Annotated in this window: 52 protein-coding genes, 2 pseudogenes and 2 riboswitches (1 of these 56 running past the window's edge); of the genes and pseudogenes, 17 read left to right on the top strand and 37 right to left on the bottom strand. The window is 39.5% G+C overall.

Going from position 1 to position 57,671, the window contains the following annotated elements:
• The 5 genes and pseudogenes from N9I19_RS00260 to N9I19_RS00240 form a co-directional block, all read right to left on the bottom strand.
• Positions 1-159, bottom strand: a pseudogene (locus tag N9I19_RS00260) (acyl-CoA dehydrogenase family protein); it reaches 222 nt to the left of the window's first position.
• Between the two features lie 60 nt (positions 160-219).
• Complete coding sequence (locus N9I19_RS00255) at positions 220-417, bottom strand: hypothetical protein (protein WP_317776842.1); 198 nt, start codon at positions 415-417, stop codon at positions 220-222.
• Positions 418-591: 174 nt separating this feature from the next.
• Positions 592-717, bottom strand: coding sequence for a hypothetical protein (locus tag N9I19_RS00250; protein WP_317776692.1), 126 nt, complete (start codon positions 715-717; stop codon positions 592-594).
• Between the two features lie 99 nt (positions 718-816).
• A complete protein-coding gene (locus N9I19_RS00245; protein WP_317776691.1) occupies positions 817-2,145 on the bottom strand; it encodes an ATP-binding protein in 1,329 nt (442 codons plus the stop codon).
• A gap of 199 nt (positions 2,146-2,344) precedes the next feature.
• Positions 2,345-3,697, bottom strand: coding sequence for a TrkH family potassium uptake protein (locus tag N9I19_RS00240; protein ID WP_317776690.1), 1,353 nt, complete (start codon positions 3,695-3,697; stop codon positions 2,345-2,347).
• A 232-nt stretch (positions 3,698-3,929) separates the two neighbouring features.
• On the opposite strand from N9I19_RS00240, the gene N9I19_RS00235 reads away from it, so the two are divergent.
• On the top strand, positions 3,930-4,127 hold the full coding sequence (locus tag N9I19_RS00235; RefSeq protein ID WP_061462216.1) for an alpha/beta-type small acid-soluble spore protein: 198 nt from the start codon (positions 3,930-3,932) through the stop codon (positions 4,125-4,127).
• A gap of 55 nt (positions 4,128-4,182) precedes the next feature.
• Here N9I19_RS00235 and N9I19_RS00230 read toward each other — a convergent pair whose 3' ends face one another.
• From N9I19_RS00230 to N9I19_RS00210, 6 genes are all read right to left on the bottom strand, one after another.
• Positions 4,183-5,427 carry an anti-sigma factor domain-containing protein gene (locus tag N9I19_RS00230; protein ID WP_317776689.1) on the bottom strand — a complete coding sequence of 415 codons (1,245 nt, stop codon included), beginning with the start codon at positions 5,425-5,427 and terminating at the stop codon, positions 4,183-4,185.
• Positions 5,424-6,167, bottom strand: coding sequence for an RNA polymerase sigma factor SigI (gene sigI, locus N9I19_RS00225; RefSeq protein ID WP_061462214.1), 744 nt, complete (start codon positions 6,165-6,167; stop codon positions 5,424-5,426). The genes N9I19_RS00230 and sigI overlap by 4 nt, the downstream gene beginning before the upstream one ends.
• A gap of 354 nt (positions 6,168-6,521) precedes the next feature.
• Positions 6,522-7,304, bottom strand: coding sequence for a TerC family protein (locus N9I19_RS00220; RefSeq protein ID WP_317776688.1), 783 nt, complete (start codon positions 7,302-7,304; stop codon positions 6,522-6,524).
• A gap of 255 nt (positions 7,305-7,559) precedes the next feature.
• The gene (locus N9I19_RS00215) at positions 7,560-9,122 is read right to left on the bottom strand and encodes an aldehyde dehydrogenase family protein (protein ID WP_317776687.1); all 1,563 of its coding nucleotides are present in this window, start codon (positions 9,120-9,122) and stop codon (positions 7,560-7,562) included.
• Between the two features lie 234 nt (positions 9,123-9,356).
• On the bottom strand, positions 9,357-9,581 hold the full coding sequence (locus N9I19_RS25095; RefSeq protein WP_411730391.1) for a hypothetical protein: 225 nt from the start codon (positions 9,579-9,581) through the stop codon (positions 9,357-9,359).
• Positions 9,574-9,900, bottom strand: a complete 327-nt coding sequence (locus N9I19_RS00210) for an SDR family oxidoreductase (protein WP_317776686.1) — start codon at positions 9,898-9,900, stop codon at positions 9,574-9,576. Before N9I19_RS00210 ends, N9I19_RS25095 begins: the two co-directional genes overlap by 8 nt.
• Before the next feature lie 304 nt (positions 9,901-10,204).
• Between N9I19_RS00210 and N9I19_RS00205 the strand changes: the two genes are divergently transcribed.
• Positions 10,205-11,398 (top strand): FtsW/RodA/SpoVE family cell cycle protein, encoded by a 1,194-nt coding sequence (locus tag N9I19_RS00205; RefSeq protein ID WP_317776685.1) that lies wholly within the window; start codon positions 10,205-10,207, stop codon positions 11,396-11,398.
• A 128-nt stretch (positions 11,399-11,526) separates the two neighbouring features.
• Here N9I19_RS00205 and nhaC read toward each other — a convergent pair whose 3' ends face one another.
• The 5 genes from nhaC to dcuS form a co-directional block, all read right to left on the bottom strand.
• Positions 11,527-12,906 carry a Na+/H+ antiporter NhaC gene (gene nhaC / locus N9I19_RS00200; protein WP_317776684.1) on the bottom strand — a complete coding sequence of 460 codons (1,380 nt, stop codon included), beginning with the start codon at positions 12,904-12,906 and terminating at the stop codon, positions 11,527-11,529.
• Between the two features lie 729 nt (positions 12,907-13,635).
• The gene (locus N9I19_RS00195; RefSeq protein ID WP_214790594.1) at positions 13,636-14,583 is read right to left on the bottom strand and encodes an AEC family transporter; all 948 of its coding nucleotides are present in this window, start codon (positions 14,581-14,583) and stop codon (positions 13,636-13,638) included.
• A 121-nt stretch (positions 14,584-14,704) separates the two neighbouring features.
• Positions 14,705-16,399 (bottom strand): NAD-dependent malic enzyme, encoded by a 1,695-nt coding sequence (locus N9I19_RS00190; RefSeq protein WP_317776683.1) that lies wholly within the window; start codon positions 16,397-16,399, stop codon positions 14,705-14,707.
• A 296-nt stretch (positions 16,400-16,695) separates the two neighbouring features.
• Positions 16,696-17,403: a response regulator gene (locus tag N9I19_RS00185; RefSeq protein ID WP_317776682.1), complete on the bottom strand. Its 708-nt coding sequence runs from the start codon at positions 17,401-17,403 to the stop codon at positions 16,696-16,698.
• Positions 17,400-19,001, bottom strand: a complete 1,602-nt coding sequence (dcuS, locus tag N9I19_RS00180; protein ID WP_317776681.1) for a DcuS/MalK family sensor histidine kinase — start codon at positions 18,999-19,001, stop codon at positions 17,400-17,402. Before dcuS ends, N9I19_RS00185 begins: the two co-directional genes overlap by 4 nt.
• 1,033 nt (positions 19,002-20,034) lie before the next feature.
• Here dcuS and N9I19_RS00175 point away from each other — a divergent pair.
• Positions 20,035-20,190: a hypothetical protein gene (locus N9I19_RS00175; RefSeq protein ID WP_317776846.1), complete on the top strand. Its 156-nt coding sequence runs from the start codon at positions 20,035-20,037 to the stop codon at positions 20,188-20,190.
• Between the two features lie 139 nt (positions 20,191-20,329).
• Here the strand turns inward: N9I19_RS00175 and N9I19_RS00170 are convergent, their stop codons facing one another.
• The gene (locus tag N9I19_RS00170; RefSeq protein WP_061462204.1) at positions 20,330-21,904 is read right to left on the bottom strand and encodes a peptide chain release factor 3; all 1,575 of its coding nucleotides are present in this window, start codon (positions 21,902-21,904) and stop codon (positions 20,330-20,332) included.
• Between the two features lie 864 nt (positions 21,905-22,768).
• Here N9I19_RS00170 and N9I19_RS00165 point away from each other — a divergent pair.
• Positions 22,769-22,972, top strand: a complete 204-nt coding sequence (locus N9I19_RS00165; protein ID WP_061462203.1) for a cold-shock protein — start codon at positions 22,769-22,771, stop codon at positions 22,970-22,972.
• 129 nt (positions 22,973-23,101) lie between these two features.
• On the opposite strand, the gene N9I19_RS00160 is transcribed toward N9I19_RS00165, so the two are convergent.
• The 3 genes from N9I19_RS00160 to N9I19_RS00150 are packed head-to-tail and all read right to left on the bottom strand — an operon-like array spanning position 23,102 to position 26,317.
• Positions 23,102-25,063, bottom strand: a complete 1,962-nt coding sequence (locus N9I19_RS00160) for a DUF6449 domain-containing protein (protein WP_317776680.1) — start codon at positions 25,061-25,063, stop codon at positions 23,102-23,104.
• Positions 25,038-25,937, bottom strand: a complete 900-nt coding sequence (locus tag N9I19_RS00155; RefSeq protein ID WP_289337931.1) for an ABC transporter ATP-binding protein — start codon at positions 25,935-25,937, stop codon at positions 25,038-25,040. Before N9I19_RS00155 ends, N9I19_RS00160 begins: the two co-directional genes overlap by 26 nt.
• Positions 25,934-26,317: a GntR family transcriptional regulator gene (locus tag N9I19_RS00150; protein WP_061462200.1), complete on the bottom strand. Its 384-nt coding sequence runs from the start codon at positions 26,315-26,317 to the stop codon at positions 25,934-25,936. Before N9I19_RS00150 ends, N9I19_RS00155 begins: the two co-directional genes overlap by 4 nt.
• Positions 26,318-26,510: 193 nt before the next feature.
• Here N9I19_RS00150 and N9I19_RS00145 point away from each other — a divergent pair, with 193 nt between their 5' ends.
• Complete coding sequence (locus N9I19_RS00145) at positions 26,511-26,927, top strand: organic hydroperoxide resistance protein (RefSeq protein WP_317776679.1); 417 nt, start codon at positions 26,511-26,513, stop codon at positions 26,925-26,927.
• Positions 26,928-26,966: 39 nt separating this feature from the next.
• Here the strand turns inward: N9I19_RS00145 and N9I19_RS00140 are convergent, their stop codons facing one another.
• Positions 26,967-28,283, bottom strand: a complete 1,317-nt coding sequence (locus N9I19_RS00140; protein WP_208857046.1) for an MFS transporter — start codon at positions 28,281-28,283, stop codon at positions 26,967-26,969.
• Between the two features lie 218 nt (positions 28,284-28,501).
• On the opposite strand from N9I19_RS00140, the gene N9I19_RS00135 reads away from it, so the two are divergent.
• The 4 genes from N9I19_RS00135 (at position 28,502) to N9I19_RS00120 (ending at position 35,911) form a co-directional block, all read left to right on the top strand.
• On the top strand, positions 28,502-29,323 hold the full coding sequence (locus N9I19_RS00135; protein WP_317776678.1) for a glycerophosphodiester phosphodiesterase: 822 nt from the start codon (positions 28,502-28,504) through the stop codon (positions 29,321-29,323).
• A gap of 730 nt (positions 29,324-30,053) precedes the next feature.
• The gene (locus tag N9I19_RS00130) at positions 30,054-30,347 is read left to right on the top strand and encodes a hypothetical protein (protein WP_317776677.1); all 294 of its coding nucleotides are present in this window, start codon (positions 30,054-30,056) and stop codon (positions 30,345-30,347) included.
• A 28-nt stretch (positions 30,348-30,375) separates the two neighbouring features.
• The gene (gene yidC / locus N9I19_RS00125; protein ID WP_284471386.1) at positions 30,376-31,161 is read left to right on the top strand and encodes a membrane protein insertase YidC; all 786 of its coding nucleotides are present in this window, start codon (positions 30,376-30,378) and stop codon (positions 31,159-31,161) included.
• Positions 31,162-31,630: 469 nt separating this feature from the next.
• Complete coding sequence (locus tag N9I19_RS00120; RefSeq protein WP_317776841.1) at positions 31,631-35,911, top strand: S8 family serine peptidase; 4,281 nt, start codon at positions 31,631-31,633, stop codon at positions 35,909-35,911.
• Between the two features lie 128 nt (positions 35,912-36,039).
• Here the strand turns inward: N9I19_RS00120 and cphA are convergent, their stop codons facing one another.
• Both cphA and N9I19_RS00110 read right to left on the bottom strand, forming a co-directional pair.
• The gene (gene cphA / locus N9I19_RS00115) at positions 36,040-38,661 is read right to left on the bottom strand and encodes a cyanophycin synthetase (RefSeq protein ID WP_317776676.1); all 2,622 of its coding nucleotides are present in this window, start codon (positions 38,659-38,661) and stop codon (positions 36,040-36,042) included.
• On the bottom strand, positions 38,658-39,470 hold the full coding sequence (locus tag N9I19_RS00110) for a cyanophycinase (RefSeq protein ID WP_317776675.1): 813 nt from the start codon (positions 39,468-39,470) through the stop codon (positions 38,658-38,660). The genes cphA and N9I19_RS00110 overlap by 4 nt, the downstream gene beginning before the upstream one ends.
• Before the next feature lie 183 nt (positions 39,471-39,653).
• On the opposite strand from N9I19_RS00110, the gene N9I19_RS00105 reads away from it, so the two are divergent.
• Positions 39,654-40,076: a pyridoxamine 5'-phosphate oxidase family protein gene (locus N9I19_RS00105; protein WP_317776674.1), complete on the top strand. Its 423-nt coding sequence runs from the start codon at positions 39,654-39,656 to the stop codon at positions 40,074-40,076.
• A gap of 182 nt (positions 40,077-40,258) precedes the next feature.
• Here N9I19_RS00105 and N9I19_RS00100 read toward each other — a convergent pair whose 3' ends face one another.
• The 7 genes from N9I19_RS00100 to N9I19_RS00070 all read right to left on the bottom strand — a co-directional run bounded on the left by N9I19_RS00100 (position 40,259) and on the right by N9I19_RS00070 (position 47,481).
• Entirely contained in the window at positions 40,259-41,305 is a 1,047-nt protein-coding gene (locus tag N9I19_RS00100) for a M42 family metallopeptidase (RefSeq protein WP_317776673.1), read from the bottom strand.
• 92 nt (positions 41,306-41,397) lie between these two features.
• Positions 41,398-41,535, bottom strand: a complete 138-nt coding sequence (locus N9I19_RS00095; RefSeq protein WP_185147851.1) for a hypothetical protein — start codon at positions 41,533-41,535, stop codon at positions 41,398-41,400.
• Positions 41,536-41,863: 328 nt separating this feature from the next.
• The gene (opp4A, locus tag N9I19_RS00090) at positions 41,864-43,630 is read right to left on the bottom strand and encodes an oligopeptide ABC transporter substrate-binding protein (RefSeq protein WP_317776671.1); all 1,767 of its coding nucleotides are present in this window, start codon (positions 43,628-43,630) and stop codon (positions 41,864-41,866) included.
• 18 nt (positions 43,631-43,648) lie between these two features.
• Entirely contained in the window at positions 43,649-44,548 is a 900-nt protein-coding gene (locus tag N9I19_RS00085) for an ABC transporter permease (RefSeq protein ID WP_061466008.1), read from the bottom strand.
• Between the two features lie 22 nt (positions 44,549-44,570).
• Complete coding sequence (gene opp4B / locus N9I19_RS00080; RefSeq protein ID WP_317776670.1) at positions 44,571-45,536, bottom strand: oligopeptide ABC transporter permease; 966 nt, start codon at positions 45,534-45,536, stop codon at positions 44,571-44,573.
• 15 nt (positions 45,537-45,551) lie between these two features.
• On the bottom strand, positions 45,552-46,478 hold the full coding sequence (locus N9I19_RS00075) for an ABC transporter ATP-binding protein (protein WP_125160886.1): 927 nt from the start codon (positions 46,476-46,478) through the stop codon (positions 45,552-45,554).
• On the bottom strand, positions 46,456-47,481 hold the full coding sequence (locus N9I19_RS00070) for an ABC transporter ATP-binding protein (protein ID WP_317776669.1): 1,026 nt from the start codon (positions 47,479-47,481) through the stop codon (positions 46,456-46,458). Before N9I19_RS00070 ends, N9I19_RS00075 begins: the two co-directional genes overlap by 23 nt.
• A gap of 493 nt (positions 47,482-47,974) precedes the next feature.
• On the opposite strand from N9I19_RS00070, the gene N9I19_RS00065 reads away from it, so the two are divergent.
• On the top strand, positions 47,975-48,610 hold the full coding sequence (locus N9I19_RS00065) for a Bax inhibitor-1/YccA family protein (protein ID WP_317776668.1): 636 nt from the start codon (positions 47,975-47,977) through the stop codon (positions 48,608-48,610).
• Between the two features lie 192 nt (positions 48,611-48,802).
• Here the strand turns inward: N9I19_RS00065 and N9I19_RS00060 are convergent, their stop codons facing one another.
• The 5 genes and pseudogenes from N9I19_RS00060 to N9I19_RS00045 all read right to left on the bottom strand — a co-directional run bounded on the left by N9I19_RS00060 (position 48,803) and on the right by N9I19_RS00045 (position 52,096).
• Positions 48,803-49,345: an acyl-CoA thioesterase gene (locus tag N9I19_RS00060; RefSeq protein WP_061462186.1), complete on the bottom strand. Its 543-nt coding sequence runs from the start codon at positions 49,343-49,345 to the stop codon at positions 48,803-48,805.
• A 132-nt stretch (positions 49,346-49,477) separates the two neighbouring features.
• Complete coding sequence (locus N9I19_RS00055) at positions 49,478-50,017, bottom strand: M15 family metallopeptidase (protein WP_411730386.1); 540 nt, start codon at positions 50,015-50,017, stop codon at positions 49,478-49,480.
• Positions 50,018-50,091: 74 nt separating this feature from the next.
• Positions 50,092-50,574, bottom strand: a complete 483-nt coding sequence (locus N9I19_RS00050; RefSeq protein WP_317776667.1) for a DinB family protein — start codon at positions 50,572-50,574, stop codon at positions 50,092-50,094.
• A 387-nt stretch (positions 50,575-50,961) separates the two neighbouring features.
• Positions 50,962-51,279, bottom strand: a pseudogene (locus tag N9I19_RS25090) (MFS transporter); the annotation flags it as partial.
• A 115-nt stretch (positions 51,280-51,394) separates the two neighbouring features.
• Positions 51,395-52,096, bottom strand: a complete 702-nt coding sequence (locus N9I19_RS00045; RefSeq protein ID WP_317776666.1) for a DUF459 domain-containing protein — start codon at positions 52,094-52,096, stop codon at positions 51,395-51,397.
• A 224-nt stretch (positions 52,097-52,320) separates the two neighbouring features.
• Between N9I19_RS00045 and N9I19_RS00040 the strand changes: the two genes are divergently transcribed.
• Positions 52,321-52,827, top strand: a complete 507-nt coding sequence (locus N9I19_RS00040; protein ID WP_089364156.1) for a GNAT family N-acetyltransferase — start codon at positions 52,321-52,323, stop codon at positions 52,825-52,827.
• Positions 52,828-52,897: 70 nt separating this feature from the next.
• Here N9I19_RS00040 and N9I19_RS00035 read toward each other — a convergent pair whose 3' ends face one another.
• A complete protein-coding gene (locus N9I19_RS00035) occupies positions 52,898-53,092 on the bottom strand; it encodes an aspartyl-phosphate phosphatase Spo0E family protein (protein ID WP_125160892.1) in 195 nt (64 codons plus the stop codon).
• A 251-nt stretch (positions 53,093-53,343) separates the two neighbouring features.
• Positions 53,344-53,532 (bottom strand): Fur-regulated basic protein FbpA, encoded by a 189-nt coding sequence (locus tag N9I19_RS00030; RefSeq protein ID WP_061462181.1) that lies wholly within the window; start codon positions 53,530-53,532, stop codon positions 53,344-53,346.
• A gap of 175 nt (positions 53,533-53,707) precedes the next feature.
• Positions 53,708-53,812, bottom strand: a riboswitch (SAM riboswitch).
• Positions 53,813-53,971: 159 nt separating this feature from the next.
• A riboswitch (TPP riboswitch) is annotated at positions 53,972-54,076 on the top strand.
• Positions 54,077-54,170: 94 nt separating this feature from the next.
• Here N9I19_RS00030 and tenA point away from each other — a divergent pair.
• The 5 genes from tenA to thiE are packed head-to-tail and all read left to right on the top strand — an operon-like array spanning position 54,171 to position 57,596.
• On the top strand, positions 54,171-54,860 hold the full coding sequence (tenA, locus tag N9I19_RS00025; protein WP_317776665.1) for a thiaminase II: 690 nt from the start codon (positions 54,171-54,173) through the stop codon (positions 54,858-54,860).
• Positions 54,861-54,874: 14 nt separating this feature from the next.
• Positions 54,875-55,396 carry an energy coupling factor transporter S component ThiW gene (gene thiW / locus N9I19_RS00020; protein ID WP_317776839.1) on the top strand — a complete coding sequence of 174 codons (522 nt, stop codon included), beginning with the start codon at positions 54,875-54,877 and terminating at the stop codon, positions 55,394-55,396.
• Complete coding sequence (gene thiD / locus N9I19_RS00015) at positions 55,365-56,171, top strand: bifunctional hydroxymethylpyrimidine kinase/phosphomethylpyrimidine kinase (protein WP_061462178.1); 807 nt, start codon at positions 55,365-55,367, stop codon at positions 56,169-56,171. The genes thiW and thiD overlap by 32 nt, the downstream gene beginning before the upstream one ends.
• A complete protein-coding gene (gene thiM, locus N9I19_RS00010) occupies positions 56,168-56,983 on the top strand; it encodes a hydroxyethylthiazole kinase (protein ID WP_317776664.1) in 816 nt (271 codons plus the stop codon). The genes thiD and thiM overlap by 4 nt, the downstream gene beginning before the upstream one ends.
• A complete protein-coding gene (gene thiE / locus N9I19_RS00005) occupies positions 56,964-57,596 on the top strand; it encodes a thiamine phosphate synthase (RefSeq protein ID WP_061462176.1) in 633 nt (210 codons plus the stop codon). The genes thiM and thiE overlap by 20 nt, the downstream gene beginning before the upstream one ends.
• The last annotated feature ends 75 nt before the right edge of the window (positions 57,597-57,671 follow it).

Raw genomic sequence — 57,671 nt, 5'->3', positions numbered from 1 at the left:
TATAAAGTAAGAAGCCTAGCTTGTTCGATTTCAATCCGTGAATCGGCAACCCATTCCATGATCACACCTTGCCACGCCAAAGGTTTACCAAACGACACGGTTTTGAATGCGCTTACATAATTCTTCAAGTGCTCTTTCAGCAGCACCGATCAGCCTCATGCAGTGGTGTATCCTTCCAGGCCCGAGTCTTCCTTGGGCAATCGCAAACCCTTTACCTTCTCACCATAGTATATTCGTTGCCAGGACCCTCACATTTACAAAATTGATTTCCGCATGGCCATGCGGAGCATGATTATAACCAAACAGGGGGAGCATTCCCTCGATTTTGAAAACCGGTGTGTCCAGCGGTACAAGAATCATTGACTGTTGATCATGCTTGGACGCTTCAGGATCTGTCTTCCCCATAACGATGGCAATCTTGCATCGGGGCTCTCCTGCTCCTGAAGGGCACCATTTCCGGCCGTTTATGACATATCATTACCTGCCTTTTCAAGACTGCACTCTACATTGGTAGCATCGGAAGACGCCACTACTGGTTCTGTTAGCGAGAAGCATGAGCCGTTAATTCAGATAAAAGCGGCGGTATATCACTCATCGACTCTTCTGTGAATCTAGCTGCTTTTGATATACGGATTCATTTGGGAATACGTACTTTTCCATGAATTCCGTTAACTTCTTTTCCAGATTTTGTACCTCTTGATCATGTTCAATTTGCAAATTGAATTCCTCCTTTAAAACTGACTAACCGGTTAGTATGTTATTACCGTTGGAGTACACGCAATATTCTGACTTTTACAACGATTGAATTATATATTTTCATGTCGTTCTTGTCCCGTTATCTGGACATTTTTCTTTCCCGTTATAATCACTTGGTAGGACTGCGGGGAATACACAAACGATTTTCGTACCTTTTTTCAGTTCGCTTGTTATGAACACTTTTCCGCCGTGCTTTTCGATGATTCTAAAACAAACGGAAAGACCCAATCCCGTTCCTGATGTTTTTGTAGTGAAAAATGGTTCTCCTACTTTTTGAAGGGAGTTTTCCGGGATACCCTCCCCTTCATCCAAAATGCTCAAAAAAACTTCCCCATTTTTTTCGTTTACGCTCACAAAAATATTTCCGCCATTCGGCATCGATTCTATGGAATTTTTTATCATATTTATTAATACTTGCTTGATTTGGTTTTCATCAAAGTAAATAAAAATGGGTTCTGTATCGTAATTTTTATGAATTTGAATATTGTTCAATACGGCATTTGTCTCCAACAGTGTAACGACATGGTTACAGCTTTCTTTTAAATCCTTCTCAAGAAAAACCGCCTCCGCGGGTTTCGAAAGCAGCAAAAGTTCATTCAGGACTTGCTCGATTCGATTTATTTCCGAAAAAATAATATCATAATATTCATCTTTATCAGCACCGCCATCTTTAATCAACTTTACAAACCCCATTATGGCTGTCATCGGATTCCTGACCTCATGTGCAATCCCTGCCGCAAGTTGTGCAGCCGTTGATAACTTGCTTGATGTGATTGCCAAATGTTCGTTTAGGCTAACAAGCTTTTCTTCTGCATGTTTACGTTCATTAATTTCCGATAATATGCCTGCCGTCCCTATGAATTTCCCTGCGTCATCGTAAATTAGTTTAACGAATGCTTCAACCCAACTGGTCCCTTTTTTCGCATTCAGTTTAATGTCCACTCGAAAATATTTATTTCCTTGATGAAAGGATTCCGCAAAGGCCTTTAATACGTCCTGATAAGAAGACATATCCATATGTTTAGAAAAGTGAAGCCCAAGTGATTCGTTCACCGTCGCACCACTCATCGATTTCCATGCTGGGTTTAAATACAACCATTTTCCTTTATCATCCGTTTGAAAAATAACCTCATTGAAGCTATTGACCAATTCTTTGGAGTACTTGGAGAAGATGCGATAACGTCCTTCGCTATCTTGCAATATAGCTATCGTTTTCCGTTTATTATCATAGATAGCACCCAAACACCAAGCAATGGATAGAATGGCGAGTAAATATATTCCTGCAAAGGCGGAAAACCTGCGTTCTTCATGGCCCAGCCATCCTAAATAGGGCAATATCAATATGAAGAATAGGGCAGGGACAATGATCCTTCCAGTATATTTGTTCATTTTTTCCACCTCCTTTACTAATGATTTAAACTTCATTCGACGGAGTTCCAGCAAGTAAGGGTTCAAATTATGCATATACTGTATATTAAAACGGTAAAAAACTCACTTATAGGTAAACTTCAACATTTTACCTTTGATTCCTGCAAACAACACAAAAAACCTTTCCTCGATGGAAAGGTCTCTTTTCAACTTAAATCATTTACCCAATGATGACGCGTTCCTTTGGATAATGATAATTTTCCGTAACTTCTTTATGGCCTATGATATAAAGCAGGGACGTTATCCCGACCCGGCCAATAAACATAATGATCATAATGACAATTTTACCGGTATTACTGAGATCAGGCGTGATTCCCATCGAAAGGCCAACTGAACCGAAAGCCGAACATACCTCAAAAATGATTTGGGTTAAAGTGAAATTCTCGGTAATCGATAAAATGAAGATGGCCAATATGCACAGGAAGGAACCCATGATCATAACTGCTGTCGCTTTTCGGATATCATCTGGATGAATCTCCCGTTTGAACACTTTGATGGATCGCCTTCCCCTCATGAAATTCCATAAGAACAGAATCATGATAGCCAGAGTGGTTGTGCGGATCCCTCCCCCGACTGAGCTTGGGGATGCCCCAATGAACATTAATATGCTCATCAATAAAAGGGTCGGTTCCGAAAAGTCACTCACATTCATTGTTGTTAACCCTCCGCTTCGCGTATTGGAGGACATGAATAACGAGTAGAAGAACGATTCATGCCAGCTCTTACCTTTAAAGAACCCATTCATTTCCAGCAGGTAAATCAGGATCGTCCCCCCAATGATAAGGGAAAAGAAAGTGACTGATGTCAGCTTCGTGAACAAAGAAAAATGAAACTTATAAGTACGGGCATTATTGGACAAAAACTCTTTCAACTCGATCAAGACCGGAAACCCAATGGCTCCAAGGGTAAGCAGGATAATCGTGATGAACTGCACGAAGTAATCCCCTTTAAAAGGAATCATCGATATACCGGTGATATCAAAACCGGCATTGGTAGTGGAACTGACTGCCAAAAATAAGCCATTTAAGAAGGCGTCTTTCCAGTTTGGATAATAATTCAAAAAATAAATACCTAAAACCAGGGCACCAATCATTTCAATAACGAGGAATATCTGAATGATTTGAATCAATAATTTAACAAGGCCCGAAAGATTCGATTGGTTTTGATCGGTCATGATCAATTGCCTTTCCTTCAAACCGATCTTCTTGCCCAATATTAGCCAGAAAAAGGTTCCGAGTGTCATGATGCCAATCCCGCCAAACTGGAGAACGAACATCAGAATGAAATAGCCAGCCTCACTTAACACATCAGGCGTACTGACTACAGTTAATCCTGTAACACTGACAGCACTGATAGCTGTAAATAAGGCATCCATAAATTCCCACTCAACACCAGGTTTTAGGGCAACCGGCAGGCTAAGCAACGCTGTCGAGATGCTGACAGCTAAAAAATAATAACCGACGATAAGCTGAGCTGGTGTTAATTTTGATAATATTTTTTTGATAGCAAACATAAAGAGTTTCCTTTCTTACTCCTTTATAGTTATGTGAATCACATAACCATTAAAAATCTAGTTTACCCTTTTTTCATTCTTTTTTCCATTCTCTTTTAAAACTGTCTTACTTACAACAATAAGGCAGGTTTACCAAAAAGTTTGATTCCGCTACTATAAGTAAAACTCCGCATTCTACTTATACTATCATTACAGCGGCAAAAGCCGTTGAAAAAGCAAAGGGGAGATTCAAATGGCTAACAGCAGTAACAACCTTCTTGTTCCTGGAATCGAACAAGCATTAGAACAAATCAAATATGAAATTGCATCAGAATTCGGTGTACAACTAGGTTCCGATACTTCAGCACGTGCCAATGGTTCAGTTGGTGGAGAAATTACGAAACGACTTGTAGCACAAGCTCAATCTCAACTTAAAGGTCAAGGTCAATAATTACTATCACAATTGAATATCCATGGCTAAGAGTCCAGCTCCGTGCTGGACTCTTTTAATTATTCCCTTGTCCGTTTCCATTATTGCCCTTACCCTTTTTCCACTTATCCCAATCTTGTTTAACTTTTATCACTATTTTATCTTGTTTATCTTTTTTATTTTTATTTTCGTACTTTATATGATCGCCATTATTCTGTTCTCTTTCTCTTCCCTTTTCATTGACCGATGTATATCTTTTCCCATCAAGCCTTTTATCTTCCTTTTCATTTTTCTGCTTGTCCTTTAATTGGTTGCTGTGATTATTTTGATTGCTGACAGGTTTTCCTTTTGATTCCATGCTTTTTTCCTTAAAGTCATTTATCTCATTCCGTTTTCCATTTTTATCTTCACTTTTGTTTTTTCCCTTATTTTGGTCTGATGGTGTTCCTAAGTTTTTCTGTTCAATTGGTTTTGCTTCATTTACCGACTTTTGCTTTAATTCATTTGATGTATTGTTCTCTTTTTTCTTTTCCTCAACCGATTTTTTTTCTGTACTCAGCGTTTCGCTCTGCTCTTTCGGAATAACAACCTTTTCCTCTACTTTTTTATCCGTTGCTGGTGCAGACTCCCTCGTATTGACTTTTACCTTCTCTTTATCTTCATTTAACTTCTTTTCGACATACTTACCTGTGGATATGCCTTGTTCCCTTGCTTGCTTCCTATCGCTTTTTGTTGCCTGAATCACTTTCATCTTCGTATTAGAAACATTATTCTGTTCTGATATTTCTTTTATCTCTTTTTTTAAGTTCTTATCCAATTTTTTATCTTTATCCAATATCGTTGTGGAAACGACTATTTGTTTTTTTTCTTTCAGATATCCAAGTTGTTTCGTCGTTTCGACGATTCGGTTTGTAACCGTTTTAATGTCCTTACCTTTCCAATCTTTCAGCTGACCAATCACAAGCTTGCCGTCTTCATTTAAACCGCTAAGTTTGAGAACTTCTAAATGATGGTCAAGCTCCAATTCAATGCTGGGATTCACATCTATTGTCATGTATGCCGATACATGCTCAGAGAAATAGGATGGAAGAAACGAAAAGAGAATCAGAAAAGTGGAGGCAATGCTTAGCACGGCCTTTTTTTTGAAAGATGAATTAAAATTGGGAAAGGCGAAAGTGACCTTTTGTTTAATAGGCGAAAAAGTGATTTCCTCACCTACTTCATATTCCCGTTCCTGCCTTTTGGTTTTTAGAAATTCACCCTCGGGGGTCAATAGGGTTACAAAACGCTTATTAACTGAAAGAATTACTCCTTTTTTCATCCATTGATAGCCCCTTTTATATAATCATTCAAGTACAAAAAATCTCCGTTTATTATGATTGCCACAGCAATGATGTACTTTCTGTTCCGTTCAATCGTTTTTCTGCTTACATCCACTTTTCCTTCAAGCTGCTTTACTGGCAGCCGCTTTTTTGCAAACAGGATTTCTTTCAGTTCGTCATCTTCCATTAACAATTTAGCAATCATAATAGCTCCCTTCCTGGCATCCGCATGTTTTGGAGAGTTTTCGACTAAATCCTCAAATGACAGACCAAAATCCTGTAGATGGCTTATATAAAGGTGAATTTCTTCTTTTCTTCTTTCCGATTCCTTTTGCTTCTCGTATTCATTCATGGAATTTTCATTATCGATATATATATGGCTTTGATCATTATCATCATTCAGAGATAAATCCAAAAGGACTTCTTTCCGTTTCGACTGGCTTCTTAAATAATCTATAACCCTTCGTTTAACGAGGGTTTCGGCAAATGCCAATAAAGAACGGCCTTTTTCCGGGGAATATTTATCGATTGCCTCATTAAAAGCAATCATTCCAATACTAAATTCATCATCTGATTCGTATATGTAACGTCTGCAGATTGATGAGACGGTTTTTGCAATAAAAGGTTTGAAAGACTCTATAGTATCATTACGAAGGCTTATATCGCCTTGTTGAATTTTCAATACGGTTTCTTCTAAAGAACGCTTTTTTTTGAATGCTGTAAACATCAATCCAAGCATTTGCTCACCTCGCTCCTGTTGAACAAAAATACGCATCAACATACTTATCTTAAGCGGAGGGAGTCTAAAAGACAGTGCCAAAAGAACTATTTTTGCGATATAAATGAAATCGCATAATATATCCACATGATAAAATACTTAGTTTCTTCTCGTTTATTACAGTGCAATTACAGTAAAATATCTTTTACAGGATCATTGTACAAATCAATGGGACAATTGTCATTTTTCTAACCGGAATTTAATATTCACATCTTTTAACATATCATTCGCAAACATCCCTGGTCTTGTGTGGGTCATCTCCATAAATACATTAAGAAGATAAAAAAACAGGCGTAAACTTGCACGCCTGTTTTTTTATGCTTCCTGTATTTGATTCTCTTTTTTTTCTTTTTTCTCTTTTTTGCTTGAAATGATCCACGCACCTACGGCAATTCCAATCAATACGACCCAGAATATCGATTTCCAAAGAGTTGATTCAGGGAAATGATGATCGATGACAGCCAGTGAAGGGTGTGCGAGTGTATATACCGCTAACTTCACCCCAACCCAACCTACAATCAAAAATGCTGCCGTTTCAAGTGAAGGACGCTGATGAAGCAATTTCACGAATGCATTTGCTGCAAACCGCATAATGATCAATCCAATCATACCACCGAGGAACATAACGGCGAATTGCCCTCCGTCAATACTGCCGACTTTCATCCAGCCTGTTGCAGGAAGTGTAACAGCCAGTGCAACGGCAGCCAACATGGAATCGATTGCGAAAGCGATATCAGCAGCTTCAACCTTTACCACGGTCAACCAGAAGCCAGATTGCTTTTTAGGTTTTGTGACTTCCTTCTCACCTTTACCAACGTATTTTTTGTAAATGTGCTGAAAAGCAATGAAAAGTAAGTAAATGGCACCGATCGCTTGAACTTGCCACACGTCGACAAGAAAGGAAATAAGGAATAGACTTGCAAAGCGGAAAACAAAAGCTCCCATCAGACCATAAAACAAGGCTTTTCGTTGTTGTTCTTTTGGTAAATGTTTAACCATGACAGCCATGACGACTGCATTATCCGCAGCAAGTATTCCTTCTAGTCCAACCAAGATAAGAAGGACCCAACCATATTCCAATAATATTGATGCTTCCATCCATTCAACCTCCAATAGTTTGTATTTTCTCCCTATCGGCATTGGCAAAATAAAAAGACCTCTGCCGTATAGGCAAAGGTCTTGCTGAACATGAAAACATGTCAACAAAGCCGATGAATGTTTCCATTCACGTAATGACGACTTTGTTTTAGGGCGAACCCTAACGCTACTCCCCTTTGAAAGGAAAATCAGTTATTAAGTATATTAATAGTATACGCACTTATTATGAAAATAACAATCTTTTTTATATTTGGATCATCCTCTTCGTTTCCCTTTGGATAATTTAATCAACTGCAAATATTCTTTACCAAAACGGATCCAGTTCGGTTTTCCAGAAAAGTAGTTCTGAAACAACGATAAAAACCTCGGATATTTCCCATCATATGGATACCATTGGATTTCTGTATTCTTTTTACCTTTATCGATCATGATCGCTTTTTCATGACAGAAAATCTTCAATCCATGTTCGCCATGATAGCGGCCAATGCCACTTTGTTTGGCACCGCCAAATGGTAAATGATGATTAGCAACAGTAATCAGCACATCATTGATCGTCACCGCTCCTGTAACTAACTGTGACGCAATCCGACTTGCTTTTTCCCTGTCCATCGTCCATACGCTCGAATTGAGTCCATATTCACTTTCATTTGCAAGGGCAATCACTTGTTCCTCCGTATCAAAAGGCACAACAGGCAACACGGGTCCGAACGTTTCTTCATTCATGATTTTCATGGAATGGTCGACATTGGAAAGAATCGTCGGCGGAATGAAGTGGGTCTGTCCCGTTCTCCACTCTTTCGGAGAGGTTCCAGTTTCAAGTATGGCCCCTTTATTCAGTGCGTCCTCCAGGTGTCCAGCCACAATATCAACTTGTGCTGGGAAAGTCATTGAACCGATATCATCGTTTAATTGAATCCCCTGCCTCATGGACTTCGCTTTTTCTTTAAGCATCGTTAGGAATTCCTTATAAACGGAACGTTCTACATAAACCCTTTCGACACTCATACACACTTGCCCGCTGTTTGTAAAAGCTCCCCAAAGAGCCCCGTTCACAGCCCGTTCCAGGTTAGCATCACACAGAACAATCATCGGATCCTTCCCGCCAAGCTCAAGAATAGTTGGGATAAGTTGTTTAGCTGCGACCCCACCAATCATTTTTCCGGTCCTTACAGATCCAGTGAAAAATATATAATCTGGTTTTTGCTCAGTTAGTGCCGCACCCAATTCTTTCCCCCCATGCGCAAACTGTATAGTTCCCTCTGGGAAACCAGCTTCATGAAACAGATTATCAATGCACAGCCCAACTAAGGGTGTTACCTCTGATGGCTTGGCGATGACTGTATTTCCTGCTGCTAGAGCATTTAGAATGGGTACCATGGAGAGCTGCAGCGGATAATTCCATGGTGAAATGACGAGAACCGTTCCACGGGGCATAAAATGGACATAGGATTTTTTCCCAATTAGCATGAGTGGAGTGGACACCCTCTGTCCGGAAAGAGCTTTTACTGCATGTTTCTCGATATGCTTGATCGCATCAATGGTGGGCATAATGTCAGCAACCAGCGCTTCAATTTTTACTTTTCCCGTATCTTTTGAAATAACTTCAGCTATTTCATCCATTTTTTCAACCATCAATAAGCGAAGCCGTTTTAAATATAGCAGCCGTTCTTTGATGGGAAGACTCGACCACGCTTGAAACGCATATCTTGATTTCTTATATATATCAGGGATCGAGGTCAGTGGTGTTGGAACGAATTCCGCAATCTTCTCACCTGTTGCCGGGGAATACACATCCCACTTGCCTTGTATTTTTTCCATAACTATTCCCCTTTCTTTACCAAATTCTTATCTGGTACTCCTTATCATTTTTATGTTTTAAATAAAAATTGACCATAGCAGGAACAACTTCCCTGAAATCAGGACAAATGATTCCAGAAGCAACTAAATCGTTTTGGGCTGCAGTACTGTCAAAACGTCCTTTCCAAGTGAAGTAATCAAGGGGCTTCTTGTCCTAAATATGCCTTCATAGGACCCTTGATAGGAGTGCTTGGCTTAGTCCCATTGGAATATGGTCTTTTGGTCTTTCTTATACAATTCATCAACGAAAAGTTCATTATATAATGCCAGAGATAAAGTAGCCTGTATAATATAATCGATTGTAACCAGGTTCACTACCGTTTCCCTCTCCGATGAAATATATGTATCAAGAAAATTAAGGTTGAAATAGCGACCATCGAATTTAATCGTTTCCCCTGTTTGGGAATGCCCCTTAACAATCTTGGGCCTGATTATGGTAATAGGAATCTCTTTTTAAGCTCCTCGACAAGTAATTCAGCCTCAAATTTTGTCGTTCATAATGATTCTTAAAGCTTTTCGGAAAGCGCAATTCATGCTCGTAAGGAATCCCTTCCCGATTCCCTGCCACATAACGGGTGCTAAAATACGTATACCTCTTAAGAGTAGTTACTCCTTTAGCAAATTCGTTTACATGGTCCTTACCTACGACATTGACAAGCCGGTCAATTTTTTCAGGGATAGCTAAATCGTATATCGCGTCAAGATTAAATATTGTGTGTGACTTTTTGTTGAAGTTCATCGAATAATTCCTCTCACCAATTTACCTTGAATAGTAATCTCCTAGCCATAATAGCACTACCGAAATGGAATATATAGTAAAAACAATCACTATTAAAAGGAGAATTCACGATAACTATCGAAGTTAATGTATAGGAAACCAAAGGGAATTGCAGCTGTCAAGTTTATCGGGTTTAGTGTTTAATATGGGTTTGGGAGGATAAATTCATATTATCGAATAAAAATTATTATCTATATAACTGATTTTCCGTTACTATATAAGAAGGCGATTTTTTCGCGCATACATATTTGAGGTGAGCGCACAAATGAAAAGAATAATTAAAGCATACGACTTCCCTATTTTCATCGCTGTCGTATTACTCTGTTTGTTTGGTTTAGTGATGATTTACAGTTCGAGCATGATTACTGCTGTTGCTCGGTACCACCAGTCCATGGATTTCTTCTTCGAGAAACAAAAAACGGCCTTTGTCATATCATTCCTGGCAATGATCGTGACGATGATTCTTCCTTATAAGATGTACAAAAACAAAATTTTCTTGATGTCTATGATGTTTGGAATGGCCGGTATCCTTTTGCTGCTATTTATTTTCGGCCATACAGCAGGAAATGCCACAAGCTGGTTCAAGGTAGGGACAAAATCGGTCCAACCTGCGGAATTTTCCAAGTTAGCCATGATCATTTATCTGGCAGCCATTTACGGAAAAAGGCAGGATCGAATCAATAGCATTGATAAAGCCGTCATCCCCCCGATTTTCTTTCTCGTATTTATTTGTTTTTTAATCGGGATTCAACCTGACTACGGAACGGCAGCCGTCATTTTCCTAATTTCAAGTACGATGATCTTTTCATCCGGAATGTCATTTAAGAGTATTTCCAAACTCTCTTTGATTACTGCGATATTCGTTACAATATTTGCATTAGGAGTAATCGTGACAGGAAATTTTTCATCCGTTTTCTCTGAAAATAAAGTGTCTCGATTTACCGGGTTTGCAGATCCTTTTGGTCAAGAGGGAGGAAATGGGTATCAGCTCGTGAATTCCTTGTATGCGATAGGATCAGGAGGCCTTACAGGCGTGGGACTTGGTGACAGTGTACAAAAATACGGGTACCTGCCCGAATCACATACGGATTTCATCATTTCCATCATTGCAGAAGAACTTGGAATATTCGGTGTAGGCTTCGTTCTATTGACACTTGGGTTTATCGTCCTTAGGGGGTTTATACTCTCAGCAAAATGTAAAGATCCATTTGGAAGCCTATTATTGATCGGTATCTCATCCATGATTGGCATTCAAGTTGGGATCAACATCGGCGGTGCGACTGGACTAATTCCCATTACTGGTATCACCCTTCCGTTCATCAGCTATGGAGGATCTTCCTTACTGCTGCTCATGCTGTCAATGGGAATATACCAAAATGTCGTAATGCGAATGAATTTACTTGAACAGAAAGAGAAAGTCGTGTCCATCCCAAAAGATGAGATCGCTTCTTCAAAATAAACGATCCAATCCTTCACCCCCTGACATTTCTGTTCATGTCAGGGGGTTTTAGTCATACCCTCTCTCCAATCTTTGGTTATGGGATATCGCATAAAAAAACAGGCAGTCAAAACCGACCGCCTGTTTTTTCATTTATAATGGATACCGATTTTCGTAAAGCCTGAAATCAAGCTAAGCAAAGGACAAAGTAAGCAAAAGAATGCAAATGGGGCATATTCAAGGGTTGGAACACCCAATACCTGTGTCAGGAAAACACCGCAAACACCCCAAGGAACCAGAGGATTAACAACTGTTCCTGCATCTTCAAGTACCCTCGTAAGAGTTTTTGGGTGTAAGCCTAAATCTTCATATTTCTGCTGAAACGCTTTCCCAGGCAGTATAACTGACAAATACTGTTCACCCACTAGGAAATTCACGCTGATTCCTGCAAATACAGTAGCGGAGATCACTTTCGCTACACTCGTCAGTGAATCCTGGACCGCATTTAAAATTGAAGGAATCACTCCCAATTCAAACAATAGTCCTCCCATCGCCAATGCCAACAACACCATCGAAACGGAGAACATCATACTTTCAATGCCGCCCCTCGATAGGATTGAGTCCAGTTGATCCATTCCACTCTTGAGTACAAATCCGCCGTATAAAATATCTGCTAGTTTTGCAACCGTCAAATTAGGAGTTTGAATGAAAGCGATGATGGCTGCCGAAATGATTCCTGCCGACAATGTCGGAATGGCTGACACCTTTTTCAAAGCCATGACTAGAACGATGGCAAACGGAATCAAACTCCATATGCTTATGTTCGTTTCCATCTCCAGGGCTTTCGTCATGGCTTCAATTTCCTCAACGCGAGCCAGTTTGACATTAGGTGAAAGGAAGTAGAAGAGAATAAGTGATATTAAAAAACCTGGAATCGTTGTCCAAAGCATATTTTTGATATGTTCAAATAATGGTACTCCAACCGTTCCCGAAGCAAGGTTGGTCGAGTCGGATAATGGAGACATTTTATCCCCAAGAAATGCACCGGAAATGATTGCACCGGCTGTGATCGCCAACGAAAAATCCATCGCCGACGCCATGCCTATGAAAGCAACGCCGATTGTGGCTGCTGTTGTAAGTGAACTCCCGATACAGAGCCCAAGTAGCGAACACACCAAAAATGTGACCGCATAGAAATATTCACCAGAAATCCAGTCAAAACCATAGTACATGATGGTAGGGATCGTCCCGCTTGCCATCCAGATTGAAATCAGCATTCCAATGAAAAAGAATATATAGATAGCTCCCATACCAGAAACTGCACCTTTGACGATAGCCGCCTCCATAATCGAAAATGGCAGCTTCTTGATCTTTCCATAAACAAATAGAAATAGGATTGCCGCTATAATTGGAATATGGGGGGCAAGTCCATAATGTATGATACCAGTTGCAATAATTAAGAATAGAATTGCCAAAACCCCAATTGCTTCAGGTAAGGAGAGTTTTAGCTTTGCATCTTCAAGACGCATAATGTATTTCCCCACTTTCATTTTGTATATTCTCTAAGGTAAGGATAGGACTTTTCACTCCCTACAATTACTGAAACGCTTTTAAGCACTAAAGTACTAGCTAAATATAAAGGAGTTTCGGGCGATTGTCAAAGGAATAATAATCTATTTTTAGTAGAATTCGATTCTTCATTCCTTTTTATCACAAAACAAAAACCCATACTTCGATTCGTATAGGTTCAGCTAAATATTCCATAAGATATAAGTCCTCTTCATTGCTTAGCCCCAAATAAGGCCCTATCTTAATCATGTCCCTACAATTCTTTCAGTTATGTCGTAGTCCCACCTAAATGAACTGCAAACCGCTCCTGATCATCAGATAATTTGGTTTTTAATTTACCAATTAATAAAAATTATTATTGTGTACAAACTACGTTTTGTAAGTAAAAAAATGATTCCTGTACACCGAAGATTTAGATTTTAGATTTGGTCAACTGCTGCATTCGAATATGTAATTACACAAATTCTATTATTATAATCTTTTTTATAAATGGATAATTTTAACAATCGATAATATTTGCGACGCATTTTCCTAGGCTTACACCTTTAATCAAACGCCATCCCTTTAAATAAAAATAGCCAACATCTACTCTTTTCAAAAAAAGGTTAATGTTATATAATAAGTTTGTTCAGTATTTCACAAACTTCTGTTGAAAAGTATCCATCCAAGAAGGATGGATACTTAGAAGGCTACATTAACAAGGAAATATAGATAGGTAATGTAATTAAAGATAGAATGGTACTAATTACAAATGAAGATGCTGTTTCAGTTGATAATGAATCAAATCTAGTTGAAATCATTGCAGCTACAGCAGATCCCGGAAATGATACTAGCAAAATAGCTTTAATTGTATCTGCATGATCAAGGCCAATTAGATGAGCAACCAGAATCATATATAATGGAATAGCCACAACTTTTAAAATGGAAATACCAAAAGCAATTGGTCGTAAGCTAATCTTACGGATACCCACGGTTACACCAACAGCAAATAATGCAACCCCAGATGTCACTGACCCAATTTGATCAAGCGCATTTTTTATGATATCCGGTGCCTGGAACCCTAATAATGTTAATACAACAGCAAGTAAGGGAATACATGCAAGCGGTTCGCTAAGACCATGCAAAACAATACCTAGAATGTTTGTTTTTTCATCTTTAGATTTACCCAATCTGGATTGTCCGACCGTACCAACTATTGTTGCTAATGGATCCAGAAGGGCATTCACCACAATACCGGTAATCGCAATAGGTATAGCTATCTCTTGCGCCCCAAACAAACTGCCTAATACAGATATCCCCATAAAAGCAAAGGCTGGCTGAGTTGCGTTTAATGAAAACATAGATGCTTTAGTTAAATCGTATTTAAACACCAAACGAGCCACTATTAAAAGGATAATGTAAAAGCCAATAACACCTATGGTCATAGTTAAGAAAAATGACCATTGATTAATTAAGGTTTGTTTTGAGGTTGTCGTGATCCCAATGAATAAGTGTGCAGGTAATGCAAATTTTGTAACTAACGTATTAAGCCCTTTGGATGATTCTGAATTAAAAATTTTAAAATAGCCACCCAAATAACCAATAATAATTGTAAAAAAGATTGGTATTAATGTTAAAAATATATTCCCAATATTCACTCGAGATGCACTTCTCTTTCCAAAAAAATTGTCCTATTTAAAAGATTCTACTATGACTGACTTATACGGAGATCCCCTAAAACGGATCCCCTTTCTTTTGAGACAACAAAATAATCTGGATTTATTTCCCATAAATAGTTTTGTACTCCGGCTTCCACATGTATTCTGTAATTGCTTTTTCAATATCTGTTATATCCGCTTTCGCAACTCCTTCTTCAATGGCTGTCTTTGCCACTTCGATGGCTACAGATTTAGAAACCTCTTGCAATTGTTTGATTGAAGGGAGTAAAGAAGCACCATGCTTACTGCTATCCGATAATCTTGAAACAGCAGATGATGCTGCTGCAAGCATGCCCTTAGAGATTATTGTTGCTTCTGCGACAATTGCACCAAGTCCAAGTCCTGGAAAAATATATGCATTATTAGATTGTCCGATTGTATAAATCACACCATTATAGTCAACATCATCAAACGGGCTTCCTGTCGCTATTAAGGCTTTACCTTGAGTCCACTTTATAAGGTCTTCAGGAACAGCTTCCGCTAAGGGAGTCGGATTTGACATCGGCATAATAATAGGATGTTCCACGTGCTTTGCCATTTCTTTTACAACTTCTTCTGAGAAAGCTCCTGTTTGACCAGAAGTACCGATTAAGATGGTTGGTTTAACCTTTTTTATTACCTCTAATAATGGGATAATTCCGTCTTCATTCCGAGCCCATTCCTCAACTTCTTCAGCTTTCCGGCAATACGACTTTTGGAATTTCAAAACATCCGGAATGTCATCTATCAACAATCCACGATAATCGACAGCCCAAAAGTTACCATATGCCTCTTCTCTTGAAATGCCATCAAGAATCATGGCTTCAACCATCTGATCAGCATTACCGATTCCTGCTGCACCTGGACCAAAAACAACAACTCTTTGTTCCTTTAAAGGAACACCAGTTACTTGTAATGCAGACTTTACGGCGGCTAGTGTTACTGCACCTGTACCTTGTATATCATCATTAAAAGTGAGAATCTTTTCACCATAATTATCGATTATATTTCGTGCATTTATATTTCCAAAGTCTTCCCAGTGGAGCAATACCCTTGGGAAGAAGGCTTGAGAATTTTTAACAAATAAATCAATGAATTCGGTGTATTCATCACCGCGAACACGCCCAAACCTGTTACCAATATACAGTGGATCACTAATCAGGCTTTCGTTGTCAGTCCCAACATCCAGGACAATAGGTAGCACCCTGCTTGGATCAATTCCCGCAGCTGCAGTGTAGACTGCCAATTTGCCAATGGCTATGTTAATTCCACCAACTCCCTGATCTCCGATTCCAAGAATACTTTCAGAATCTGTAACAACTATTAAATCGATATCATCAGATGAAAGGTCCAGGTTTTTAAATGCATCTTCCATTCCCTCCATATTATCTATAGATAGGTATAGACCTCCTGGACGGTGATATTCTTGGGAGTACTGTTGAATGGCCTCTCCTACAGTAGGTGTGTAAATGATCGGAAGTATTTCACTTAGATGGTCTTTAAGTAGGCGGTAAAACAGTACCACATTCCTATTAAACAAATCATATAACATTCCATTCTTCCGAATATCGCTAGGTTGAGTGGAGAATTGTACATAAGCTCTTTTTACTTGTTCCTCAAGAGTAAGCACCTGGGATGGCAGCAAGCCTACCAATCCTAGTTCATTTCTTTCTTCCTTAGTGAAAGCAACCCCTTTATTAATAAAAGGGTTTGACAGAATACCTTTTCCTCTTAAAGTTGTTTCCAAGCCCTTTTTTGTCTTATCATAAGCTGTCATAGACGTACCCTCTTCCTAAAAATGTATATTTATAAATGATCATTACCAGGCAATAGAGTATATTCTTCCCTGTGGAAGTGTAATTACTAAAAGAAAACTGTAAAAAGGAAAATAAATATACAGCACATAAAAACATAAATATTTCCTCATTACTGCTTATTTGTTTAATTTTGTGAAAAATTTATAAATAACTCAATCGCCAGTCTATATCTTAGTAGTCATTTACGGGGGACACTAGCTTATTTAACTAATTTTAGTATTATGTAATTAAAAAAAGTAAGCAGCCATTTGGCTACTTACAGATAACGTTGAATAATATGGCCCTTGTCATCATTAAATTTGTGTTGGGAGACTGGTCGGCCTACCGTTCCATAGATTACCTTAACATCAAGGACCCCGATATCCTTCATGAATTTTAAATATTTCCTTACTGATACCCTGGATATACCCGCCACATTTACGACTTCCTCTGTTGAAAAGGGAGCATTTTTAAATACCCGTATCACATTCCATATAATCTTTAAGGTATCTTGAGCTAATCCTTTCGGTAATTCCTCTGGTAAATGATTTTCTTCTTGATGCAATATTCGATAATCTAATTCTTCTTGATTTAGCATATTTTTATCTTGAATAAAAGCTGATTTGTTCCGATATGCTGATAAGGCCGCGTTAAAACGTTCAAATTCAAACGGCTTAATTAAATAATCAACAGCACCTAGTCTCAATGCTTTCTGAATCCTCTCAATGTCCGACGCAGCAGAAATGACAATAACATCTATCTCTTTTTCACTTTCTCGAATTTGTGAGAGTAAATCGAGTCCATTTTTCCCAGGCATGAAAATGTCTAATAGAACTAACCCTATTCTTTGATTTTCCAATACATTCAGAGCTTGATCCACTGAGGAACAGAAAGCAGCTAATTCGTAGCCATCGACTTGATTCAAATAGCGCTTATTGAACTCAGCAACCATCGGGTCATCTTCTACGATCATTACCTTAATCATCCTACATCATCCTTGCTTTTGTATGGTATATAAACCACAAACGTTGTTTCTTGACCTTCTTTTGAACTAATATCGAGATCTCCACCTAGCTTATCCAGGCTTGCCTTAACCAAATATAAACCAATCCCCCTGTCATCTCCTTTTGTTGTAAATCCTTTTAAAAGGATATGATTAAGATTGGCATCAGATATTCCCTTTCCAGTATCATGAACTTCAATAGTTAAAATATCATCTGCATAATCAAACTTTAATTCAATTCGTTTAACGGGCCTTTTTTCCACTGCTTCTATAGCATTGTCAATCAAATTTCCTATTATCGTAATTAGCTCATGAGTAATAGATGCATTTTCTGGTTCTGGCAATGGAAAGTCAGAGGATAATGCCAGCTTAGCACCTGCTTCCCTGGCATAACTTAGTTTTCCAATTAAAAAACCGGCTAGTACTGGATCTTTAACGGTTTTGGTAATAAAGCCAATCTCGTTCTCTCTGTGGTCAACAAGATCACTAATATATGCTGCAAGCTGATCATAATAATGCATATGCACCATACCAAGTATTACATGAAGTTTGTTCATGAATTCGTGCGACTGGGCCCTTAACGATTCAGCATATAAACGGACTCCAGTCAGCTGTTCCGCCAGCAGATGTATTTCTGTTTTATCACGAAATGTAGCCACGGCACCTACGATTTCATCCTTCACAAATACTGGTACCCTATTCACTAGTAAGACACTATCGTTTAAATCCTGCTCTTTATCCAATTCGGCCTTGCCGGTCTCCAGGATTCTATCCAGGTTTGAGTCAGGCATGTAACCAGTTACCTTTTTACCCGTTGGATTTTCATTAATGCCCGCTTTTTTAAATATCTTTAAAGCTGCTTTGTTTATGAGAGTAATGGTTGAACTCTGATCTACCGCTATAATTCCCTCCCGAACTGATTGTAAAATGGCGTTTCGCTCTTTTAAAACCTTCGCAATAGCAAAAGGTTCCAGCCCAAATAATATTTTCTTAATATACCTTGCCAAAAGTATTGCCCCGGCAATTCCGGTTAATATTCCAAAAACGGTTCCCACATAAATATTAAAACGGCTTTTTAAAACAGCATCATTAACTTTTTGAAGAGAAATACCGACCACCACGGCTCCAATTTGATTATCCTCTGAATCATAAACAGGGGTGAAAGAACGCAATGACCTGCCTAAAGTTCCTTTGGAAATAGATATGTGCTCTCTACCTCGTAATACATCTTTCTCATCCCCCCCAACAAATTTTTTTCCTATTTTACTTGGATCGGGGTGAGTTTTCCGGATTCCATTATTATCGATTATTACTACAAATTCTACATCTGTCGATTTTTTTATCCTATTGGCAAATTGCTGAACTTCCTGATTGTTCCCACTTCCACTTAACGCTTCGATTACAAGCGGCGTTTGTGCTGCCATGCGTGCTACGTTTACTGCTTTTTCAGTCTGGCTCTTCTCTATTGTATCCGCTACTGTTTGGCTAATAAGAATATCTGTAATAAATAATGATAGGGCTACTACCCCACACACCAGTATCATAATAGTAAACTGTAGACTCCATTTCCCTTTTTTCACTGCTACACACCTCTTTGGTCTAAAAACTCTATTAACTTTAAGGAAGATACTTTTTATGTTAAGTATGTTCATTTTGCCTACATCACACAATTATTCGGTACTTTATCAAGTTCCAAAAAGGTAGCCAATTGTTTAATTCAATTAACCTAACCATTTGCCAATCGTATCCTTAAAAATACTAATTCATCTGCAATATTTTCCAATGATAAAACCGACTATACCTTCGTAGGCTTGGATATAAATGCATACATCGGTAGTTCAATATAAGTTATTTTTGCTATTCTCCTCCTGCACCAGGGTTAAAGCCACAAATTTTCTATTAGCATTATGCAGTTCTAAGAAGTTTCGCGGAATATCCCAGCAATTCTTACCATGCTAAAAGTTACTACGCTTTTCTTTTAACCTTTCCAATTAGTTACTATTTAATTTTCAAAAATTCAGCTGTCTAACATCTTCTATCTCCCTGTTTCCGTTTATCTAAAGTCGACATGTTTAAAACAGGGGGTAATGATTAAAATACCCGCATTTTCAACAGATTTCAAATCAACAATGAATTAAGACAGTACTCAAGGTTTAGACTTAGTCATCAATTGTGTAAAATGGCCTAAACATAGAAAAGATCATTTAATTACTAGAGATATGTTAATGATTATGAAAAAAGATTAGTAATTGTAGACATCAGTGCGGATGTAGACGGGGCAATCTTTCGATATTTAAACAATGCTCCAGATAATGAAAAAACCCGTGTATATTACACGGGCCAGACTGTAGACAAACTCGAGGAAAATCGAGTTTGTCTATTTTTTATGAGTTGTACAATTTGGCCGTTGATTGGAACGTAGGGCACTCGCTTTCCGCGGGCGGTCGGGGAGCCTCCTCGGCTTTCGCCTGCGGGGTCTCCCCTAGACGCGCTTTTCCCGCAGGAGTCTCGAACACCCGCTCCAATCAACTTTGTCTTACCTTTTAGATAAACACTTTTGCCTGGAGTCATTTTTGTTTTAAAATAGAAGTATTAAAACTTGAGGTGATGAGGATGCTTTCTAAACATGATTCTATTCAGCGAGATCAACTTGAAATGATTACGTTAGATCAACTGGTGCCACCGAACCATTTGGTTCGTAAACTGGAGGCTGCCATTAATTTAAAGAAGATGGCAAATTGGACATGGCGAGGTCCAAAAATGGCCTAACATAGTGGGCTCGTAGAGCCCCAATCTCTTAACTTCAGGCAAAAATTCAAAGGGAATCTCAAAAAGGGGTTCGGAATTTTTTAATTCCGAACCCCTTTTGTCTACAAACTGACCCGTGTATATTACACGGGCCTCTCCATTATTTCAAATCCATTGGATTATATAATTCCACGTCAGGATTTTTATCTTGGAACCAACGAAGTGCAAATTCGTTTTCAAATAAAAATGCATATTTATCAAACCGGTCTTTAACAAGGATGCTTCTTGTGCTATGAAGATTTTCATCCAGCTTTTCATCTTCAGCCCAACGTGTGATCTTACTGCCCATGCGCTCCATCAAGACTTCAACATTGTACTCATTCCTCATTCGATGCTCGAATACTTCAAATTGAAGTTGCCCAACCGCACCAAGCAGGTATTCTTCCATCCGAACCGTTTTGAAGAGCTGAATTGCCCCTTCTTGTACAAGTTGGTTAATTCCTTTATGGAAATGTTTCTGTTTCATGACGTTTTTAGCTGTTACCCTCATGAATAGTTCCGGTGTAAACTGCGGTAGCCTTTCAAACTGGAACATGTCTTTGCTTGTTGTAATCGTATCGCCGATTTGGTAGTTCCCGGTATCATATAAACCGATGATATCCCCGCTTACGGCTTCGTTTACGGTGTTCCGATCATCTGCCATGAATTGAGTAGATGAAGAAAGGTTGATTGGTTTCCCTGTCCTGCTCAAGTTGACACTCATTCCACGCTCGAATTTACCGGAGCAGATACGAAGGAAAGCAATCCGATCACGGTGTTTCGGATTCATATTCGCCTGTATCTTGAAAATGAAGCCGGAAAAATCATTACTGACAGGACTCATTTCACCTGATGTTGTCATCCGTGCTTGTGGGGCTGGTGCAAATTTCAGATAAGCATCCAAAAACGTCTGAACACCGAATGTCGTTAAAGCACTTCCGAAAAATACGGGACTAAGTTTTCCATTCGCAATGTTTTCTTCAGAGAATTGGTTACCCGCTTCCGTCAACAGCATGATTTCTTCCAAAGTTTGCTCATATAACTGGGAATCCTTAAGTTTATGATCCACTTCGAGTTCACCTTCGTCATTCAACGGAAGGAAACGCTCATCCCCTTCAGTTTTGAATTGTTCAATCCGATTATTGAACCTATCGTAAATACCCACGAAGTCTTTTCCCATTCCAATCGGCCAGTTCATCGGGTATGTTTCAATCCCCAATACCTCTTCAAGTTCGGCAAGCAATTCGAGCGGCATTTTACCTTGTCGGTCCATTTTATTGATAAAAGTGAAAATCGGGATACCCCTCATCCGGCATACTTTGAATAATTTAACCGTCTGATCCTCGATCCCTTTTGCCGAGTCGATGATCATCACGGCGCTATCAACAGCCATCAGTGTACGATATGTGTCTTCACTGAAGTCTTGGTGACCTGGTGTATCGAGAATATTAACACGGAAATCATCATAATCAAATTGCATGACTGAGGATGTAACGGAAATTCCCCGTTGCTTCTCTATCTCCATCCAGTCACTTGTAGCATATTTCCCTGTTTTTCTTGCTTTAACTGTTCCGGCATCACGAATCGCACCACCAAACAGCAATAATTTTTCTGTTAAAGTCGTTTTCCCGGCATCCGGGTGAGAGATGATTGCGAAGGTCCTTCGAGAGTGAACCTCGTCTTTTAATGTAGTCATAAAATGTTCCTTTCATTATTGGAGTCATCAATAAAAAATATATAGGGGATTTATCGTAATTTTTACATTGGAATGGCAACCTTTCTTTGTATGCAGCAAAGATCCTGATCATACACAATATATGTAAGAAGCAATATATCATAAGGCTTAAGCCTTGGCTACTCGGCATTCATTTCAATCAACCTTACTATTTTAACACGATATGAAGGAAAGATGTAGAGGTGAATGGAACACTATAAAAGGATTTGTTCAGATAGCAAAACAAAAGACGCTTAATCAGCGCCCCTTACCCGAATTCTTATGATTATCGTTCATTATTTCATTGTTTTTCCAACTTACCTTGCTGTTTTTATCGCTTTTTGATTCCGTTTGTTTTTCCATCGTTTCTTTACTTCTTTGAATATGATGGGAGCAGCAAATATGAGGGCCCTTTTTAATAATTTCTTCATTTATCCATCAGTCCTTTCTTCCTTATCCTATACCCGATTATTTTAATTTCAACCATAAGGGCTTTTCCTTTTGGTCATGGCATTCCCGTCAAATTTCAAACCAGGAGAATTCTGCACGACAATACCGTTATACTTCCCCTTATAAAGCCTTCCTAATATTATTTTCCCTAAATGGGAATGTATAAATTGCTTCCATTTGTTTTATCCTTTATAAAGGTGGGTATATACTAAAAAACTGGAAATTGCTCCAGAGGTTAGTGGGTTAATTTTTACTTTAGGCTTTCACACATTATCAAGCATCTTCGTATGATACTTTAACTGGAATGTGGATGCTTGATAATGTGTGAATTGATTTTCCCATCCAGGTAAAATCATCACCATTAATATTTTTTAACTTTTTAGGAGGATTCATCGAATGACAGTAACAGGTAAAGTAAAATGGTTCAATAGCGACAAAGGATTTGGATTTATCGAGGTACCAAATGAAGATGATGTATTCGTACATTTTTCCGCCATTCAGGGAGAGGGTTTCAAGAGCCTTGATGAAGGTCAAGAGGTTGAATTCGAGATCGAAGAAGGAAACCGCGGACCTCAGGCTAAAAACGTCGTAAAACTTTAAAGTAAAGTAACACAAAAATAAGTCTTATGCATTGCAAAAGGATGTCGCCCGTAGTAGGGCGGCATCCTTTTATATTTTATTCCTTTCATTCACAGTGTACAGGCGGCATATCTTTGTTCACCTTGTCACTCATTCGTTAAAATGATCCAAAATAAAGCCGGGAACATGTTCGCCAGAAAAACTCTTGATATCCACATCTCTGCTATCTTTATAATAAAAGGCAGCTGAATACTCTCCGCCCCAATCGATTTGGGCATTATCAATGGCCAAATTGATTTCCGGAGACGTGTTAATTTTCATGCGATTCGGCTTTTGTTCAATCTGTTGTACAAGTTTACTTTCAGAATTCGAATTATAAATTTTCGGATCCGTCTTTGCAACCAGAATATAAGAGATATCATCAGCCATTAACCGCGCTTCTTCCGCTTGTCCGGAATTTTCCATCCATTTTGAAAACTGAGTATAAGAAGAGTCCCAATTCAGATAAATGATTTTATTATTATTCAAAAGAATGTCAATGGAAGCGTATTCACCAAATGAGGATGTCATTTGGGTGAACGACTGATTATTCAGGTCCTCCGACAAAGCCTGCACTGCTTCGTCCAGCTGTTGACCATCTGTAATCGTTACTGATTTTTCCACTTGTCCGATCGCCGTTATCTTGATTTTAGAAACGTCTTCAGCGGAAACATTCAATAACTCATTAACCGTTTTTTTATATTCACTCGATTCATAAATTTTCGCCAAAAGCGGAAGGTATAAGTCATAGTTTTGCAAATGATACTCCCTCGCTAACCGTCTTCCATTCTTGAGTTCATACATCAGAAATATGGATTTTCCATCATCCAATTCACCAATGGAAACTTTTTTTCCCTTTTCGATAATTTGCTGATGCAATAACCTGATCGCTTCTTTATTTTCCTTCTCTTTAAGATAAGTGGGTGCATGATCCAACGTGTCATCATCAAAAAATAAAGGAGCATCGCCAATATATATTTGGTTAATCATCTTTTCATCAGGAATCTTGGACATATATTGAATGGGGTCTATTTTTAAAATAAGCGCCAGAACAATAATAAACACTGTGAATGCTGTATAACCTTTCAGGTTGAGCCGTATTCGCCAAGTCTTTTGCAGGACGATTTCCCCTAAATAATATCCAAGCAAAGAACCAACGATATATCCGAAGAAAATCCAGCCTGGTTTGCCTGTCGTTCCGCTAAAATAAAGCCCTGTCAGCAGCATCATGCATAGAGTCAGTCCGAATTTAAATAATGGCTTTATCTTAGGGAAAACAAATGCCTGCGATACATGCTCCAACTTTCTCCTCTCATATAGAAAAAGAGAACTAAGCAGAAAAAGAAGGGTCAATATACTGTAGATTAATATATCAACTGAGAAAAAAGTGATTTTTTCCATCTCCGTTGCAGCTAATAAGGGTGAAATGGCATTCATATTGGCACTAAGATAATAATCTGCAGAAAATCCTGCTATCAAAAACTTCACATTGGCTGCAAACAAGACAAACAATCCCACCGGCAAAGCTAGAAAAATATATGTCAGCAAGCCTTGCAAGGCCGATAATCCCGTCACCATTCCAATTAAAACGGCAACAGAAAAGATCAAAGCTTCCAAAATAAATGTAATCCCCATCCAGGACCAAATATCCGGAATGGTATAAAGCCTTTCTATGTCTATTGCAGAGTGGAATAATATCAAGATTGAACCTGTAAGTAAAATAGGCAAAACTATGAAGCCCATTCCCATCCCAATCATATGAAAAAAGATGTTTCGTCTAGTAATCGGTAAACTATGAATAAAATCGGAAGCTTGTTTCATCTGTAAAAACCGAAAGAGGAAGATGGCAAATAATACTGGAATAACGATGACCAAGACATATTGAATCCTCTGCTGACTGGAAAAAAGGTTTTCGAACTCAACATATTCATTATTCTCATTCAAAATAATCGTTAACATTTCCAGTGGCAGTGCAAATATTAGGCCGACGAAGTATAGGAAGCCAATCCAGCCAGTGCTTCTGAAAATATAGATAATCAATTCTTCATTAAACCAGGTTATTCTGGATGACATAACCTATATCCCCCATTTCATAAATGAATATCTCCTCTAGAGTAAGGGGGAGAATATCGAATATTTCAGGCTGAAATTGATTAAAGTGGGATTTAATCACGGATTCTGCACCTTTAACAATGCAAACGATCACACTGCCGCGCCTTTCCTTGTTAAGAATTTGAATTCCACGGTATAAACCATGGGGGATTTTATGTTTAAAGGCAATTTGCACTTTATGTACATCTGCTTTTAAGTCGTCCAAATCCTTTTGGATAACAAGCTCTCCCTTATGCAATATCCCTACATGGTCAGCTAAATCTTCAATTTCCCGGAGATTATGAGACGATATTAATACCGTCATATCCCTTTCCGAGACATCCTGAATCAACAACTGTCTCACAATTTTACGCATGACCGGATCTAACCCATCAAACGGTTCATCTAGGATGAGAACTTCCGGCATCGTCGAGAGTGCGAGCCAAAAAGCAACCTGTCTCTGCATACCCTTTGATAGTTTATGTATTTTAAATTGGAAAGGCATCGAGAAAACTTCCTGTAATTGGTAAAAACGTTCTTGATTCCAATCACTATAAATATGGCTATAAAAACCTGCCATTTGCATGATCGTATAGTTAGCCAGGAAATATGGCGTATCAGGGAGGAAGAAACAACGATTTTTCACTTCACGGTTTTCAAACACAAATGATCGATCAATAAAGACTTCACCGGAATCCTGTATCAGATTGCCTGAAAGCATTTTTAATAGAGTCGTTTTCCCCGCTCCATTGGAACCTAATAACCCGAATATGGAGCCTTTTTGTATGACCAAGGTGACGTTCTTGATTGCTTCTTTTCCCTCATATAATTTACTCACCTGTTTTATTTCAATCATGAATCTCCCCCCTTTGCCAATGGACTGATTTCTTTTACTAATCTATAAATTTCATGTTTATCTATCCCGATATACAGAGCTTCAGCGAGAACCTTTGCAAGCTCATTTCTGATCTTTTCTTCATTCAATGAATTTTTCAAAGATTTAGGAGGTGCTACAAAATTCCCTTTTCCTGGTAAAGTATAAATATACCCGTCGAATTCAAGCTGCTTGTATGCTTTTTGGATTGTATTTGGATTGATGGTCAATTCCTGAGCCAATATTCGAATGGATGGGAGCTGATTATGTGCCTGTAAAACTTCATTGATCATTAGTTCCTTAAACTTATCCATCAATTGCTCATATATCGGCTTTCTGCTTTGTACATCCAACTCAAACATCATCACCCCTCCTTGAACATTGGGTGTATTACACCTTCTAATACAGTTCATTATAAAACAATTTCTTCCAATTTAAAACCAATTAATAACCAAAATTCAAGCAATGCACTCCTATAAACCCCCTTTATTTTGTTTAATAAGACTTAAAGGCGGGAACTAATGATAGTAAGAATATACAAAGGAGTTGTTTTTATTGAAACCATTATATACAGCTACTGTTACCGTACACGGTGGTCGTGAAGGACATGTTAAATCAGAGGATGGAATTCTGGATTTTGATGTGAGGTCACCTAAGGAATTGGGTGGTTCCGGTGAAAGAGCTACAAACCCTGAACAATTATTTGCAGCCGGTTATGCTGCGTGTTTTGACAGTGCCTTGAATCTTGTTCTGCAAAAAGAAAAGCAAAAAGTCGATACTTCCGTGACGGCAAATGTCACGATCGGTAAAGATGAGGAAGACGGTGGCTTTAAATTGGCTGTAAGGTTGGATGTTTCAATTCCTGACTTAAGCAGAGCAGAAGCCGAAGACTTTGTCAAAAAAGCCCACATGATCTGCCCCTATTCAAAAGCAACTCGTGGGAACATTGATGTCACCTTGATTTTGGTATAAAGATTAGGAAGGGAATGGGCCCGCTCCATTCCCTTTTCCTTATTTCACTTCTTCCAAACCCTTCATTTTCAAAAGAAAGCCCAGACCAATAACCGCCATGATAATCAGTGACCCTAATGCCATCCGGCTCGCCAATGTACCGAGGTCATGGAAAACCAACGTAATCGTTCCATATAAAAGCGGACCGATTATTGAAGATACTTTTCCAGAGAATGCAAATAGCCCAAAAAATTGGCCCCTCTTCTCATCCGGGGTCAATTCAATTATATATGTCCGTGATGTAACCCACATCGACCCCAGCGAAATGCCGAACATACTTCCTGCAATCCAGAACCAAAGAGCGGTTTGGGCAAAGACCGCAATAAATAAAGCGACCAAGAGCAGAATTCCCACATATGTCACAGCTATCCGCGATCCCTTCGACTGTGTGATGTATCCAAACAGAAACGATCCGGCAATACTCGATACTGTCGATACCAAGTAAAGCAAAATGAACCCGCTTGAAGAAAATCCGACAACTGTCTTGGCATATACGGCCATCATGCCAATAGTGGTCGCAATTGCATCGTTTAAAAAGAAATAAGCAATCATGAATGTAAAAACCGATCGATAGGATTGCATCTCTTTGAATGTTGATTTAATTTCCTTATAACCGGATAAAAAAGGTTGTTTGGCTTTTTGCTGTTTTGGGGTCTCTTTTAAAAAAAAGAATAAGGGAAGCGAAAAAACCAAAAATAAAATGGCCGTAGGCATAAAGGCTTCATGTGAACTCCCTTTACTTATGAATGGATAGATCGACAGTCCCACTAACGTTCCAAGGTAGCCTACCGCCACTCCAAAGCCTGATATAAGCGGCAATTGCTGTTTCGTGCCTAAATCACTCATCATCGTATCATAGAAAACAAGACTTGAATGATAGAAAAACTTTGCGATTACAAATAAAAGAATGACGATCACTAAGGAAATTGGGATGCCAAGAAACTTCCCATCGAATGAAATCCCTCCAAAAATCCCCATTAAAAATGTACTTGCAACAGAAATGAGTGTGAAAATCATAATGTATTTTTTCATTTTTCCCGTTCTATCGATCATGACCCCGAACAGCGGGGAAAACAAAACAAGAAACAAACTGGCAATCGCATTTGCGTAGGAGATGAAGGTACTGGCAATCTGATCTAGGACAGCATTTTCCCCTATCTGTTCCTGGAGGAAGAATGGAAAGAAAATCGTATTGATATTAGAAGAAAAAATCGTATTGGCAAAATCGTATAAGGCCCATGAGATAATGGGCAGGGAAAAATATAAACCAAAATTCCCCTTCCACTTTTTAGACTTCGGTTTCACCTGCAATTCCATCAGCTTTCCCCCTTTATTGATACTTAAATTATATGTATTCCATACCTTTCCAATAAATCCTCTTAAGTCTGGATTGTGTTAAACATGTTTTTTTCCTATCTAACATATAAAATTATGAAATGAGGCTGCCAAATTGCAAATTTCTTTTATTTTATTTAAGTTAAGGTAAAGGATAACGAAGATTTTTATAATTAATGTGTCTAAAAGGAGTGTGAACGGTGATTGCATTTTTACTTATTATCTTAGTTACCATACTTGTCTTGTTCGTTCTCTACTCTAAAAGAACAAAAAATGAATTCCCTGAGAACTCCATTATGCAGCATTCCCCCCTTAAGATAGGACATCGCGGTGCATCTGGATATTGCCCCGAGAATACAATGGCATCTTTTAATAAAGCAATTGAATTGGGAGCTGATTTCCTGGAAGTGGATATTCATCTTAGTAAAGATGGTGTAATTGTGGTTCATCATGATCCCACACTGGATCGAACCACAAGCGGCAAAGGAAACCTCCGTGATTATACGGCGGCCGAATTAAAGGGATTGGATGCAGGGAGCTGGTATCATACTCGTTATAAAAACGAAAGGATCCCCTTACTTAGTGAGGTATTGGAGAATTTCGGGTCTGAAGTTGGAATCTTAATCGAAATAAAACATCCATCTTCTTATCCCGGCATTGAAAAGAAACTTGCTGAAGAATTAGGAAAGATCCAAGAATATTCATCAGGGAATAATAGGGTTATGGTTCATTCGTTCGATTTGGAATCCATGAAAAGGTTTCATCAGCTAATGCCGGACATACAAGTGGGCGTTTTGATAAAACGGCGAATTAATGACCAAAAATTAAAAGAGATTGCAGAGTTTGCATCATTTTTGAATCCAAAGCAAACGATTATGAGTCCTAAGCTGCAAATACGCATCCAGGAGCACGGGATGAAAGTGTATACATGGACCGTCAACAATAAAAAACAAATACACATGTTCAAAAAGATGAAGTTAGATGGTATCATCTCCGATTTTCCTGATTATTTTTTGGATTGAAACTTTGAATGAATTAAAAAATAAAGGCTGTTTTCACATACTTTGTTGCTATTTACCAGGTAGTGAGTTGTGGTTGATTTCCCCTCCAGATGCTCGCTTTCCGCGGGGCGGGCGGTGAGCCTCCTCGGCGTAAACGCCTGTGGGGTCTCACCTGTCCCGCTGCTCCCGCAGGAGTCTCGCACTTCCGCTCCAATCAACCTTAAATAGTTTCGTTTTAAAAACAACAATCTTTACGAAAAGAGCCAAAATAAAAAACCAATCCCTCATGCGGATTGGTTTTTTAAAACATTGAAATGATGGTATTTCATGCGCGTCCGTTCCATAATAGGCCCATCACTGGTGGCTTCGTCTCCATCTTTTACCTGCCACGGAGTTTTCGGTACCGTTATTTTGGTCGATTATATCGCTCGGTTTTATACTTCTTCACCTCATATTTGAACTTCCTTTTATCCATATGTAGACGAATGTCCATTTGTGCAATCTTCGCTCGAATTACATTCACGATCTGGATTCTGCAAGACGTTTAATGTCAAATTAATATTCCAGAAAATATTCCCTGTGTATTTTTTGAAAATAACCCTATATTTTTTAGCTTTCATGCACTAAAATTTGATATAGTGTTCTTAATGATTTAAACTCATTAAATCAAGATAGTCATTCCTGGCCCCTAAATCAACGTGGAGGCCAGCGGAACTAAATTTTTTTATCTTAGAAAAAACGAGGGATTCCTATGTGGGAATTATTATTAGAATTCGATTATCAGACCGTTCGTCATGCGGTATGGGCAGGTTACTTATTGACCTTTGTCTTTCCACTGGCTGCGTTTTACTTCTTAAATAAAAAGCAATCGCTTTTGAACGATAAATATCAAGCTTCCATTCATTCAGATAAAAGTAAATCCCCTGTTCAAGCATGCAGCATTTTTGACTGGCGGGGTGCACAGCGCTTTTTCACATTTATCCGGCAAAAGCAAAAGGATTCACTCGATGATTCAGATGAACCAAGCCTCCTTATTGTTGTTTAACCACTTACAATTTTGAGGAGGAATTATTTTGAAGAAGAAAAGCATGTTACTAATTACCGTCCTATTTTTAGCTACGACCCTTTTGACAGGATGCTCTGCAGCAACGAGCGGCCCATTTCATACAGCATTGGTTAACCCCATGACAAAAATGCTTGAATTCAATGCTGATATATTTAATGGTAACTATGGTTTAAGTATCATTATGATGACATTTCTCATCCGTCTAGTCTTGCTTCCACTGACTGCCAAGCAGTATAAAACGCAGCTCAGCATGAAAACGAAGATGAATGGGCTGAAACCAGAAATGGCAGCAATCCAGCAGAAAATTAAAGAGACTAAGGATCCAGTTAAACAAAAGGCCCTGCAACAGGAAATGATGCAGCTTTACCAAAAGCACGGAGTCAATCCGCTAAATATGGGCTGTCTGCCGCTTTTAATCCAAATGCCGATTCTAATGGGCTTTTATTATGCGATTCAAGGTTCCCATGAAATTGCGACCCATAATTTCCTTTGGTTCAGCCTTGGCCAGCCGAATATTGCCATGGCGATTATCGCTGGTGTCATCTATTATTTCCAATCAGTCATTTCCATGAGACAAATGCCGGAAGAACAGCAGAAACAAATGAAGGTGATGAGCCTGCTCTCACCAGTGATGATTTTATTCATTTCTTTCTCCGCTCCTGCAGCATTGCCACTGTATTGGTCAATCGGAGGTTTATTCATGATTGTTCAGTCCATCGTGCTGCAACGAGTTTATAAAAAAGATCATGCCAATGTGCCTGCGAAGAATGAAACGGTTATGAAAAAAAGCTAATCCAAATTGGATTAGCTTTTTTTTCATTCAAGGACTTTCCATTCACTGACATGTCTCGAGTTAAGATTGCCGTCTATACAACAAATTGTAAACAAGACATTTTGAACCTTTATTACCATTTTTATTTTTGAAATAAAAAAGAGTCCTTTCGACACCCGTAGAATAGCATGTTTTTTTTATATTCCTTCCGTTCTCTTTTCAAATCAGAGGTATTTTCCCTTATTTTTCCATACACACTCTTCCTACAATGTGTTCATTTTCACGAAACAGCATTTTTAATTCCAAAATATGACATTTTTTTCATATGTTTATTGGTTATCATTAACATGGTTCTACATAGTGGCCAATTATTTAGAAAGGAGGGGAAATTGGGTATAGGCTGGTCGCTTTTTGTTCTTTGAAAATGGAATAGGGGGAAAAAACTTGCTTGCAAAACAAAAGAAAATGGTTAGGTTTATTATTCACGATCATGCTTATTGGATCGATCATTCTGCCGACAAGCTCCATCACAGCAGCATCTAATAAACTTCATACTTCCGCTAAAGATGAATTATCGGGGAAGAATCAAAAGAAAATCGCCGCAAAAGTACTTTCCCAATATGAAAAAAACGAAAAGGTAACCTTTCTCGTTAAATTCAAAGAACAAGTAGACACCAAGGACGTATCCTCAAAAGCTGCAAAAACAGCAAAATCACAAAAATTATCTGCAAATAATTCAAAGTTACTTAAACGATCAAGTGTAGTCTCTGAGCTTCGTGCTACTGCTCTTGAAACACAAGTCAATATTAAGAACTACTTAAAAAAGCAAGAAAAAGCCGGTAATGCAAAGGATTTTCAATCTTTTTATATTGTTAATGCGATTGCCGTGACAGCCACAAAGGATGTTATGGAGCAAATCGCAGTTTTCCCCGAAGTAGAAAAAATCATGCCAAATGAAACAAGACAGCTTATTACGCCGGCAAGCAAGACTGTCGCTTCAAAAGCCCTTAAAAGCTCAAGCGCAAGTAAAACGAAAGCAGAAACATCTTCCGTTGAGTGGAATATCGAAAAAATCGGGGCTCCTGCTGTCTGGAATATGGGCATTGATGGAGCAGGAACCGTCATTGCTTCCATTGATACAGGTGTCCAATGGAACCACCCAGCATTAAAAACCAAGTACCGCGGGTATAATCCTGCCAATCCAGATGTTCCAAACAATGAATACAACTGGTTTGATGCTGTAAGCGGACAAGCTTCACCATATGATGATTTAGATCATGGAACTCACACAATCGGTACGATGGTAGGTTCTGAACCAAATGGTGCAAATCAAATCGGGGTTGCCCCAGGTGCCACATTCATTTCCGTTAAAGCGTTTTCTGAAGATGGCGGGTCAGACATAGATTTATTAGAGGCAGGAGAATGGGTTATCGCTCCGAAAGATGCTTCTGGAAATCCCCATCCTGAGAAAGCACCTGATGTTGTCAATAACTCTTGGGGGGGCGGAGCAGGTCTCGACGAGTGGTACCGTCCAATGGTACAAGCCTGGAAAGCTGCAGAGATATTCCCGGAATTTTCTGCAGGAAACACTACATTATCAAATCCTGGCGGTGCTGGTTCAGTAGCGAATCCAGCGAACTATCCAGAGGCATTTGCCACTGGAGCAACCGACCTAAACAATAAAGTCGGCAGTTTTTCCTTACGCGGACCATCACCCTACGGAGAAATTAAACCGGATATTTCTGCACCAGGCGTCAACATTCGTTCTGCCGTTCCTGGCGGTGCATATGAAGGCGGATGGAACGGGACATCTATGGCAGGTCCTCACATTTCAGCGGTCGCTGCTCTATTAAGACAAGCAAATGCCAGCTTAACAGTTGACCAACTTGAGGAAATCTTACTAACAACTGCTACTCCATTGACAGACAATAATTATCCAGTAACGCCCAACCATGCCTATGGCTATGGCCTTGTAAATGCATTTGATGCAGTTTCATCAGTTGTAAGCGGACTTGGGAAAATTGAAGGAAAAGTAACCAAGTCTGGAGATGACTCAGAAGCAGCTGTCATTTCGCATCAAGCACCAGAAAAGTCGTATAAAAAAATGAATCTATCGCTTCAGGCTGAAGTGTCTGATAATGTAAGTGTCACTTCCGTTACCCTTAGCTATCAAAAAGCCGATGGAATTTGGGCTGAAATCAAAGGTGAAAGATCTGACGGTGACCATAAATCGGGAACGTTTGAGGCTACTATTCCGGGTTCGGAGTTGACGGAAGATACCATCGTTTATAAATGGACCGCTATAGACTTCGGTGGTTCAGAGACAGCTACAGATGATTATACCATCGATCTTTTGCCTGGAATTGGATTAGGTTATACAGAGGATTTCGAAGAGAAACCAACTGGATGGAGCTCATTTGGCACGAATAATGCCTGGGATTGGGGCGTTCCGTCAAGCGGACCAGGTTCTGCATCTTCCGGTCAAAAGGTTTATGCAACAAATCTTGCTGGAAACTATTCCAATGGTGCCAACATGAGTCTGCAAATGCCTCCAATCGATGTTCCAGAAGGGACAAGCTATTTACAATTTAAACATTGGTACGAACTTGAAAAGAATTATGATTTCGCCCATTTATTTATCTCTAAAGATGGAACGAACTGGGTTCAAGCAGCTCGTTTTAACGATAAATCAAATAGTTGGATTGATGGAGAAGTAAACCTTAGCCAATATGCTGGAGAACGAATCTATATTGCCTTTAATGTAACATCTGATGGTTCAGTCCAAAAACCTGGCTGGTATATTGATGATGTTAAATTGGCTGATACTGCCCTTCAACCGTCTGCAAAAGCTAAAAAAGGATTAGGTATTAACAAGTCTGACTCTTCCGTTTCAGCCAAACCGAAAGTTGATCCTGATAAAATTAAGCCCATTGCAGAAAAAGTGAAAAGTGACCCTGAAAAAGCTCAGCCTGCTCCATTACTTCTTCCATTGCAGGCTCAGGTCAGTGTTTTAGAAACAGGAAGATCTGTGTATACAAACCCACAAGATGGTTCCTACCAACTAACACATGCATCAGGTTCATACACTTTGCAAGCAGAAACTTATGGGTATCTATCGCAAACAGCAAGAGTCAACGTAGAACAGGATGACATAACAACTGCGAACTTTATACTTCAAGAAATTCCTAAAGGTACAATCAACGGTACAATCACCAACAAAATTTCTGGTGAACCAGTTTCTGGTGCTACAGTATACCTTCTTGAAGATGCTGCCATTAAACCGGTAACCACAAATTCAAAGGGTGAATACTCCTTAACTGCTTATGAAGGTAAATACACCTTGAAAGTCATGGCTCCTTCTTATTACGGCAATGAAGCATCAGTAACGATTTCGGACGGTAATAACTCCACGAAAGATATTGAACTGAAACCGTTCATCGGGTACCCAGATGAGATTAAGTATGACGACGGAACAGCAGAAAATGCCCGTGCCTATAATGCGGCAGGAAACAGCTGGGCAGTAAAGATGTCGCTAGCTTCGGGAAATAAATCGGCAAATGTAACCGGCGCTCTCTTACGCTTCTGGGATACCACATGGCCTGTTCCGGGCGGGACTGAATTCCAAGTTTCTGTATATGATGCTTCAGGAACAGAAGGATCGCCAGGTAAAAAAATCGCAGGTCCTTTCAATAAGACTGCGTTGCGTGACGGTCAATGGACACATATTGATCTGAGCGAGCATGGAATCATGGTTGAGGGTGATTTCTTTATTGTTTATACCCAATCGAAGGCCAATCCGAATGCTCCAGGATTAGGTACAGATGAAGATGGACCTAATTCAGGACGAAGCTGGCAGGGTGTCGGTGGTTCATGGTCGCAATCACCAACTGATGAAGGAAACTACATGATTCGTGCCACTGTCAATTACGAAGTGAAGGAACCTGTAATTACCTCTCCTAAAGACAATGCGTATTCGAATCAAAAAGAAGTAACAGTTGAAGGTATATCCGCACCTGCAACAAAGGTAGATATTTTTAACAAAGGTGAGAAAGTAGCAAGTACTGATTCAACTGAAACAGGAACCTTCACTGTTCCAGTCACATTAAGGAATGGTGAAAATACTTTGACAGCAAAAGCTCGAACTAGTCAAGGTTCTACTGAGGCCTCTCCATCTGTAAAAGTGATATTGGATACGGCTAAACCGGAACTTGCGATTGCTGCACCTGTAGACGGTTCCAAAACCAACCGTGAATCGGTAATCGTTACAGGTACGATTTCGGATGAAAATCTTAATAATGTCAAAGTAAATGGTCAGAAAGCTACTGTGAAAGACAACACCTTCACCTATCGACTTATGTTGAATGAAGGTATCAATAACATTAAGGTAGTCGCACTGGACAAGGCAGGCAATAAAAGCACTAAATCCGTCTCGATCGATGCAAAGTATATCGCCCCGGAAATAACTGATTTATTGCCGAAAGAGGATAAGATCTTGAAAAGCGGCGAATCGGTCAAAATCGAATTTGACAGTGAACCCGGACTAACAACCAGTTTCTCAATACTGATGCCTTTGACAAATGCAAGGAGCATCGCAAATGCAACTGAATTGCCGATGAAAGAAACATCTTCAGGACATTATGTTGGCTACTATACTGCAACAGCGAATGTAAAGGCACCTGGTGCCGTTGTGGAAGTAAAAGCTGCAGATGGTCATGATAATATCACAACCCAAAAAGCGACTGGCATCCTATGGATTAACGCTAATAAATAAGTACAAAGGCCATGCTTCCCTTTCATGAAAATGGGAAGCATGGCTTTCAAATGTTATAATGGTACTGAAAATTAGCTTTTGATATCATTTTGATTCCAGATTATTTCGCCCTGGTAATGCACTTTCTTTTATTTTTTTGGCAATGGATTTGTTGCAACTTTTTCGAAAAACCGCTCTACATATTCAAAATCCGTGTAGAAGAACAATAATAGATCACCAGGTTGTGATGTTTCCCAAGCTTTTACGAATGCGTCCAATTCATTAATAACGATAAATGCCTGATCTTTATGTAACCCTGCTTCTACCGCAGCTTCCTTAAGCAGCCTCGCTACTTCAAGAGGCTCCCTTCCCCGCAAATCATCGTCTTCTTTAATGATGAACAGATCAGAATTCATTGCCGCCACCTTGGATAGTCTGATGAGCTCATCATCAATACGGTCTCCCGGTCCTGCCAAAACAGTGATAAGACGATTTTTGTTATAGGCACTGACCGTTTCGAATATGGCCTTTAATCCTGCTTCATTATGGGCATAGTCGATGATGATCGTTCGCTCATTCAGCTTTTTTAAATTGAAACGCCCTTTGGACAAATTCGTATCAGGCATAAACGTGACAGCCTTCCTTCTTAGTTCTTCCATGGAAATCCCTTGGGTTTGGGCTGCGGCTAACGCCTGAAGTAAATTGGCGATATTATGACGTGCATTGCCGGAAATCGTTATTGGAATCATCGAGCAATCCATAAACTGAGAAATGACACCATCTGATGAATGGCAGATCATACCTTGTTCATTGACAAACCAAACTTTACATCCTCCCTTAATCGCGGCCTTCACCTGAGGCTGGGTGGCATCTGTAGAAGTATAAATCACTTCCCCATCTGTAAAAGCTTCCATAGCAGCTACATTCGGATCATCTGCATTCAGCACACAATAGCCTGTTTTTTGAACGATTTCGGCTACCAGCCTCTTTAATTTTATGAGATCATCCAATGTTTCAATTCCATCACGGCCGAGGTGATCCTCACTAACATTTGTAATGATGCCAACATCACACTGACGAAATGCCAGACCTTCACGCAGAATCCCCCCCCGTGCCGTTTCTAATACAGCTACATCAACTTCAGGATGTGCCAATACCATTCTTGCACTGACCGGGCCACTGCAGTCACCTTGATCCAATACCTTATCGCCGATATATACTCCATCGGAATTCGTCATTCCTACCTTCGTATTTTCATTTGAAAGAAAATAATGAACCAATCGGGTCGTTGTCGTTTTTCCATTTGTTCCGGTCACCGCGATGATCGGTATCGCCGCCTCTTCCCGTGTCGGAAATAAATAATCGATAATGGCTTTGCCTACATCCCTTTTTTTTCCTTCACTCGGATAGTGATGCATTCGAATTCCCGGTGCAGCGTTCACCTCGATTATCGCAGTCCGTGAATGTTCGATTGATTTTGAGATATCCTCACAGATCAAGTCTATTCCGGCTATATCCAAACCGATTGCTTTTGCGGCAGCACGCGCCATATTCTTAATGGTTGGATGGACCTGGTCCGTTACATCTATTGCCTTTCCACCAGTCGAAAGATTTGCATTGCCGACAACTTGAACCACTTCTCCTTGATTCGGAATTGTATCCAGTGTCCGGTTCGATTTTTCCAAATAACACGTCACGGTATGTGTAAGAGGGATTTTTGACATCGGTTTTTCATGACCTTCTCCACGCAATGCATTACGATTTTCCTTTTCTATCAACTTACGTATCGTTTCCTTACCGTTTCCAATAACATAGGGAGGAAGCCTTAAACTAGCGGCTATAAGTTCTTCATTTACTATCAATATCCTGTAATCATGTCCTTCAATATGTCGTTCGACAATGTACTTCTCCACATGCGGCTCCAAACAATTGACTACATTGAATAGTTCATCCTTATTTTTGATATGGGTGATGACACCCTCTCCCTGTCTGCCGTTATACGGTTTTATAACCAGTGGAAAACCCAGCTTGTCCGCTGTGGTAAAGATTTCTTCAATGGAATGGGCAATATCCCCTTCAGGTACAGAAAGGCCACACCCTTTTAATATAGATTTGGTCAATGATTTATCACATGAATTCTCCACGGCAATATTCGAAGTCTGGCTAGAAATTGTCGCCTGGACATACTTTTGCCTTGAACCGGTTCCTATACGTAGTAAACTTTCATCACCCATTCGCTCGACAGGGATATCTTTTGCCTGCGCAGCCTTAAAAATGGCTTCTGTACTAGGCCCCAGTTTATTTTTATAATATAGCTGCTCTATTTGTTTTACATAAAATTGTACATTTATAAGGTTTTCACCATTCAGGATGGCTTCCACGATATCTTTTGCTGCTAAAAAAGCTTGAAGACCTGACTGAGGCTCCTTATAGTCGAAGGTTACATAATAATGACCCTTCTTTTCCATCATTACCGTTTTTCCCCGAATGGCATCAATTCCAGCTAAGTTTTGAAGCTCAATCGTCATATGCTCTAAAATATGTCCCATCCATGTACCTTTTCTAAGCCTTTCAGCAAAACCGCCTCGATACCCTTTTGAACATGTATGGCTTCCCAGGTTCGGGAGCGTCCTCAATAATTTTTCATTGAATCCAGGAATCGAATCAGATGGTTTCTCTTCCAGTTCCCCTATATCCAATTCAATGCAAATCGTTGGTGTATAAGCAAAATAATTAGGTCCTTTTAAATAACGGACTCGATTGATAATCATGGTTGGATCCCCTTTTTCATCAACAATTTCCTGGTAAGCAGGTCAAAACGGTATCCCCTGGTAAGTGCATGAAGATTAAATCCCGAGAGAGTCAACTCTTCACTGCCATTATCGGAAGATGTGATATTGATATAATCACTGTTGCTGCCATCAAGAACTAATACTTGATGTTGGCCAAATACTTCAAAATATCCTTCTTTAACTAAAATTGCTGTATTTTCATCAATGCCAATACCCATAATTTCTTTATTCCCTGCTATCGCACTTAACAGACGGTCAAAGCGGCCACGCTGGGAAAAATGTTGGTCAATGATCAGGTCGTCAAGGAAGCCGAAACCTATCCCAATCTCTACCTTTAACTTATTATCATTCAGCATCGTGTCAGCAGCAACGATCATATGCTTACCTAAAATGGAGGCGCCAGCACTTGTCCCTGCTATCACCATTCCTTTATGCCAGGCATTAGAAAGGGCATGATGGAATTTGGATTTTCCAATCCGCTCAGATAACCGGCTTTGGTTTCCTCCAGTAATGAAGATGGCGGAAAAGGATATCAGCTGTTTACAAATCGCCGGATCGTCTGCATCCTGCCTTGAATCCAGCTTGATCACTTCCACCCTGTCCACGCCTAAATCCCTGAAAATCTTGATATACTCGGTACTCACTTCCTCAGGAATTTCACTCGCTGTAGGCAATATTCCTATTCCGCCATCTGAACGGTTTGCAAGCTCGACAAATTTATTTAATACTTCACCTTCAAGGCACTTATCCTCTGCCCCGCCAATGATAAGTAATTCACCACAATTCATTCCTCATACTCACCTTTACAAATGGATTAAGATCATTAAGTTGCTCTATACAGAACACATAATGACTAGTATGGCAACTTGTCTAAGTCTTCATTCATAAAAATGGCAAACAGCAGAATTTTGTTTAACTTAATGAAAAGAGAGGAAAAGTAATAGAGAAAAAAATAAAAGGAGTGTGCAAAGATGAGCCAAAACCAATTAAAAGAAAAAGTATTGAACATCATCCGTGATCATAAAATAGGAGTTTTATCATCTGTAGAAAATAACAAACCACATTCACGCTATATGACATTTTTTAATGAAGAATTAACTTTATACACGCCAACGAGTGCAAATACGGAAAAAATTGCTGAAATTGAAAAGAATCCAAATGTTCATATCCTGATTGGTTATGAAAATGAAGGATTAGGCGATTCTTACTTAGAAATCTCAGGTACCTCGAAAATTAACGATTCACAGGAATTAAAAGATAAATTATGGAATAAGTCATTTGAAAATTGGTTTGACAGTCCAAACGATCCAAATTATTTAATCCTTCAAATTAAGCCTGAAAGCATCCGGTTGATGAACAACAATGGTCAACCTCCACAAGAGTTAACATTATAAAAAATTATTATTTGGCATTCACGAGTAAATGTGCGAAATTTACGAGTAAATGTGCGAAATTCACGAGTAAATGTGCGAAATTTACGAGTATATAACCGAAACTCACATAAAATAAAACTATCGCTATAAAAGCCAGTTTAAAACCCGCACTCATATGACTTGAGTGCGGGCTTTTTTCACGATTACACCAACTCTGATTGTATATAATGCAAAATCAGATTGGCCGTATGTTTTAATGAAGAGATATGTGTTCTCTCAAAGGCGTGAGATGCATCAATCCCCGGTCCGATTAGACCATGCACGACATCATACCCTGCCCGGATTGCAGCGGAAGCGTCCGATCCATAATACGGATAAATATCGACACGGTAGTCGACAGCATTTGCTTGGGCAAGTGTGACAAGATGCTGACGCAATTTATAATGATAAGGGCCTGAGGAGTCTTTAGCACAAATGGAAACGCTGTATTCATCCGTCGATTGTCCATCACCGATCGCTCCCATATCGACGGCTAAATATTCGACTGTTTTCTCTGGGATATTGGAATTACCGCCATAGCCGATTTCTTCATTGTTGGAAATCAGGAAATGGGTCGTATATGCCAATTTTATCTCTCCTGCGGAAATGAGGTCAATGATATGAAGGAGGATGCCAACGCTAGCTTTATCATCCAAATGCCTTGATTTCAAAAAGCCTGTATCTGTCATTTCCACTCTCGGTTCAAAGGAGACAAAATCTCCAACTGAAATGCCAATGGCCTCCGTTTCCGCCTTGGTTTTCACGACTGCATCGATACGGACTTCAATTGTCTCATCATCACGCTTGGCATCCCCGGCATTTTTATATACATGGACAGAGGTCTGATTGATTAAAATGGTCCCGGTGATAATCGCCCCATCAGCCGTATGGATTTTACAATACTCCCCTTCCACTGAATTCCATCGGAAACCACCGATCATCGTCAATTTCAAACGGCCATTCGGCTTAATTTCCTTGACCATGGCTCCTAGTGTATCAACATGTGCTGTCAGCAAACGATGTTTACCATCATCTTCGCCTTTTAATGAAGCAAGTAATGCTCCTTTATTCGTGATCTTGTAAGGGACCTGCCTATTTTCCATGAATTCAGCCGCATATTTAATGACTTGCTCCGTATAGCCGGAGGGACTGGGTATTGATACTAACTCTTTTATGTAAGATACGATTTTCTTTTCTTCGATAATACTCATACATATCTCTCCTTTCCTCTTTTTTTTATTATATCTGTTCATGCCAACTTTTAACATATAAAGGACCGCCAAATGGCGGTCCTTATATCGATTTAACTCATATGGGCCAAAATAGGCAAGATGGCCATGACTAATGTAGTAATGCCATATATCGCCAAATTCTCCATATTCATTTTTCTTTTCCATTTATCGCGCCATACTTTATATCTGCTCATATCTTCGTTTCTCATAAAAAAACCTCCTCCATGATGAAAGTTCAACTTATTTCAACTTTCTTTGCTTGTCGGAAATTCCTTCATATATTCCAAGAAGGTAATTCTCATTTCGTCTCTATAGACAACAATGTCTGCAAAGATTTCCTCTTCAAGAGGTCTCAGTAAACGACCAACCGATTAAAGTAAACAATATTTCTAACTCTCTCTTTGTTCATTAGGATTTCTCACTTCCATCAATATCACCCTTCCAATTACTTACTATTTTCTATATAACCTATATCCACTTCATTGAAACGCAAAAAAATCGACCGCCCATAAAGGCAGCCGATAGTCATCAAATAAATTATTTCGTTACACCCACATTATGCCATTGATATTGGCGGCCAGCAAGGTAATCATATCCCGTAACGCGTTCATTCACTCCCGCCAATTGATAACGGAATAATGTCGGAATGACTGGAACCTCTTCATGAATCAACTCTTGCCACTCATTATACGTATCGATCCGATATTGATCATCGAATGCTTCCTCTGAAATCCCTTTAGCAAGAAGCTCATCATTTTTATCATTTACCCAGCGGGTATAGTTAAATTCTGCAGATCTAGACCATAAGCCTGATGGATCCGGATCGGAAGCGACCCCCCATGCAGCTTGATAAATATCAACTTGGTCATTATCCTTTTTCAATAGGTCGTAGAATGAATTGAACTCATGCAGCCTTCCATCCTGCAATTCAACGTCTAATCCCACTTGTCCCCATTGTTGGATATAATACCTTGCTAGAGGCTCAGAAACATCGGAGCCACTCATGGAAGCAAAGTTAATCTTGAACTCTTTTCCATCCGCATCTTCACGAATGCCATCCTTATTTGTATCTACAAATCCTGCTTCATCCAAAAGTTTTTTCGCTTTTTCAGGATCATATTCATATGCTTTTACATCTTTATTGTTATATTTAAAGTTTGGTGTAATGACCGAGTTGGCAGGGAAGCGAAGGCCCTTGAACATCTTTTCGCCAACTTCTTCATTATTGATGGCATAGGCCATTGCCTGGCGAAGGCGCTTGTCTTTGAATTTTGGATTATCATCCATAACATTTTCTTCTTTTTTCTTATCATAATGACCGAAATTGAAACCAATATAGGAATAAGCCAATTCAACTTTACCCAATAATTCGACATTATCCAATTCCTTGGCCTGATCATATTGCTCAGCCAGGACCTCAGCTACATCAAGGTCACCATTTTCAAGGGACTTAACGACAACAGACGGATTCACGACTTTCAATGTCACACTATCCAATTTAGGTGCACCGCGATAATAATCTTTATTCGCTTCGAATTCGACCGCTTCCCCTTGAACGATCTTCTTCACTTTAAATGGTCCAAATCCAATCGGGTTTTTACGAATTTTATCAGAAGATTCCAACTTCGCAATTGGAACATCTTTTAAGTATTCTTTATGAAGCGGATATGTCCATAATCCAGTCGTGACAGAAGGATTTGCTTTCTTGAAAGTAAAAGTAATTTTCTTACCGTCCACTTTAATGCCTGAAATGCTATCTGCTTTACCTTCATGATATTCCTTCATACCTTCGATTAATTCCATCTGTTCATCATAGCGTACACCTGTGTAATCTTTGCTTCCAATAACAAGGTATGCATATTCTAAATCGGCACCAGTCACAGGCTTCCCATCTTGCCAATTTACATTATCCTTAATCGTAAGTGTAAACGTTTTATGATCGTCTGAAAGCTCATAGGTAGCGGCACCTTCATTCGTGAAAACATAGTTTTCATCTGTATCCAATAAATCTTCATCATCCATGAAAGTAATGATTTGGTGATCTGGTTCGCCTTGATAGTAAACTTTGTTTAATATCCCTTCAAACGGGGTATTGGATACCAATCCATATGTCAAATGGCCGCCTTCAATAGGCTCTCCTTGATTAGTCGTCTTTGTCGGGAATTTAGAGGCATCGATCTGCTCGACATCTTTTCCTTTTTTCTCTTTCGTTGATGATTTCTCCGTATCATCCGAACATGCAGCAAGCAGTAGAGACGAAATGGCCAATGCACTTAATACCTTACTGTAGCTATTGATTTTCATATCCTACACTCCCCTTTTTTATCCTCTTCTTTGTCTTGCATCGGCGGCGCGTTTTAACGCTTGACCAACGAAATTTATACTCAGCATCAACACTAAAATCATGAGTGATGCGGGTACCCATATCCACCACTTGTTTTCCAGAACATCTGGATTTTGAGCATAACTGATAAGCGTCCCGAGACTCGGTGTGCTCTCCGGAAGACCGAACCCTAAGAAAGTCAAACTGGATTCTAGGCCAATATTGCCTGCAAGATTCAAAATGAAATTTACGATAATCAGTGAACTGACATTAGGCAGAAGCTGAAACAAGATGATTTTCCAATGTGGCGTCCCGAGTGTTTGTGAGGCGTGGATATAGTCCAACTCACGCTCTGACAAAGCTTTTGAACGAATTAGCCGTGCCTTTCCTGTCCATAAAAACATCGTCATGATCAATATGAAAACATACACATTGAATACTGGTACAATCGTGACTACAACGATGATGAACATCAATTGAGGTAGGGCAATCACGAAATCGATAACACGCATGATCACATTATCGGTTGCCCCGCCAAAGTAACCAGCAAGAAGCCCTAATGATAAACCGATGATTGCCGTGAATAAGGTAATGAACAAACTGATGGTAAATGAGTTTCTCGTACCGATGATCAGTTGTCCGAATACATCCCGGCCACCATAATCGGTACCGAGCCAATAGTCTGAAGATGGCTCCAGATAAATGGAGAGGAAATCGACCTTGGCAATTTCTTTGGCATCCATGAAGAAAGCCGCACCATAAACAAACAACAAAATAGCTGCTAATATAATCAATGAGCCCATGGCAAGTTTATCCTTTTTAATTTCCTGCCAGATGATTTTGATTCCTGAAGGGCTTACATCTTTCACTTGTATGTTCTTTCCGGTTTCTACTTTCATTTCCATACGACTCACCCCGCTCCTATTCTATCCGTATGCGCGGATCGACCGCACTAAGTATGATGTCCGAAAGAAGGGTGCCAAGCAGAGTGGCAAATCCCGTCATCATGACGATGGCCGTCACTACACTGAAATCCCGCAGACTGACTGAGCTAAGGAAAAGCTGCCCAAGTCCCGGATAACTGAAAATGGTCTCGATTATGACCGCGCCGCCGATCAATCCAGTAATTTCATAACCTAAGAATGCTGCTATCGGTAAAAAAGAATTTCTAAGGATATGACGTGAATATACTTTTGATTCAGGCACTCCCTTTGAACGCGCAGTCCTGACGAAATCCTTGATTTTATTATCGATGATTTCATTTCGCAAATATTGGATCGTACTTGTAGTTGCAATTAATGCTGTACTTAAAGCTGGTAATATCAAATGATTGATCTTACTTATAACATAGGCGAATGTGCCTTCATCCACTTTTGAATCGACACTGCCTCCGGATGGGAACCAATCCAAGGCGAATCCGAAAATGAATAACATGATTAACGCAAAGATGAAAATCGGTGTGCCAAACCCTGCATAACTATAACCCGTAACGGTTTTATCCACCCATGTATCGTTATACCTTCCGCTAAGTATGCCTAATGGAATAGCAAGCATATATGTAAAGATCAGAGTGACCAACGCCAGGAACACCGTGTTCCAAAGCCTGTCTTCGATAACATCCATAACGGGCGTTTTATGTGTATAGGAAATACCGAAATCCCCCTGTACAGCATTGGATGCCCACCTTAAATATTGTTGATACCAAGGGTCATTCAGACCCAATTCTTCCCTGATCCTATCGAGCTCGGCTGGATTGGCCCTGGGGTTGATTTCCTGGCCTGATAAGGCATCTCCCGGCATGGCTTTGGCCATCATGAAAACGATGATGCTCAATAAAAAGAGCTGCGGGATCATACCTAATAAACGTCTGAGGATAAACTTCCACATATTCTTTCCACCTCCTTATTGTAATGCGACTCTATGTGTTGCCGAGATTGGCTTCAAATCGTAAGCACGTCCATTCTCATCGAAATATTTCGAGTAGGTTGACTCATATTCTGAAGTGAGTTTTTTTCTAAGCTGCACTTTATCCTCGCGAACTTCCGGCTCTAAATCTGGAATGGCGGCAATCAGGCGTTTCGTGTAAATATGTTGGGGATTTTCATAGATTTCCTCACTTTTGCCTTCCTCTACTAATCTACCACGATACATAACGCCCATCCGGTCACACATATGCCGGATTACACCCAAATCATGCCCGACAAACAAATAAGTCAAATTGAACTCCTGTTGGAGATCCTGAAGGAAATTCAAAACTTGTGCCTGAACGGAAACATCCAGGGCTGACACTGGTTCATCAGCAATGATCAGCTTAGGCTTCAATGTCAATGATCTGGCTATTCCAATCCGCTGGCGCTGGCCCCCTGAAAATTCATGAGGATACTTGTGAATCGATTCAGGACTAAGCCCGACTTTGTCCAAGAAGTCCTGGACGATTTTCTTTTCCTCCGCTGGTGATAACCGTTCGAAGTTCCTCAGCGGTTCGGCAATGATGTCCAGCACCCTCTTCTTGGGATTTAATGATGAATACGGGTCTTGGAAAATCATTTGGATATCTTTTCTAAATGGTTTAATCTCTTTTCTACTTAATGATGCTAAATCCCTGCCTTCAAACAGGATTTGTCCGGATGTCACATCATTCAGCTTAACCACTGCCTTGCCTGTCGTGGACTTGCCGCTACCGGATTCTCCTACCAAACCATATGTCTCCCCTTGCTGCAGTTCAAAGGAAACACCGTCCACAGCCTTTACGTGATCGACCACCCTTCGGAAAAAACCGCCCCTTATTGGAAAATGCACTTTTAAATTATCTACTTTGAGTAATGTCATGTGTCGATGCATCTCCTTCAGCTTGAAAATAAAATTCTTTATAGCAGGTACATCGTACAAAATGATCGTTGCCCACATCGTGAAGTCGGGGCGCCTCTTCATGCGCATGTTTTGGTATCCAAGGAATCCTATCCTGGAAACGGCAACCTATCCTATCCATTTTCGCTATCGATGGGACGATTCCCTCAATAACGTGCAAACGGTTTTTCTCATTTGTAGCCGAAGGAATCGAATTTAATAACGACCTCGTATATGGATGCAGCGGATTATTGAATATCTCTTTAACAAATCCCGTTTCCACTACCTGTCCGGCATACATGACAACGATCCTGTCAGCGACCTCTGCAACGACGCTCAGATCATGTGTAATTAAGATGATCCCCATTTTTGTCCTGCTTTGGATATCTTTCAGCAAATCAAGTATTTGCGCTTGAATCGTAACATCCAGTGCCGTCGTGGGTTCATCGGCAATGACCAGTGCAGGGTTGCAAGCAATGGCAATCGAAATCATCGCCCTTTGCCGCATTCCACCCGAGAGCTCATGCGGATATTGCTTGTACGTCCGTTCAGGATAAGGAATTCCGACTTGTGTCAAAAGCTCTATTGTCCTGTTCTTTTTTTCATCCCTGGAAAGTTCAGTATGGTAATCAAGATTCTCCTCGATCTGTTTTCCAATGGTCATGAGCGGGTTCAAAGCCGTTAAAGGTTCCTGGAATATCATGCCCATTTCCTTACCACGGACTTTATTCATTTGCATATCATTCAACTTTAGTAGATTTTGGCTTTTATAATTTATGGTTCCTTCGGATTTCGTTCTCTGCTTATTATGTAATTGCATGATAGATAAGGCCAATGCACTCTTTCCACAACCTGATTCACCAACAACTGCAACAATTTCATTTTCATTCACCGTAAATGAAACATCATCCACCGCTGCATGATATTTGTTACGGATTCGAAATGAGGTAGTTAGGTTCTCTATTTGCAAAATAGCTTTCTTCATCCTTGATCCCCCTAAACTATTTTATCGAGAAAATAACTAATCTTCTGATAATTATTTAAAATTTTAATCAATTTTTTACATTTATACAATAGTTTTCATCCAAAATAATCACATTTTTTTCATATTTTATAACTACAGGAATATTTTTCTGCAATAAAAAGTCATTTTCTTTATGACTGTTATACAGTAAAGTTATGAAGCCCGGTTATTTGTGCAGAACGATTATTAAAAAATTTATTATCTTTAAATAACTATCGATAAGTTTATATCTATTTATTGAACATATCGATTTACATACCTTAATATGATTTAGAATAAAAATATTTTAATATTTCAGAAAAGTTAGTTTAATTGTAAGGATATCATAAAATAGGTAATTATTTCATATATATTTCGATACTTTCGAAAAAACAACTAAATTTATTAAATGTAATGAAACCTTTTTAAAACAGATCCGTAGAAATCGGTAGCAAATAAATGATGAGGTGATTGAATGTATTCACAAACTGTACAAACATATATGCCTTCCGTCATGAGGACGTTCGCGTTATCTCTAGCAGTTTCCGTTTTAGGGATGGCTCTCGGCACTTTTATTCCGCCATCTTTGTTTCTTCCCTTAGCGATCCTCGAGATCGCCATGTTGATTGGAGCATTCATCATGCGGAGGAAAAAATCTATCGGGTACACATTCTTGTATAGTTTTACGTTAATTTCAGGAATAACCACCTATCCGATCATTGCACACTACTTAGCAGCTGAAGGGGCAAATGTGGTAATCTTAGCCGGTGTTACGACGACAGTTGTATTTGGAGGACTGGCGGTTTATGCGACAACCACCAAAAGGGATCTTTCTTTCTTGGGAGGCATGTTATTTGCAGCCTTGCTGGCTTTAGTGGTTATTAGCCTTTTCAACATTTTCTTTCCATTAAGCTCTACAGCCATGCTGGTCTTTTCATTTATTGGTATTTTAGTTTTCAGTGGTTATATTTTATATGATTTCAATCGAATGAAGCATTACGGGGTAACAGCCGAAGAAGTACCGCTCATGGCCCTGAATCTATATCTTGATTTCATTAACCTTTTCATTAACATCTTACGTTTCTTTGGTATTTTAGCAAGTGATGACTAAAAGGATGGTATCCAATCCTACATGGTAACAGAAAAAGACGCTTGGCTGATCCAAGCGTCTTTTCACGTATGTGCCCCATGGGTAAAAAAGCATCTATCAGGTATTTTATATAAATCACTGTATAAAACCAATTCATGAGAGTTCCCCAAAAATTTTGAACCCCTGGCAATGAACTGCTGAAGGTACCGTATCTTATTTATATAATCCTGGATTTGATTGATCGGTCCATGGCAGTTTCACACCGAAGGTACTTGCAATGAACTGTGTATCTTCTCTTCTTTTTTTCCTTATTTGGGCCCGTTGTTTTGCCGATTCATTTAAATTCATTTCCATCTCTGTTTCGGGAACCAAACGCGGAACCGGAATTGGTTTACCTACTTCATTAATGGCAACAAAGGTCAAAAAGGAAATGACGCATAAATTCCGATCTCCTGTAACTAAATCCTCCGCAATCACCTTTACGATGATTTCCATTGATGTTCTGCCCGTATACGTCACGAAGCTTTCAAGGCAAACTGCATTTCCTTCGTGAATAGGGTGCAGAAAATCGACAGAATCAGTTGATGCCGTCACGACGTTGCTTCTCGCATGCCGCATGGCGGATATAGCCGCTACATCATCAATGTATGCCATTAATTTGCCTCCGAACATCGTACCAATATTATTTGTATCCGGCGGGAGGACAAGGCTTGTTTTTATGACCAAAGAATCCCGGCAATGTTTTATTTCTTCCATGGTGACTGCACTCCTTTTTGTCTGATTTCTCACTAGTCCACTTTATCGAATTCTTACCTGTAAAGCAATATACATGCTTATTTTCCTGCTATTAGTCAAAATTATTCGGCCTTAAAATAAAGCGCCACACTTTCACTGCCCTTTTGGTTGCTTGCCTTGTTGCAGCTCACGCAGGCTCAAGCCAAATGTCATTTGTAAATGAGGATAATCCTTAAACCCTGCCCAATCCCCGCCCCAATCAAAACCTAACCCTTTAGCGATGGTTACGACTTCCATCCAATCCGACTTCCCATTATGATTGCCATCATAACCCATATCCCAAATGGCCTCGCCTTGTTTGTTAAGGAGGGCAAAATCTATCGCCAAACCGAAATTATGAAGCGACTCCCCTCCTTTTGCATTCGTTACGACTTTGCCCTTGGTTAATCGGCCTTTTTCATAGAGTTCATTTTGCTCGGCTAATGACCGGAACCCCGCTGTAATGATTACCGGGATGCCTTTGTCATTAGCCTGTTGAATGAGCTCATCTTTTTTTTCGGCGACGATCGGATTAAGCTCGTCAGTCAGTTTGATTTCATCTAGATCAGGCGGAAGCATATACTTGAACAAGAGCCCCAACAATAATCCGAAAAAGCCCAATACCAAACATGTCCTTACCCAAGTAGCTTTCACTGAAAAATCCTTCCTTTACGAATAACAGTCAGAAAGTGAAAAACTCAACCAAAGACGGATGAGTTTTTCTTCTATTATAACTTTGATTTCAATTCTTCTATTTGCATTAAATGCCGTTTTTCATGAAGTCCCACGAAAGCAATCCATTGCTTCAAGCTTAATTCTTTAAACAAAGGGTGAGGAAAAGACTTTTGTTCGAGATCATTTCGTTTTGCATGATCAACTACTTGTATAAAGGCTTTGCGGGATTCGGACAACTTATCCTTAACCTTGCTCAAAGTTTGGAATGATTCTGACGGAATGACAAATGGCGGGGCCTGAACCTTCAATTCTCGATTTAAAGTAAGCTCGATTGGTTTATCCACAGCTGGAATGCTTTCATCGCTTTTCAATTTATCGGCAATATTCCTTGTTATGGCCCTCTCCATTAAATATAAATGATCCAATACCTGAATGATGCTCCAACGTCCTTCTTCAGGATGGGTGTCCAGTTGTTCATCCGATAGTCCTTTGACCGCAATTAAAAGTTCTTCCCTGATATTTTCATTTTCATTCATCTATAGCATCTCCTCTTATGGCCTGGCTAATCTCCTTTAATTATTCCATTTTCTATATGAATGTGTAAAATAATAATGCTTTTTGACAGAAACGAACCGATTTATAGTTGTCTATTTTTCGAAAAGCTCTATGATAGTCATAAAGGTAAAATTCACCTAATACAAACAACTTCCGAAATTCCATATAGCTCCAAATAGCAATGACTTTGCGATGTTGTAAGCAATAATAAAGAACATAAAGAAAAATCATTACTTCTGCACATACTATATATACAAAACTATAGGTAGTATGCGAGGAGACAATACCTATAGTGAAGGAACCTAATGCCACACCTAAATCATTGAATAAAAAAAACGTTGAAGTTGCTAACCCTTTTCGCTCAGTATTTACCGACTGAACAGAAGAGTTTGCAAAGCAGGTTGAAGAACACCAAACTCTACTCCTATGATTGCTCCCGCACTTAAAAATGCATTCATGGTATGTGCTTGACTCAAAATGATCATACCTATGATAAAAATTAATACGAACGGATATACTATATGATTTGCTCCTTTACGATCAAATAGTTTTCCAACAAATGGACGTGACAGTATTATAAAGAGTGCGAAGATTACAAAGAAATAACTTGCAATAGATGTCATACCTAATGCCTCAGCATAAATAGGGATAAAAGTAAAGCAAGCCCGCAAGCAAAAGTAAGAACAGCAGCCATTAAACCAATGGGAACAGTCTCAACCTCAAAAAAACCCGGATAAGGGACACTTTTTTATGTATGTCCGTTATCCAGGGTATAATTCAGCCTTCTGTGCATTTTTGCTTTCATTTGAAATGATAACTTTCCAAAATCCGATTCGTAATGAGCTGATATCCCTTTTCATTGGGATGAATCTTATCACTGAAATACTCGGTTTTCTTTTTATTCTCAAAAAGATCATTTGTAGGAATGAATACCATCCTTTTATCCTTTTTCGCTATTCCCATTATTGATTGGTTATAATCTTGGATGTGCTTTTCAAGTTTTTGATTGTCTTTAATCGGATTATACAGTCCCACTACAAGTATATCCGCTTTATCGTTTGCCTTTATCAGTGTCGAAGTAATCTTATCAAGATGGTTGATATACTCCCGTTTACCCTCATCGATTTTTCGATCACTTATTTTCTTCAAGTCACCGCCGTTACTATTGATCAAGTCATTGGTTCCAATATAAACGATGAAAGTATCGGCTTTATCAAGTTTCGATTTAATGCGGTAATCATCAAGCTGATTCATGACCCCATCCGTTTCCTGACCTTTTATACCGTAATTCCAAAAACTCACTTTTTGTTCCGATTCCGGATTATTCAATTCATCCTCCAGACCTTCTACATATCCCTCCCCGTCCTTATCCCCTTTTCCATAGGTTAACGAATCTCCAAAAGCCATTACCCTTTGCACATCTTTCGACTCCGAGGCCTGAAATTTATATGCAGCAAAACAAATAACTAGTACAATAATTAACAAACCTGCTACTTTTTTCATTGGTTTCTCCTTTTGTCTATTTACTATGAAGTATTTCATCATTTTAAATACCCAAAAATCTGTAGTTTTAACCATACAAAAATGAATTGTCAGATAAATAGTAAAGAGTGTATGATAATATAAAACTTTCAATGGATTGGGCTTCATTCACCGGCCTTTATGTAAGCGGGATGATACCCTTTATTCTGGAGATTGAATATAAATGATAGATAGGAGTTTAAATGATGGCAGAGCACATAGAGTTTAGGGAGGCAGCACTTTCGGATTTACCCAGAATCGTTGAAATATATAATTCGACAATTGCTTCAAGAATGGTCACGGCAGATACGGAACCTGTATCCGTACAATCGAGGGTTAAATGGTTTGAGGAACATCATTCAGAAAGTCGACCGCTATATATCATTACTATAGAAGGGCAAACTGCCGGATGGATGAGCTTTCAATCTTTCTATGGCCGGCCAGCTTATGATTCTACGGCCGAAATCAGCATTTATATCGATGATTATTTCCGGGGAAAAGGAATCGGACAAATTTCGATTCAAAAGGCAATTGAAGTGAGCCCTAAATTAGGGGTGAAGACTTTATTAGGTTTCATTTTTGCCCACAATATACCTAGCCTGAAGCTTTTTTCAAAATTCGGGTTTGAAAAATGGGCAAATTTGCCTCGAGTTGCAGAGCTCGATGGCATTGAAAGAGATTTGATTATACTTGGGAAACGTGTCGATCATTAAAATATTCATTTAAAAGCTATTGCCTTGAGCAGTAGCCTTTTTCAGATTAAACGAGGCCGAAATGGAGAATTTAGAAATACCTATATACTTTCTTAAGGGAAAAATATTCAGAATCTCTTTTATTTGTTAAAGCATTCAACAGCGTATCCAATTCTTGGCTTGCTTGAACAGTTAGAAGACTTGTTAAACCATAAATTGCCGCCAATTTGATCATTTCTTGTCTCTTCTCTTCTACTTTTTCTACAGTTACCTTCTGGCAAAGCATCAAGCCACCTCCCATTTATTCAATTTTTTTACACCTTCATCATAATGAAACTTATAGTTAAAATCAACTATTTATTTGAAATTAAATGTGTAATTTTACTGTTTAAATGTGACAAAAAGCCTATTTCATTTTCTAAATATGTATATATTGTGTCATCCCCTATATAAACATAAATAAAAAAAGCATCCACAAGTATTGACTGCGAATGCTTACATCATATCTCTTATCCCAAGATTATAGCCTATCGGATACTATGTCATCCATTCCGAAGGAGACTCGTTATTAGGTCTATTTATTACAATCTTATATTCATTTTCAAGTACTTTTAACGGGGCATCATAAAGGTGCCTTTCATCAGAGGTTTTGTATACTCCATTGGCCAATAACTCTTCAATAAGCATTGCCTTCCTCTGTTCAATCCTCTTAAATAATTCTGCCATGTAAATGGCTCCTTTCCTAGTCATCATAGAGCCGCTTCTAGTTGAGCTAAACTGTATTAACCGGTTTGATTTCACCAAATTATATATACCTTTTCTAGTATTCCACTAAACGTTATTCCGCAAAAATAAAAGCCTCTTCTAATTCAAGAAGAGGCTTACAGTGTCCGTACGGCTCTTCTTATCTTCCAAGCAAATGCTTGTTGGATTTAGCACAGTTCCCAAAATGGGTCTGCTGCCGAGGTTTCTTTGGGCCAAGTCCCTCCACCTCTCTGGATAAGAATTCAATATATAAATGATGTAGAAATGATTTTATCCCAATAAACATCAAAAGTCAATTACCTGGTTCTTCCTTTTCCACTTGCCATAAATGGGTTTCCCCTTTCAAATGTGGGTTGCATTTTCTTGTCTTTCTGATATGATGTCAGTAATTACATACAATTCACACCACTAGGGGAGTCTTTTTTTAGACTGAGATGGAATTAGTTCCGGACCCTTTGAACCTGAACCGGCTCATACCGGCGGAGGGAAGTGGATGATATCGTCCATTTGCAGACTTTATCCATCTACCCCGTTCCGTATTCAGGAGCGGGTTTTTTTATGGATGTAAATAGGGGATCTATTCTAAAGGAGGATGAACAATGGAGAATACTAAATTAGAAACCTTCAGTGAAAGACTTCATGGACGGGCAAAAGAAATTTGGAAAAGGAACCATTCACATCCCTTTGTCCAGGCAATTGGAAACGGCACGCTACCTGAAAAGAAATTTTCTTATTATTTGAAGCAGGACTATATCTATCTCATGGAATATTCCAAGCTTTTTGCTCTAGGTGTCATCAAAGCCCATAATATCGAAATCATGGCAAGGTTCTCCAGTATTTTAAACGAAACCCTTCAAGTGGAAATGGATATCCATCGGCAATATGCTTCGGAATTCGGAATCAGTACCAAGGAATTGGAAGATACAGAACCTACGCCTACCACTTTAGCCTATACGGGTTACATGCTAAATGCAGCTCAGCATGGGACTTTGGCAGACCTCATCGCTTGTCTCCTACCATGTGCTTGGGATTATTATGAAATCGGTTTGATATTAAAAAAACAAAATGGTGAAGCATTGGAAAACAACCGCTACGCAGATTGGATAAGGTCCTATTCATCTCCTGAATTCGGTGAGGCACACAAGTGGCTGATTGCTTTATTGGAAGAATTAACAAGAGGCATGCCTGAAAAGGAACTTCTGAGATTAGAAAAGCACTTTTTGGTGACTTCCCGATATGAATATTTATTCTGGGATATGGTTCAAAATGAACAGGATTGGCCACTGTAGGTATTGACATGATGATGAATCCAATCAAGAAAATGACGTTGACTGCCATGATCACGGGTATAACGACTCTGACCAGTTCATTTATTTTCATCCCTGTCGGATTTGCTAAAATCTTCCCTATACAGCATCTGGCAAATGTCCTGACAGCCGTTTTATTGGGACCTGCCTATTCGGTAACACAAGCTTTATTAGTTTCCATCATTAGAAACATGTCTGGTACCGGTTCAATTTTCGCCTTTCCTGGCAGCATGATAGGTGCACTATTGACTGCCGTCCTTTATCGAAAAACACAAAGCTTGAAATTCGCCTGTCTAGGGGAAGTGATTGGGACCGGCATTCTCGGATCCCTATCCTGTTATCCACTTGCACTCCTCCTATTGGGGGAAAAAGCTGCTCTTTTTGGTTTTTTACCAGCTTTTATGCTTAGTTCATTCGCAGGTGCGCTTTTAGCTTTCATATTACTTAAAATACTTCTAAAAAATAATTATATGAAGGGGATTTTTTATGAAAACAGCATTAACCATCGCAGGCTCTGATTCAGGGGGCGGTGCTGGAATACAAGCAGATTTAAAAACCTTTTCTGCACATGGTGTCTTTGGAATGTCTGCCATTACAGCCGTTACTGCACAAAACACAATGGAAGTGCGTTCAGTTCAGGCCATCGAAACAGCTATCATCTCGGATCAAATTGCTGCCATCTTTGAGGATATTCATGTCGATGCAGTAAAAATAGGAATGCTTGGATCAAAAGAAATAGTGAAAACAGTCGCTGCGTCCATTAAAACCTACTTACCTTCCATCGTTATCCTTGACCCAGTCATGATTTCAAAAAGCGGCCACCATTTGCTAGACGAAAAAGCTGTCACTGCCTTAAAAATGGAATTGCTTCCGCTTGCAACACTTGCAACCCCGAATGTACCAGAAGCGGAAGTCCTTACTGGCTTGTCGATTCGAACGAAACAAGATTTTTACAGGGCATGCATATCCATACATGAACTAGGTTCTAAAGCCGTTTTACTTAAAGGGGGCCATGCAGCAGGAAATCCAAACGATCTTTTTTATGATGGAACTGACTTCCAATGGATCAAGGGAGAACGCATTCATACACAAAACACACATGGTACAGGCTGTACCCTATCATCCGCCATTACATCCAACCTGGCAAATGGACTGCCATTGAAAGAGTCGATTGAACTGGCCAAGACCTATATTTCCGAAGCGATACGTAATAGCTTTTCAATCGGTAGGGGGCATGGACCTGTCCATCATTTTCATTCATTTTCAAAAAAAGAACGGAGTGACTTAATATGAATGTAGCTGCAGCCGATTTATTCGTGAAAGTACGAGAAAGAAAACCTCTCGTTCACCAAATCACCAACTTTGTTACGGTCAACGACTGTGCCAATGTCACCCTTGCCATCGGTGGCTCACCTGTAATGACATCGAGCCCCAGTGAAGTGGCGGATATGGTCAAATTAGCGAATGCATTGGTCCTGAATTTCGGTACGATTGATGATAAAGCCTTAGAAGCAATGGAGATTGCCGGCAGGACGGCAAATGCCCTGAATATCCCAGTCATTTTGGACCCGGTGGGAGTGGGTGCCACCTCCTATCGGACAGAGAAAGTCACAGAGCTTCTAAGTAAGGTTACTTTCCAAATCATTCGCGGAAATGCGAGTGAGATCCTTCGATTGATGGGGGGGGATATCGTTACACGCGGAGTGGATTCAGGGGAACTAGCGATTAGCAATGCAGAGCTGGCTGCACAAGCAGCAAATAAATTGAATAGTATCATCGTGGTCAGCGGGGCTAAGGATGCGGTCAGCGACGGAAAACATACGTCAATTATCGACAACGGGAATCTCCTTTTAACTAATGTTACTGGTACCGGATGCATGGCCACTGCTCTTATCGGCACCTTTTCCGGAGTCACGGACGATTTCTATTCTGCGGCAATTGCCGGTATCTCGACCATGAGCATTTCAGGGGACCTGGCAGCTGCAAAACTTCAAGAAGATGAAGGGACAGGAACGTTTCGAGTGCGATTAATGGATGCAATATCAAGAATGGATAAGGAAATATGGATGCATGAGGTGAAAATAAATGAAGAAGTCCCAAATTGATTTAAGTCTATATTTAGTTACGGAAGAGTCGATAGCAATAGAAGAATTGACCAAAATCATTGCAGAATCGGTTTCAGGAGGAGTTTCGATCGTACAACTTAGAGAGAAAAACAATTCCTCCCTCTCCTTTTATAAAAAGGCTTCTGCATTAAAACAGTTATTGAGCGAGCTGTCCATTCCCCTTATCATTAATGACCGGGTAGATATAGCACTCGCTGTTGAAGCGGACGGAATTCATATTGGGCAAGATGATCTTCCACTGCCTGTCATCAAACAAATGGTTCCTGACGATATGATTGTCGGTGTTTCAGTCTCCACACTTGAAGAAGCTCTCGAAGCCGAACAAAATGGAGCAGACTATATCGGAGTCGGTTCCGTTTTCCCTACGAAGACCAAACAAGATGCAACGCTAATGGCCATTGAAGATTTGGAGGAAATTTGCCGCAGCGTATCGATTCCTGCCGTAGCAATCGGGGGTATCACAGCCGATAACATTTCCTCACTTTCAGATAGCGGGCTATCCGGTACCGCGGTCGTTTCAGCAATCATGAATGCAGATAGTCCAAAGATTGCCTCCGAACTCCTTTTAAAAATAATAAAAGACTTTAAGTAAAATCGAGTAGGAGGAGGCGCCTAGCCTCCGACCTCTCACACCACCGTACGTACCGTTCGGTATACGGCGGTTCAG

This window comes from Peribacillus sp. CSMR9 (genome assembly GCF_033141925.1).
GTDB lineage: Bacteria > Bacillota > Bacilli > Bacillales > DSM-1321 > Peribacillus > Peribacillus simplex_A.
Note: the sequence above shows the minus strand (reverse complement) of the source record. Positions and strands in the feature narration are given on the sequence as shown.

Coding starts and splice junctions, on each gene's coding strand:
- N9I19_RS00245 (WP_317776691.1), bottom strand. CDS start 2,145: ATGAACAAATATACTGGAAGGATCATTGTCCCTGCCCTATTCTTCATA.
- N9I19_RS00240 (WP_317776690.1), bottom strand. CDS start 3,697: ATGTTTGCTATCAAAAAAATATTATCAAAATTAACACCAGCTCAGCTT.
- N9I19_RS00235 (WP_061462216.1), top strand. CDS start 3,930: ATGGCTAACAGCAGTAACAACCTTCTTGTTCCTGGAATCGAACAAGCA.
- N9I19_RS00230 (WP_317776689.1), bottom strand. CDS start 5,427: ATGAAAAAAGGAGTAATTCTTTCAGTTAATAAGCGTTTTGTAACCCTA.
- sigI (WP_061462214.1), bottom strand. CDS start 6,167: ATGCTTGGATTGATGTTTACAGCATTCAAAAAAAAGCGTTCTTTAGAA.
- N9I19_RS00220 (WP_317776688.1), bottom strand. CDS start 7,304: ATGGAAGCATCAATATTATTGGAATATGGTTGGGTCCTTCTTATCTTG.
- N9I19_RS00215 (WP_317776687.1), bottom strand. CDS start 9,122: ATGGAAAAAATACAAGGCAAGTGGGATGTGTATTCCCCGGCAACAGGT.
- N9I19_RS00210 (WP_317776686.1), bottom strand. CDS start 9,900: ATGAACTTCAACAAAAAGTCACACACAATATTTAATCTTGACGCGATA.
- N9I19_RS00205 (WP_317776685.1), top strand. CDS start 10,205: ATGAAAAGAATAATTAAAGCATACGACTTCCCTATTTTCATCGCTGTC.
- nhaC (WP_317776684.1), bottom strand. CDS start 12,906: ATGCGTCTTGAAGATGCAAAGCTAAAACTCTCCTTACCTGAAGCAATT.
- N9I19_RS00190 (WP_317776683.1), bottom strand. CDS start 16,399: ATGACAGCTTATGATAAGACAAAAAAGGGCTTGGAAACAACTTTAAGA.
- N9I19_RS00185 (WP_317776682.1), bottom strand. CDS start 17,403: ATGATTAAGGTAATGATCGTAGAAGATGACCCGATGGTTGCTGAGTTC.
- N9I19_RS00175 (WP_317776846.1), top strand. CDS start 20,035: ATGCTTTCTAAACATGATTCTATTCAGCGAGATCAACTTGAAATGATT.
- N9I19_RS00170 (WP_061462204.1), bottom strand. CDS start 21,904: ATGACTACATTAAAAGACGAGGTTCACTCTCGAAGGACCTTCGCAATC.
- N9I19_RS00165 (WP_061462203.1), top strand. CDS start 22,769: ATGACAGTAACAGGTAAAGTAAAATGGTTCAATAGCGACAAAGGATTT.
- N9I19_RS00160 (WP_317776680.1), bottom strand. CDS start 25,063: ATGTCATCCAGAATAACCTGGTTTAATGAAGAATTGATTATCTATATT.
- N9I19_RS00155 (WP_289337931.1), bottom strand. CDS start 25,937: ATGATTGAAATAAAACAGGTGAGTAAATTATATGAGGGAAAAGAAGCA.
- N9I19_RS00150 (WP_061462200.1), bottom strand. CDS start 26,317: ATGTTTGAGTTGGATGTACAAAGCAGAAAGCCGATATATGAGCAATTG.
- N9I19_RS00140 (WP_208857046.1), bottom strand. CDS start 28,283: ATGGAATTGCAGGTGAAACCGAAGTCTAAAAAGTGGAAGGGGAATTTT.
- N9I19_RS00130 (WP_317776677.1), top strand. CDS start 30,054: ATGTGGGAATTATTATTAGAATTCGATTATCAGACCGTTCGTCATGCG.
- N9I19_RS00120 (WP_317776841.1), top strand. CDS start 31,631: ATGCTTATTGGATCGATCATTCTGCCGACAAGCTCCATCACAGCAGCA.
- cphA (WP_317776676.1), bottom strand. CDS start 38,661: ATGATTATCAATCGAGTCCGTTATTTAAAAGGACCTAATTATTTTGCT.
- N9I19_RS00110 (WP_317776675.1), bottom strand. CDS start 39,470: ATGAATTGTGGTGAATTACTTATCATTGGCGGGGCAGAGGATAAGTGC.
- N9I19_RS00105 (WP_317776674.1), top strand. CDS start 39,654: ATGAGCCAAAACCAATTAAAAGAAAAAGTATTGAACATCATCCGTGAT.
- N9I19_RS00100 (WP_317776673.1), bottom strand. CDS start 41,305: ATGAGTATTATCGAAGAAAAGAAAATCGTATCTTACATAAAAGAGTTA.
- N9I19_RS00095 (WP_185147851.1), bottom strand. CDS start 41,535: ATGAGAAACGAAGATATGAGCAGATATAAAGTATGGCGCGATAAATGG.
- opp4A (WP_317776671.1), bottom strand. CDS start 43,630: ATGAAAATCAATAGCTACAGTAAGGTATTAAGTGCATTGGCCATTTCG.
- N9I19_RS00085 (WP_061466008.1), bottom strand. CDS start 44,548: ATGAAAGTAGAAACCGGAAAGAACATACAAGTGAAAGATGTAAGCCCT.
- opp4B (WP_317776670.1), bottom strand. CDS start 45,536: ATGTGGAAGTTTATCCTCAGACGTTTATTAGGTATGATCCCGCAGCTC.
- N9I19_RS00075 (WP_125160886.1), bottom strand. CDS start 46,478: ATGACATTACTCAAAGTAGATAATTTAAAAGTGCATTTTCCAATAAGG.
- N9I19_RS00070 (WP_317776669.1), bottom strand. CDS start 47,481: ATGAAGAAAGCTATTTTGCAAATAGAGAACCTAACTACCTCATTTCGA.
- N9I19_RS00065 (WP_317776668.1), top strand. CDS start 47,975: ATGTATTCACAAACTGTACAAACATATATGCCTTCCGTCATGAGGACG.
- N9I19_RS00060 (WP_061462186.1), bottom strand. CDS start 49,345: ATGGAAGAAATAAAACATTGCCGGGATTCTTTGGTCATAAAAACAAGC.
- N9I19_RS00050 (WP_317776667.1), bottom strand. CDS start 50,574: ATGAATGAAAATGAAAATATCAGGGAAGAACTTTTAATTGCGGTCAAA.
- N9I19_RS00045 (WP_317776666.1), bottom strand. CDS start 52,096: ATGAAAAAAGTAGCAGGTTTGTTAATTATTGTACTAGTTATTTGTTTT.
- N9I19_RS00040 (WP_089364156.1), top strand. CDS start 52,321: ATGGCAGAGCACATAGAGTTTAGGGAGGCAGCACTTTCGGATTTACCC.
- N9I19_RS00035 (WP_125160892.1), bottom strand. CDS start 53,092: ATGCTTTGCCAGAAGGTAACTGTAGAAAAAGTAGAAGAGAAGAGACAA.
- N9I19_RS00030 (WP_061462181.1), bottom strand. CDS start 53,532: ATGGCAGAATTATTTAAGAGGATTGAACAGAGGAAGGCAATGCTTATT.
- tenA (WP_317776665.1), top strand. CDS start 54,171: ATGGAGAATACTAAATTAGAAACCTTCAGTGAAAGACTTCATGGACGG.
- thiW (WP_317776839.1), top strand. CDS start 54,875: ATGAATCCAATCAAGAAAATGACGTTGACTGCCATGATCACGGGTATA.
- thiD (WP_061462178.1), top strand. CDS start 55,365: ATGAAAACAGCATTAACCATCGCAGGCTCTGATTCAGGGGGCGGTGCT.
- thiM (WP_317776664.1), top strand. CDS start 56,168: ATGAATGTAGCTGCAGCCGATTTATTCGTGAAAGTACGAGAAAGAAAA.
- thiE (WP_061462176.1), top strand. CDS start 56,964: ATGAAGAAGTCCCAAATTGATTTAAGTCTATATTTAGTTACGGAAGAG.